Consider the following 57671-nt stretch of genomic DNA (forward strand, 5'->3'; position numbering starts at 1 on the left):
ATTTTTTTCATGAAATATGATTTATCAAAGCTTAATAAGAACTCTAAATTTACTTACTTTATTATAATTTAAAAATTTTTGTAACAAAGTTGTCACTGCTTCGTCTTGCTTATATAAAACCAAAAGAATCAATTAAAAAATGAACGCATCTTCTTTTCTGGATACTGTGATGCCTTTTAAGGACAAAATGTTCCGGTTAGCCAAAAGACTATTAGTTTCTACGGAAGAAGCGGAAGATGCTACTCAAGAGATTTTACTGAAGCTTTGGAAAAGTAATGAGAGAATAAGTTCTTATAAGAGTGTAGAAGCTTTTGCTATGACCATGACAAAAAACTATTGTTTAGACAGATTGAAATCTAAACAAGCAGGTAATTTGAAACTTGTACATAGCAATTATACAGATGAATCCGTTTCACTACAAAGAAATGTAGAAAACAAAGATAGCTTGGAATGGATGCAGCGTATTTTGAAAACTTTACCAGAACAACAGCGAATGGTTTTACAATTAAGAGATATAGAACAATATGATTTAGAAGAAATTGCAGAAATGATGGAGATGAAAAATAGCGCAGTAAGAACTTCGTTGTCAAGAGCAAGAAAAGCAGTAAGAGAAGCACTAATTAAAACACACCGTTATGGAATTCAATAACGAAAAACATATAGAAAAATTATTAGCAAAATATTTTGAAGCTACTACCACTGTAGCAGAAGAGAAGGAGTTGCAAGCGTATTTTAATGGAGATGATGTGGCGCCACATCTACAAGAGTACACTTTAATGTTCCAGTATTTTGCAGTAGCCAAAGAAGAAAGGTACACCGGCGAGGTTCCAGTAACCCGATCTACACCAAGCAATATGCTATCTTATAAAAAATGGATATCTGTCGCAGCTGTAGCCGTTCTTAGCTTTGGAATTTATTTTACTGTTAACAATCAACAAACCAATTCAGGTTCTGAAATGACAATTGCTGAACAACAAGAAGCAGAAAAAGCATATCAGCAAACCAAAGAAGCTTTTAAGTTGTTAGCCATGAACCTTGAAAAAGGTAAAGAACAAATGTCTTATTTGAAAGAATTTGAAGAAACAAAAGAAAAAGTATTTAACAAATAATTGAATTATTAAAAACATCATGAGAAAAATAGTTGCCCTTTTAGCCCTAGTATGCCTACCACTTTTAGGAACCGCTCAATCTGCATTTGACAAGTTTGAGGATATGAACGAAGTAACCTCTATAACGGTTAGTGAAAAGGCTTTTCAGCTTTTTGTGAAAATTCAAGTAGATGATCCAGAAGCAAAACAATTTATGGAAATGGTTAAAAGCCTTAGAGGTCTACGTGTTTTAACTACTGAAGATCCTAAAATTGCTGCAGACATGAAACTGACAGTAGATAAATATTTGAAGACAGAAAAGTTAGAAGAATTAATGCGTGTAAAAGATAAAGATGCAAACATCAATTTCTATATTCGTGAAGGAAAAGATTCAGATCACGTAAAAGAGCTTTTAATGTATATTGATGGCTTAGGAAACTTTAATGACGGAGAAGGATTTAAAGGTAGAAAAGTGGAAAGCGTATTGCTAACTTTGGTAGGAGATATAGATCTTAATATGATTAGTGAATTGACTAGTCAAATGAATTTACCTTCTGAATTAAATAATGCTCAGAAAAACAAATAGCATTCACCATAACAGTAGTTGCCCACTTCCTTAGTGGGCAATTACTTCTCTTAACCAATTTATATTTGCGAAATGATAACCTTTGTAAAGTATACCGTAAAACTGATTTTTATTATTGTGATGCTTTTGTTTACCATAAGTTGCTCTGTGAAAGGTGGTGACTTGCAAGAGTATATTGTTGAAAAATCACAAGATCCTGAGTTTATTACTTTTGATGTACCAACTTCTATATTTGATGTATCACAAACAGAACTTACAGCAGAGGAAAAGGAGATTTACAATTCAATCAAGAAGGTGAATGTTTTAATGTTGCAACAAGAGAATAGTCAAAAATTTAAAATTGAAGCTACAAGAGTAAGTACCATTTTAAAGTCGGATGATTTCGAGAAGTTGATTTCATTAAATGACAAAAGTTTCAAAGGACAACTTTACTATATAGGAGATGATGAGAATGTAGATGAAGTAATTATATATGGAAAAAGTCCAGACAAAGGTTTTGCTATCATCAGGATTTTAGGAGATGAAATGAAGCTAGAGAATATTGGGAAGCTCATGAATATTCTTCAAAAGTCTAATATTGATGAAGGAGCATTAGGAACATTAACCGATTTCTTTGAAAAATAAAAGAATAAAATAAAAAAGCGAATCAATTTTTGATTCGCTTTTTTATTTTAGTATGATTTGTATTCTTAAATTTATCCTACTGAAGAATAAATTTCTTTGTCACATTCCCCATGGAAGTTTCTAGTAGAATAAAATAAACGCCTGTGTTTAGATTACCAAGTTCAATAAAGTCAGTTTGAATTCCTGAAAACTTCATCAGTTTTTTCCCTTCTAGAGAAAATATAACAGCGTTGTTAATAGAAATATCAGCAGGATTTTGAAAATAGATTTTATGATCTTTTATAGGATTGGGATAAATAGCCAACTGTTGTAATTCAATATTTATTGTGTTCATAGCATCTAGCGTATGAGAACCTAAGAAACATGTATTTTGCTCATAGCTTGTCCATTCACTTATAGTATAAACCGTGTTAGGACTTGAAATATCTGAATTTCTTACCAAAGTAAGGTTTTCAGCAAAATCACTTCCATCTCCCAATGTTCCAATAATATCTATGAGAACATCATTTTTAAATAAACCAATGGCATCGTTACCGTTAAATCCTGTTATTGATCCGTTAGTATCATCAACTGCATCTGTACAGCCAGAAATTCCAGAATTGGCTACTACAAAAACATTTCCGTTGGTTATACTTGTGTTATCTGGAAAACTATAGGTGTAATTCCAAGAACTATTTCCGTTACTACTTAGCTTTAAGGTATAAATAGATAAATCTACATTTGTGCCAGTAAAATTCGCAATTTCCAAGGCTTTATTAGTGCCACTTCCTTCTATATATTCTGAAATAAATAAATCAGAACTTCCAGAACCTCCAGAGTTTTCAGGAGTTATAATGCATGCTTCATTACTTTCGCCCGACTCGTTACCAGCTTCATCTTTTGCAGTAATTGTAAAACAATATTGAGTTTCTGCTGCTAGTGAGGCGGTAGTAAAAGTGATTTCTGAAGTGGTAGCATAATAAACATCATCCATGTAAATATCATAAGATGTAACTCCGGTATCGTCTGTAGAAGCATCCCAACTTAATTGAATTTGAAACGCAGCTCCGTTTGCTGCTGTTAAATTAGTTGGAGTAGTAGGAGCTTCGGTATCGGCATTTACACTTCCCCAAATTTGAGTTATATATTCCGGATGATCTATATATGGATTTCGATTTCCTTGAAAATCATAGGCTTCATCGTTTCTATCTATTTCCTTTTGAGAAACAGGATCCGCAGCATTCCATTCAAGTAACATATTTAAAAACCAATCTTCGTATACTTGATCAGATGTTCCGTTGAGAATAATATCACTTTGAGTAGTATTGGTTTCCCAACTTGCAATATCATTTTCATAGCGAGTTGCCATATAAAAATATACTCTGGCAATATCTCCTTTGAATTCGTCTATTGGTTCAAAAACGATACCAGTGTAAGCTCCGGTAAAACTATAGGTATTGTTACCTCTTTTAGATCCGTTTAAAGATGTCCAGTTGGCAGATGTTACTTCACCAAAAGGATAATTTCCCCGTTGTCCATTGACTTTTCCATCTGTTGGATAAATATGATGAATGTCTGTGTACATTGGGTAGGCATCATCAAAATAGCTTTTTGGAAATAAATGTTCTCTGTTGTAACAGTCTCCTTCACTACTATAATTTCCACATTGATTGGTCCCGGTAGCAAAATTATAGGGGTCAACGCCGTCTGGATCTTCAGAGTAAATATCTAGAATTGTATTGTCATCTTCGTAATACGTGTCAATATCCGAAGCGTAGTAGGCATTCCAAAGATCTCCGTATGTTTGAGCAGTGTGTCCTTCTGTAATAATGGTGCTTAATTCTGTTTTTAGTGCATAACCAGTAAGTCCTTCCGCGGTGTCATAATAATCTGCGGGAGCTTGACTAAAAAGAATTGTCGAAAAAAGAAGTAGTATTAATGATAATTTTTTCTGCATGATGCAATTGTAGGTTTCCTGATTATTTTTTTTCTAATAAAGCCATATAAAATCCGTCAAATCCAGATTGATGTGATAATACCTTTTCATCCTTTACCAATGAAAAGTCTTTACCGCTTTCAGAAGTTAAGAATTTAGCAACTTGCTCTTGGTTTTCCGAAGGAAGAATAGAGCAGGTAGCGTAAACCATTTTACCTCCAGATTTTACCATTTTGGAATAATCTTGAAGTATCTGTTGTTGAGTCTCTTTAATGTTGCTCAAGAATTCTGGTTGTAATTTCCATTTAGCATCAGGATTTCTTCTTAAAACTCCCAATCCGCTACAAGGCGCATCAATTAAAACCCTGTCTAGAGAATTATATAATTTTTTAATTACTTTATTGTTTTCTATCCAGCGTGTTTCAATATTGTGAGCACCATTTCTTTTGGCTCTTCTCTTTAGTTCTTTCAATTTATTTTCATAAATATCCATTGCTATTATTTGGCCTTTATTTTCCATAATGGAAGCCAAATGAAGCGTTTTACCGCCGGCACCAGCACAAGTATCAGCAATGCGCATACCTGGTGCAGCATCAAGAAATTTAGCTACTTTTTGAGACGATGCATCCTGCACTTCAAATAAACCATCTTTAAAAGCTTGATTTGTGAAAACGTTGCTGCGTTCTTTTAACAAAAGAGCATCTGGATATTCTTTTAAAAAAGAAGTTTCTATTTCATCTTCAGCCAATTTTTTTTGAAGATCTCTTTTGTTTGTTTTTAAAGTATTGGTACGTAAAATTACACTAGCTTGTTGGTTTAAAGCATGAAGTTCTTTGGACCAAAGGTCGTTTCCTAATTCTTCTGTACCCAATTCATCTAACCAATCAGGAATGGATTCTTTGTATTTTCTAATTCTTGATAGTTCATCAAATCTACCTTTAATACGTCTGGTAGGAGTGCCATCAAAATATTTCCAATCGGGTAATTTGATTCCTTTGAGAGTTGCCCAAACAGCAAATATTCTCCAAATATTATCTCTATCAAAAGGTTCTTTTACTTCTGCAATTTCAGCATATAATCTTTTCCAACGTACAATTTCATAGGTAGTTTCTGCTATAAAAGCTCGGTCTCTTGCTCCCCAGCGTTTATCTCTTTTCAATAGTTTTTCTACTACCTTATCGGCATAAGCTCCTTCATTGAAAATCATCATTAAACCATCAATGACTGCAAATACTAAATTTCTGTGTAATCTCATGAATGCAAAATAAATATTTGGCAAAGGTAGTGTTTCTGAGATATAATAAAGAAAACTTAAAATTTGTTTTTTAGTGTGATATCTATTTCAAAATTGTAATTTTAAATCATTCTATACAGATATGAAAATCCTCCTTATATGAACAAGATTGGCTTATTAATTTTGACAATAATTTTAGTTTCTTGTAATGAAAAAAAGATAGCTACACATAATTTTTCTAGAGTTGTAGTTACTCCTGTTTATTCAGATACCTGTAATATTAGAGCTTTGGAAGTAATGAATAATGGTACTGTGGCTTTTGCCGGAAAAGATGGCTTTTTTGGTAGTTATGATCCCGAGAAAAATGTGGTGAGAAGTAACATCAAAAAGTACGATAGCATTTATCCAGAGTTTAGAGCTGCGGCACATACAAGTGAAGATTTTTTCATGTTGAGCGTAGGTAATCCTGCATTACTATATAAAACGGCGGGACAAGGAGAAATGAAACCGGTGTATACAGAGCATCACGAAAAAGTATTTTATGATGCAATGAAGTTTTGGAATGATAAAGAAGGAATTGCTGTAGGAGATGCAACTGATGATTGTGCTAGCATGATCATCACTAGAGATGGTGGAAAAACCTGGAGCAAAGTAGCATGTGAAAAGTTACCAAAAATAAAGGATGGCGAAGCGTTTTTTGCAGCCAGCAATACCAATATAGCTATGGTAGGTAACAAAACCTGGATTGCAAGTGGTGGTAGCCGTAGTGCAATTTTGTACTCTGACGATAAAGGCGAATCTTGGAAGTTATATGAAACACCTTTTGTAAGTGGATCTAATTCAGAAGGAATATTTTCTATAGATTTCTACGATAGTTTAAATGGGTTTGCCGTTGGCGGAAACTATACCAATCCCGATGAAGACACAAATAACAAGGCTATTACAAATGATGGTGGGAAAACATGGAAAATAGTAGCAAATGACAAAGGAGTAGGGTATAAAAGTTGTGTTCAATATGTACCCAATGGGAATGCTAATGAAATTGTAGCCATCGGTAAAAATGGAATTGTGTATACACAAAATGCTGGGAATTCTTGGAAAAAGTTATCTGATGAAGGCTTTTATACGTTTCGGTTTATTAATGATAGCACAGCTATAGCTGCAGGTAAAAATAGTATTGCAAGGCTTGAGTTTAAATCATAAAAAAATGCGAAGTTCAAAACTTCGCATTTTTTATTACACTGAAAATTCTAACTTGTCATTAAAATATAAGCTACGTGTATGGGGAAAATTAATGTCCTTTTTTATCTCTTAATTTTTGTAAAAGTTGTCTACCAAAGTCGTCTTCTATTTTCTTTAAAAGAATAATTTTTTTTGCGGATAATACTTTCATCAAATCAATATTCATCTGTTTGTGTTCATTGATTAAATCTTCCTCCAGTTGAATGTATTCATTTAGCAATTTTTTAGCATCCGCTTCAGAAATATTGGCAATATCATCTTCTTTTAGTTGATGTTTTATACGTCTCATTTCCACATGGCGTAATTCGTTTATCTTGTCATCATGCTTGTTATAAATTGGCCAAAATTTTTCAGCTTCTTTTGGTGTAAGGTCCAAATGCTCGGTGATATAAGCAATTTTCAAAGATTTGATCTTTTGTTTCCAATCCTCGTTTTGTGCATTGACAGCAAAGATGGAAAACAAAAAGAATATGATAAGAGCTTTTATTTTCATGAGTTTTAATTAAGGTTCTTCTTGTGTTATGTCATAGGTTACTAAATAATCAATGATTGCATCATCATCTAAAGATGTTGTCATTGATATATCTGATATTTCATCACTAAACAATTCTCCAATGTCATAAGAACTGAGTGATAAATAACCGTCGTCTATATAATTTTCTACGTCGGTAGAGGAGAGGTTGTTTAATTCATCCTCCGCAGTAGTAGGTTTTATGTTTATGATACTTAATGAAATAATAAGTGCAGCGGCAATACCTCCCAAAATGTATTTTACGGTTTTTAGCGACTTTACTTTTTGACCTTGATGCTTTTCAGATTGAATTTTTGTTAATATACGATCTTCTAAAGTTTCAAAATAATTATGAGGCACTTCAAAACCGCTAGTATCGGGTAAATGGAAATCAGACTTTTCAGAAACGGTGTTAAATAGGTTATCCTCAAACTTTCCAAAATAGTCTTCAGGAAGTTTAAAACCGTCTTTTTTGTTATGTAAAAAATCTTTTTTCATGATAATTCTTTGACTTTTGAAAAAGTAAAAGGTTTAATTCTCAGTTAAATAATCTTCTAATTTTTTTACGGCATGATGATAAGAAGCTTTGAGAGCACCAACCGAAGTGTCCAAAATTTGCGACATATCTTCGTATTTCATTTCTTCAAAATACTTCATATTAAAAACCAATCGTTGTTTCTCTGGCAATTTGGAAATAGCTTTTTGTAATTTGAGCTGAATTTCTTCACCTTCAAAATATACATCTGCTTCTAAATTTTTAATCAAATTATCTTGTAATTCCTCGTTGCTGATACCAGACTTTCGTGCTTTTTGATTTAAAAATGTAAGCGCTTCATTGGTAGCTATTCTATACATCCATGAATACAATGCACTATCTCCTTTAAAGGTATGAATGTTTCTAAAAATCTTAATAAATGTATTTTGAAGTACATCATCTGCATCGTCATGATCTAAAACTATTCTACGAACATGCCAGTACAAACGTTCCTTGTATTGAGATACAAGTTGTTTAAAAGCTTGTTCTTGCGTTTCTTTCTTCTGAAGGGCTTGTATGAATAGTTCTTCTTGTACCAACTATTAAATTTTACTCAAATATATAGACATTTAATTTTGATGAAGGTTTAATCAAGGATAAAAAAAAGCTAAAACGATATTAAAAGTGCGTTTCATCGAAAAAAAGTGCTTTTCATGGATTTTTTTAAAAATACTCTATTATATTTGTCTCAGAAGATGTCCCAAATCTTATCGCTATTAATTTTATATAAAAGAGCGCTGAACTAATTAATTAGACAGCGCTCTTTGTTTTTGTTTGATGTAGTTGATTGATTATTCAAAAGACTGCATAGCAACTAATCTTTTGTAATGCCCATCGTTTTCTAATAACTCTTTGTGGGTTCCTTGCTCAATAATTTGACCTTTTTGCATAACTACAATTAAGTCCGCGTTTTGAATGGTAGACAATCTGTGTGCAATAACAATAGAAGTACGGTTTTGCATCATTTTTTCTAAGGCATCTTGTACCAAACGTTCGCTTTCGGTGTCTAAGGCCGAAGTGGCTTCATCCAAAATCATAATTGGCGGATTTTTAAGTACTGCTCGGGCAATAGACAAACGTTGTTGTTGTCCGCCACTTAAATTGCTTCCACCATCACCAATATTAAAATCAAAACCTCCTTTTTCAATAATAAAATCGTATGCATTGGCAATTTTGGTTGCCGCAATCATTTCCTCTTCTGTAGCGTCTGGTTTACCAATTCTTAAATTATTGGCAACGGTATCGTTAAACAATATAGAATCTTGAGAAACCATTCCCATCAAGTTACGAAGGTCGAACAATGGCATTTGTTTGATGTCGATTCCGTCAATTGTGATGTTTCCTTGGTTAACATCGTAAAAACGTGTTACCAAATTGGCAATGGTACTTTTACCACTACCAGATTGCCCAACAAGTGCAACGGTTTTTCCTTTAGGAATGTCTAAAGAGAAATCCTTCAATACATAATGCTCGTCATATTTAAATGAAATATTATTGATGGTAATATGTTGATCAAATGCTTTTTTAGGAGTTGGGTTTGTAGCATCTTTTAACGTATTTTCAGTTTCTAAAAACTCTAAAATACGTTGAGCAGCTCCGTCTCCTCTTTTTAAAGAGTAGCTTGCTTTAGAGATTGCTTTTGCTGGAGTAAGAATATTATAAGCCAGTAAAATATAGCCCAAGAAAAACGCAGGATCCATGGAATTATCTATAAAAACCAAATAACCTCCATAAAGCAATAAAATTCCTATGGTAACAATACCCAGTAATTCACTTAGAGGAGATGCAATATTCTGACGGTTTAAAACCTTATTAGAATATTGTGTATAGCGTTCGGTAGAATCTTCAAATTTATTTTTAAAAATACCTTCAGCATTGAAAGCTTTGATAATACGTAAACCGCTCATGGTTTCTTCTAAAACAGACAAGAAAACACCTTGTTCTTTTTGTACTTGTAAAGAGCCTTTTTTCAAAGATTTTCCAACAATAGAGATTAAATAACCTGAAATTGGAAGAAATAGAAATACAAAAATGGTAAGTTTTACACTAAAAGCAATCATCAATCCTAATGAAAAAATGATGTTTAGCGGTTCTCTTACAATCATTTCTAAAATAGAAAGCACCGAATTACGTACTTCCTGAACATCGCTAGTAACTCTTGCGATAGTGTCTCCTTTTGTTTTTTCTGAATAAAATGAAAGCGGAAATTTAATCAGCTTTTCATACATCGCATTTCTAATATCTTGAAGTATTCCGTTTCTTAAAAACGTAATGAAATACATAGCAAGATAATTGGTTAAGTTCTTTAAAAGGAACAAAACAATAATGAAAGACACTGCAATCATCAATACTTTGAAATTACCGTATTTGGCTATATAATCGGCAACATAGTAATTCAGAGAGTTTTCTAGATAATCTTTGATTTCCAAAATTCCTTCAAATTTTGGTTTTGGAATAGCAACAGTAACTTCTTCTTTTGCTTTAAAGATAACCTTTAAAACAGGAATAAGCGCTACAAAGGAGAGTGTCCCAAATAGCGCATATAGTATGTTAAAAAATATGTTTAAGTAAGCGTATTTCTTATAAGGTTTCGCAAAGCGAAGGATCTTTTTAAAATATGGATTCATTAACTTAATTTCAGTTCTTGTATTATCGCATCGATACGATCTTCCAACACTTTGTCGGTTTCGCTAAATGCTTCCTTACTTTCTAAAGTAGTATTTACACTAAAATAGAATTTAATTTTTGGTTCGGTACCACTTGGGCGGGCAGCAATTTTACTTCCGTCTTCAGTATAATAAATCAATACGTTTGATTTTGGAATACTGATTTCTTCTGTAGCTCCGGTTTCAGGATTGGTTGCCATAGACGTTTTATAGTCTTCTATTTTAATAACTTTTGAACCATTGATAGTGGTAAACGGATTTTCTCTTAGATCAATCATCATTTGGTTGATTTCTTGCATACCACTAATTCCTTTTTTCACTAAAGAAATCAATCTTTCTTTATAGAAACCAAATTCAACATAAGTAGCAATAAGATCTTTATAGAAAGAGCTGCCGTTTGCTTTTGCATTAGCTGCAATTTGACAAGCCAAAAGGGTAGAAGTAACAGCATCTTTATCACGCACAAAATCGCCTACCATATATCCAAAACTTTCTTCTCCACCGCCCACAAATGTTTGTTCTGGGAAGTCTTTGATCATTTTAGCAATCCATTTAAAACCAGTTAAACCAAGTTTACATTCTACATCATAAGCTTCACCAAGCTTAGACATCATTGGTGTAGAAACAATGGTAGAAGCAATAAATTCATCTCCTTTAAATCCTTTTTCTTTCCAACGATCCAATAAGAATTTGGTCATCATAATCATGGTTTGGTTACCATTCAATAACTTCATGTTACCATCATTATCACGAACGGCAATTCCTAATCGGTCACTATCAGGATCTGTACCTACTACCATATCAGCACCAATTTCATCAGCTTTTGCTAAAGCCATTGTTAATGCTTCCGGCTCCTCTGGATTTGGAGATTTTACCGTAGGGAAATCACCATTTGGTTCAGCTTGTTCTTCTACAATAGTTACGTGGAACCCAGCTTTTTCTAAAACTCCCGGAAGTGTAGTGATAGAAGTTCCGTGTAAAGAAGTGAACACAATTTTAAAATCGTCTTTTCCTTTTACATCAAAACTTCCGTTTTCGATAGATGCATTGATGAAAGCTTCATCTACATCTTTATCAATATATTCAATAAGAGATTCGTTACTTTCAAAATTGATATCTGAAAATTGAAGGGAATCAATCTCTTTAATCAATTCTCCATCTTGTGGTGGAACTAACTGTCCGCCATCTGTCCAATATACTTTATAACCATTATATTCTGGCGGATTGTGAGAAGCGGTTAACACAATACCTGCATGACATTCTAAATGTCTTACCGAGAATGAAAGTTCTGGAGTAGTTCTTAAATCTGAAAATAAGAAAACTTTAATACCGTTAGCAGCAAAAACATCGGCAACAACTTTGGCTAAACTTTTTGAATTATGACGACAGTCAAAAGCAATAACCACTTTTAAATCTTCACCAGGATATACTTGTTTAAGATAGTTGCTTAAACCTTGTGTATTTTTACCTAGTGTATACTTGTTAATACGGTTGGTACCAACTCCCATTACGCCACGCATACCACCTGTTCCAAACTCAAGATTTTTAAAGAAGCTTTCATTAAGCTCTTCCTTGTTGTTTTCCATCATGTCTTTGATGGTGTTCTGAGTGTCTGTATCAAAGGTAGGGGTTAACCATTGTTGAGCTGTTTCCAGACTTTTCTCATAAGATGTTTCCATAGTAATTTTTTGTTTTTTAATTCAGATTAATACTGTTTTGGCTAGCGTGTTTAGGGAGGTTGAGTTTATGTGCTATTTTGTAATTTGTATGTTCTTGTCTACTTCTTAAAATCATTTCGGCAATAAAACCTGCTAAAAAAAATTGTGTTCCCATGATCATGGTTGCCAACGCTATGTAAAATTGCGGACGTTCTGTAATGAGTCTTCCCGTAGGATTGATAAATAATTTATCGGCTCCTAGATAGACTGAAAAACAAAATCCAATGATAAACATGAGAGTTCCCATAGCTCCAAAAAGGTGCATTGGTCTTTTTCCAAATTTAGAAATAAACCAAATGGTAAGCAAGTCTAAGAACCCATGAATAAAGCGTTCGATACCAAATTTAGTTTTTCCGTATTTTCTAGCTTGATGTTTTACCACTTTCTCAGCAATCTTGGTAAAACCTGCATTTTTGGCAAGTACTGGGATGTATCGATGCATCTCACCGCTTACGTCTATGTTTTTAATAACAGCGTTTCGGTATGCTTTGAGTCCACAATTAAAATCATGCAGTTTTAAACCAGATGTTTTTCTAGCGGCCCAATTGAATAATTTAGAAGGAGTATTTTTCCAAACTACAGAATCATACCTAACCTTTTTCCAACCGGAAATAAGATCATATTTCTCGTTTTGAATAAGATTGAAAAGTTCTGGTATTTCATCTGGATTGTCTTGTAAATCGGCATCCATAGTAATTACAACATCTCCTTGAGCTTCTATAAAGCCGGCATTAAGTGCTTGAGATTTGCCATAATTTTTTTGAAATTTAATACCTTTTACATTAGAATTTATGGTGCTTAATTGTAAAATGGTTTCCCAAGAATCATCGGTGCTGCCATCATCTATAAATATAAGCTCGTATGTAAAACGATTGGATTGCATCACAGATACAATCCAATCATGTAATTCTTTTAAAGATTCCGCTTCGTTGAGTAGTGGTATTACTACCGATATATTCATATACTTCAATAATCAGAAGTCAAAAATAGCAAATTAGAACGAGTCCTCCGTTTTTTTCATAATTAATCCTGAAATCAAAGAAATTATAAACCCTAAGAAAAGACTTGATAAAATTCCCATAGCTGCTGTTATAATAGGAGAAGAGAAATTTTCTTGCATCGATGCTATCTGGTCAAGTTGTTGTTGTGTAACCTCAGGATTCTGTTCTATAATTTGATGTCTGGAGTTTTCTAAAACTTTAGCCATAAACTCTGGGTCTATATAATTAAAGAATACGAATTGGTACAGAGCTCCCAAAATACCAGCAATTAAAGATATTCCTATACCAATTTTTAAAGCTTGGCTCAAGGATAAATAGGTATTCTCTTTCTTAAAGGTGCTCATACCTAAAACAATAAAAGCGATCATTACTAAAAAGCCTACAACTCCTGATACCCAATTATAAGTATACACTAATCCGGTTACATACATGATTACGGCAATTGCAATAGTAATAAGCCCTAAAAGCACTCCGTTGGATAAAATAATTTTCTTAGAGTCTACAGTTTGTCCCATTTTTTCGGAAAGTTAATTTGTTAATACAAAAGAATAAGTGCAAAACTACCGTAAAATGTTACATCTTTGCAGGGATAAAAATAAAGTTTTACAAAAAACTAAATTTTATGTTGTGTATTAATTTATAATCCTTACATTTGCACCTCAAAATTTGGTAAAGAATAAAATCAGGCATAAGCGATGAAAAAAGGTATACATCCAGAAAATTATAGATTAGTGGCATTTAAAGACATGTCTAACGAGGACGTTTTTATCACTAAGTCTACTGTTGAAACGAAAGAAACTATTGAAGTTGACGGTGTTGAGTATCCAGTATTCAAAATGGAAATTTCCAGAACATCGCACCCTTTCTATACAGGGAAATCGAAACTTATCGATACTGCTGGTAGAATTGATAAATTCAAAAACAAATACGCTAAATTCAAAAAATAATCTAGCGTTTATCTTATACAGAAAGCCTTGTCAATTACGACAAGGCTTTTTTGTTTTATATACTATTTTACTTCCCTGCAATTTCTAAAATTGTATCTTTAACCTTGTCAAACATAACAGTAATGAACTACATACTTTTTGATGGTCCCGCGCGTGGTGCGCTGTTACCATTTACCTTTACAAGACCTGTGGCAGATATTCGTATTGGTATTTTAACCATTCGTGAAAAATGGGAAAAGCATTTAGGATACACAACTACTACGGTAACAGAGGAATATCTTTCAGATAAATATCCAATGGTAGAAATGGAAGAAAACGTTTTTATCAACGCTTCTTTTTTGCCAACTGTAGACTTGGTAGAGATTGTAAAATCTCTAGAAACAAATCAAGCTATTTTTTATGATGATGATGTGATTGCCTTTTTTGCAACGGATGGTCAAGAGGATGTAGATTTTGATACATACGAAGCTATTGAATTTGAATCAGAAGTACTTAGAGTAGAGCATCTTTGGGATATTTATTCTAAAAATGGAGCTGCTTTGGAAGCTGATTTTGAACTGTTGACAGAAGGAAGAAAAAGTTTGCCAATTCCTGTAAGTAATAATGTAATTGCTCCTGAAAATATTTTTCTGGAAGAAGGAGCACGTTTAGAGTTTTGTACATTGAATGCTACAAACGGACCAATATACATAGGTAAAAATGCCGAAATTATGGAGGGAAGTATCATTCGTGGCGGTTTTGCTTTGTGTGAAGACAGTATTGTAAAAATGGGTGCCAAAATTTATGGTCCAACAACGGTAGGGCCAAATAGTAAAATTGGAGGAGAAGTGAATAACTCTGTGATTTTTGGTAACTCTAACAAAGGTCATGATGGATTTCTAGGAAATTCTGTTTTGGGTGAATGGTGTAATTTAGGTGCCGATACCAATAATTCCAATTTGAAAAATAACTACGACGAGGTTCGTTTATGGAGTTATGAAACAGAAAGTTTTCAAAAAACGGGTAAGCAGTTTTGTGGTTTAATGATGGGAGATCACAGTAAAAGTGGTATCAATACTATGTTTAATACTGGAACAGTGGTGGGCGTAAGTGCTAATGTTTTTGGAGATGGTTTTCCACGAAATTTTATTCCAAGTTTTTCTTGGGGAGGAGCACATGGTTACACTATTTATAGGCTGGATAAAGTGTACGAAACGGCAAATCGAGTGATGGAAAGACGAGGTATGGAACTTTCTGTAGAGGATAAAGATATTCTACAACACGTTTTTGATCTTACATATTCGAATAACAAATAAGACATCCTGCGTCAAAATAAAATAGAAAATATATAGTGATTGCAAGAATCACCAAAGTAATAATTCCAAAAGCTATCAGTTGTTTTTTTCTGGTAGCTTTTTGTTTTTCCTGAAAAGCCAAACTAAATTTTTCCAGCTCTTCTTTGCTGATATTTTTTGAATTTACTTTGGAACCATACGTGCTTCCTGTCAGTTTTTGGTAGCGGTCTAATTGACTAGATCGTTCTCTTTTATTATTTTTTAAAGAGCTATTTGCTGCTGCGGCACTTCCTCCAAAACTCATGTTACTGCTTTTTTACTCTTTTTAAAGTTAATAAATTAATACCATTTCCCCCAAGACCAGAAATGTTTTTCTGAACAAAACGAGTACTTTGATCGTAATATAAAGGTACAATTGGCGCTTTCGAAGTTACCAAACTGTCCATTTTTATATACAATTCGATTCTGTCTTTGGTATTGGTAGTTTTTATAGATTCTTCATACCACTTATCGAAAAGTTTACTTTTAAAATGTGTGTAATTAGGGCCGTTGGGTGCAAAGTTTTTGCTGTAAAATAAGGAAAGGTAATTTTCCGCATCTGGGTAATCGGCAATCCAACTTGCTCTAAAAATAGGTAGTTTTCCGGAGGATTTACTTTGGCGTAATGCCGAGGCAGTAAGAATATCTACATGCGTAATGATGCCTATTTTTTGTAATTCACGCTGAATGTATTCGCAAATATCCACGTAATTGGCATCTGTAGCAATTGTAATTTCTGGTTGTTGAATTCCGGTTTCCGTTTTGAAAGCTTTGATGAGTTTTTTTGCTTTTTCAGGTTGATAAGAATAGCCTTCTAAATTTGAAAATCCGGGCAATCCTTTTGGGATTACGCCATTTACAGCAGGTGTGCCGATATTGTTGCGCAAATAAGTGATCATCTTTTCACGATCAAAACCATAGTTAATGGCTTTTCGTAAGTTTTCAGATTGATTTTCAGGAAGCTTATTTTCTAAAAATATCCCTAAATATTCCGTATTCAAATAAGGCGCCGTGATCATGTTGATTTGATCTTCATATGCTGGCTGTAATTTTCCTGAAGTAGTCAATAATTCATCTTTATAAGAAGCATCCAACGCATTTAAAAAATCGATATTTCCTTGCGCAAATTGCAAAAATTCACTTTGCTTATCAGGTAAAAAAGTAATGGCAATACTCTCTAGATAGGGGAGTTGTACGCCGTTTGTATCTTTTTCAAAATAGTTTTGATTTTTTCGAAGAACCAATTTTACATTTTCTTCCCATCTTTTAAAATGAAAAGGGCCAGTTCCTACGGGATGCGATCTAAATTCATTTCCATAAAACTCAACAGCTTCTTTGGGAACTACTGAACAATATTTGGTAGTTAGCAATCCTAAAAAAGCAGGAAAAGGCTGTTTCAAATTGATTTCAAAAACAGAATCATTTTTAGCTGAAAAATCAGCTACGTAATTCATTACCCAACGCCCGGGAGAAGCCACTTTTTCATCGAGTAAGCGGTTAAAACTGTATTCAAAATCGGTCGCAGTCACTTTTCTGCTGCTGTCAGTAGTTTGGAAACTTTGGTCTTTATGAAACCAAACGTCGTCTCTTAAAGTGAAAGTATAGGTAAGCGCATCATCAGAAATGGTCCAACTTTTGGCAATATCTGGTTGAATGTTTAAAGAATCATCCAATTGTACTAATCCGTTAAACAGCTGATTTACCGCCCAAATATTCGCTTGTATTCTAGCAAAAGCCGGATCTAACGACGAAATATTGCTATGCTCATTATACCGAAACACATCTTTTTCTGAAAATTTTGATGTTGATTGCGAACAAGAGAAAATAATAACTGTTTGAAGAAGTAAAACGCTAACTTTTAATAATTTAAATAGCTTGTGTTTCGTTATGGTCATACAAGAATTTGTTGGTATATTTGCACCCTTATTTTTGTTATCACTAATTTTGTAGCCAAGATAAGGAAACCCGTGGGATTTGCGTTAGGGATTGAGGCATTTGTTGAAGCTCTTTTGGAAGGATTACATTACAAAAAGCGACTGCCGAAAGCCCGACGGATTTTCCGTAACGCCCAAATAATGAAGATGGACACACAAAAGAAAGTAGCGTTTTATACCTTAGGTTGTAAGCTGAATTTTTCGGAGACTTCTACCATTGCCCGTGATTTTCAGCAAGGAGGTTTTGAAAAAGTTGAGTTTGAAGATGTAGCAGATATTTATGTGATTAATACTTGTTCTGTGACTGAAAATGCAGATAAGCAGTTTAAACAGGTGGTAAAACGCGCATTGAAAAAGAATGAAAACGCTTTTGTGGCGGCAGTGGGTTGCTATGCGCAGTTGAAACCGGAAGAATTGGCTGCGGTTGATGGAGTAGATCTGGTGTTGGGTGCTACTGAAAAATTTAAGATTACCGATTATATCAATGACCTTTCTAAAAATGATTTTGGAGAAGTATACAGTTGCGAAATTCAAGAAGCCGATTTTTATGTAGGAAGTTATTCTATTGGCGACAGAACGCGTGCGTTTCTAAAGGTTCAAGATGGTTGCGATTATAAATGTACCTATTGTACTATTCCGTTAGCACGTGGAATTTCTCGTAGTGATACCATGGAAAATGTGTTGAAAAACGCAGCTGAAATTTCAGCAAAAGGGATTCGTGAAATTGTATTGACCGGCGTAAATATCGGAGATTACGGTAAAGGAGAATTCGGAAATAAAAAACACGAACATACCTTTTTAGATTTGGTAACCGAATTGGATAAAGTTGAAGGTATAGAACGTTTGCGTATTTCTTCTATTGAACCGAATCTATTGAAAAATGAAACCATTGATTTGGTGTCACAATCCAGAGCTTTTGTACCGCATTTTCATATTCCACTTCAAAGTGGAAGCAATGATATTCTAAAGAAAATGAAACGTCGTTACATGCGAGAGTTGTATGTAGATCGAGTTACAAAAGTGCGTGAAGTAATGCCACATGCGTGTATTGGTGTTGACGTAATTGTTGGTTTTCCAGGAGAAACGGATGAACACTTCTTAGAAACCTATAACTTTTTAAATGAGTTAGAGATTTCATACTTGCACGTATTCACATATTCTGAAAGAGATAATACCGAAGCTGCAGAAATGGACGGTGTAGTACCTAAAAAAGTAAGAGCAAAACGCAGTAAAATGTTACGTGGTTTATCGGCTAAGAAAAGACGTGCTTTTTATGAAAGCCAAATAGGAACTACCAGAACTGTTTTGTTTGAAGGTGAAAACAAAGAAGGCTATATTCACGGATTTACAGAGAATTATGTAAAAGTAAAAGCGCCGTGGAATCCGGAATTGGTAAATACCTTGCATACGGTGAAATTAACCAATATAGATGATGACGGAATGGTGCGTTTTGAGTTTATGAATGATACGGCTATTTCGGCTTAAATTTTAGTCATATTTATGTATATTGGTGTTTTACTTACTATAAAACACCAACTATACGTATGAAGTTTTTTGCTATTATTTCTGTTCTATTTTTTTCTTTATCACTATCTGCTCAAGTTCAAACGGGTAAAGCTTCTTTTTATGGTGATAAATTTGAAGGAAAATTAACTGCCAGCGGAGAAAAATACAAACATTCAAAGGCAACAGCAGCTCACAGGGCACTACCTTTTGGAACCAAACTAAAAGTTACAAATTTAGCAAATAATAAATCGGCAGTTGTAGAAGTCAATGATCGTGGACCTTTTTCGGCAGGAAGAATTATTGATGTTTCTAAATCGGTGGCAGAGAAGTTAGATTTTGTAAATGCTGGTGTGGCTGATGTGATTATTGAGGTGATAGATGATAGTGAAATTGTAGCAGAAACCAATGTAGTCGTATTAGATGAAATTTCGGGAGAAACAGCTCAGAAGGTTGTAGAAGAGCCAGTTCAGGAGCAATTGGAGTCAAATTCTATCGTGGAAACGGAATTTTATGAGCTATCAATTAGCAGGGTTTCTCCTAATTGGATTGGAGTTCAAATAGGTAGTTTTCAGGAAATGGCAAATTTGATTCGTTTGGCCGATAATTTAAAAGTTAACTATCAAAAGGAAATCACTGTGCAGGTAAAAACAGTTGCTGGTGTAAAAGTTTATTCATTGATTCTAGGGAAATTCACTAACCGAAAAAAAGCAGAAAACTTTCGTGATCATGTTCAGAAAAAATATCCAGATTCCTTTATTATAGATATGACTGCCGAGTAGTTATAGACTGTATAAATTGGACTGAAAAACAAAATTTATCAGTTCACCTACGGTACTCATGTTTAGTTTTTTCTTAATATTTTTCTTATGTTTTTCTACTGTTAATGGAGAAATATGGTAAATAGAGCCAATCTCCTTACTTGTTTTGCCTGTAGAAAGTGAAATGAGAATTTCTTTTTCTCGCCTTGTTAGGGTTTCTAATTGATTTTTTGATATGGTTGGATTTGATACTGATTTGTTCTTGTTAAAGTTTAAAATGGCAAGATCTATAGTGAGTAACAATTGTTTTTCATCAAATGGTTTTAGTAAATAAGCAAAGGGAATTGTTTCTTTAGCTCTTTCTAAAAATTGATTGTCATTATAGGCCGTTAAGAAAACTACAGGTACAAATTTTAGGTTAAACAATTGATGAATTAATTCTATTCCATCAATTTCATCATTTAAATTAATATCACTTATAATACAGTCAAAATCCTCTTCGTCAAAAAGGCGAATAGCTTTTACAACGTTATTGGCAATAGTAACATCATAGTCGCTGGCTTTTAAAACTTGTTTAATATCCTTGGCTATGATAAACTCATCTTCAATGATTAAAACTCTTTTAATGGTATCCATACAGTGTATTTAGTTCCCCCGGTGGATTCTATGGTATAAGTAGCTCCTAGTTGCTCAATCATTTCTTCGATTAAGTTTAAACCTAACGATTCTGTAGAAGTTTTACTTGGGTCAAATCCTTTTCCGTTATCGGAAATTACTAGTTTTAGTTTGGTTTCTTCTTGTTTAGTTTCAATTATCAATGTATTGTCAGCATGTTGTTTGTCAAATGCATGCTTGTGTACATTTGTAATCATTTCATTTAATAACAATCCTAAAAGTGTAGGGTTTGATTTGGAATGGGAGGGTATTCTATGGGTTTTAAAGATAACATTAAATTTCAAATCATCATCATTTCCAAGTGCTTTTACTATTTTTTTGCAAGAGTCTTCGATGAATTGCGAAATATTTATGAGATCTTCTTTCTTATTATTCAAGTATTCCTGAATATTTGCAATGGTGTTAATTCTGTTTTTAGCAATTTTTAGAATCTCTTTAGACCTTTCATCTTGGACAGATTTGGTTTGAATATTTAAAAAACTGGTGATCAATTGAAAATTGTTATTAACGCGGTGTTTTAATTCTTTCAGTAAAAAATCTACATGTTTTTTTTCTTGCTCCAGTAATTCGTTGTTTTGTTTTAAGTCATAGGTGCGTTGTATCACCAAATCTTCCAATTTAGCATTCGTTTTTTTGAGGCTATTTGTTTTTAGTTTGAACCCAATAGTCGCAAGTGTTATAATACCAAAAAGTAAAACAAATTTAAACCAAGTAGTTTTGTACCATGGTGGTGTGATTATAAATACTTTTTGATCTTGTAGTTTGCTCCAGTTGCCGAGATCATCTGTGGCTCTTAATTTAAAAGTGTAGATTCCTGGTTCTAAATTGGTATATGTGGTAGCTCTTTCTTTTGTTTCTTGTCTCCAACTTTTATCAAAACCACTTAACTTGAATTGATATAAACTTTTTTCAGGATTTAAGTAATTTAATGCTGCATAATTTATAGTAAGTACATTTTCGCTTGCATTGAAATGTAGTGTGTCTTTAAACATTTCATTACGTTGAATAGGCTTGTTGAAAAGCTCTATGCTTTCTATATACACACATGGAGGTTTTTGATTGGTAATTGGTTTTTCGGGGTCAATAATATTGTAGCCTGCAACGCCACCAAAATAAAAATTTCCATCTTCATCTTGATAAGCAGCTTTACCGTTAAACTCATTATTCTGAAGGCCATCTCTTTCTGTGAAGTTTGTAAAGGCTTCTTTTTCAGGATTAAAAACTGATATTCCATAATTGGTGCTAACCCAAATTTTATCGTTTTTATCAATTAATAATCCGTAGATAAAATCATTTGGGAGTCCTTTTTGTTGGTAATAGGAAGTTGTTTGGTGATTTTCATAAATTTTGGTGATTCCGGTACTGGTTCCCACCCAAATGTTATGTTTACTGTCTTCATTTATAGCAAATATTCGGTTTGATGCTAGTGGAGAATCAGTTTCGTTGTTAATAAAATGAATGATGTTATTGTTGGGCGAAATTTTATATAAACCTTCGTCGCAACCAATCCACAAATTCTGTTTGCTATCTATAAATGAAATTCTAGCTCTGTTGATTTGTTTGTTTTGAATTGTAACAGGACTAAAAGTTTCTTTTTCAATGTCAAATTCATTAATGCCACCGGTCCAGGTGCAAACCCATAATTTATTGTTTGGTCTCGTAATGATTTCTATAACCTGATTGTCACTTAAGCCGTTGTTTACGGTGAAACTTTTAAAAGAATCGTTTGTTTCGTTGTATTTCAAAAGACCACAATCAAAACCGCCAGCCCATAAAGTTCCATCTTTGGTAATATTTAAATCATACATTAAAATTTGATTCCCTTCTTTATATAATCGGTACGCTTCCTGTTTTGGATTGTATTTGATGAGGCCAATTCCAGACGCAATCCAAATGTTTTTCTTGCTATCTTTTATGAATCCAAAAGAGTTTATCTTTTTTATTTCTGGATAATTTGGAAGTCTAATTTTTTGTGTAGTGAATTTTTGTTGATGAATATTGAAATGCAACAATCCGTTTCCGGCTGTTCCAAACCAGTAATTCCCATTGTCATCCTTTAAGATTTTTGCTATTTCTACATTTTTATAAATGTCATTGTCATAATCCTTTAAAATGATTTTTCGGAGTTCTTTGAGTTCATTATTAAAAGTATACAATCCATTTGTGGTGGCTAATAAAATTGTATGATCATCAAACTGTAATAAATCGTTGATTTCAAGATGATTTATAACTTCTTGCGTAAATGTTTGGGCTGTTTTATCGTAAGAGTATAATCCTTTATCTGTGGCAAGGTAATATTGGTTATTCCATTTTAGAAAGCCATTGATAGATGTGTCTTTTAGGTTGTTTTGTACCGCTGTAATACGATTATGATTTAAATCTAGTTTTTGAATTCCCGTTTCTTTTGTGCCTAAATAAAAAATGCTATCACTGTATTGGTAAAAACATGTAATAAAGTTTTCTCTAGATTCTTTTGGGAGTTTTACGAGCTCGTGCGTATTGTTCTTTTTATTATATAAAATGCAGTGATTTCTAAGGGAGAATAATAAAGTGTGTTGGTTTAATTGAAATGTTTTGTAACCAATTGATAAATCAGATTCATCAAATTTTTGATAAGCGAAAAACGAATTATTTTGAATAGAGTATCCAATGATACCTTTAGTATTTGTAGCTATCCAAAGCGTGTCGTTTATATGTAAAAGGTCTCTTATGTGGTCATCGGGTATAGAAGTGGTATCTCTGGGATTGTGGATAAAAGAATGGAAGTTATACCCATTAAATTTATGTAAACCATCTTCAGTTCCCGCCCATAGAAATCCTTCACTATCCACTACCAACGATTCTGGGTTTAGTTGTAACAACCCCTGTTTTTGACCATAACGATTTACAAGAAGTGAATCTTTTGGAAAAGCGATGGTGTTTTGCGAATAGCAAATACTAGCAAATAGTAACAGATATAGATAGGCAACTATTCTGTTCATTGATTTTGGTTTTTTTCGGTTGGATTTAATTGGTGACCGAAATATAGGGATATTTCAAAATGTTAAAAAAAAATAACACTTAAAAATCGATTTAACACCATATTTTAAGGTAAGATGCTATCTAAGAATAACTTCCTTGATTACTTCTTTTCCTAATTGTTCATTTAGCATCGTGATTATTTTCTGTTTACCATAGCTTAATTCTTCTCTAAGTACCGAAGAAGTTAAAGAGACAAAAAGTGTAGTATTTCGTAATTGCACGTCTGATGTATAATTAGCAACACCATTTCCCATAAGTTGCATCCAGGCATCGCGAACATCTATTTTGTCCATGCCTTTTTCAAGCTTATTTTCTTTGATAAAATCTTTCAAAGCATCGCTTAGTGAAATATGATCATTTTTTCGTGCCATTACTCAACAGTTATAGGTTCGTAGCGTTTGTAGAAAAAGGTAGTCTCGGTATTGGAATTCTTAGTGGAAAAATGATTTTCGTCAACGGAAAGTAATGTTTCATTCCACTCACTTTGATCATTCTTATAGTGAATATAATAAGCGTCGTTTTCCTTTACAATTTCAATTTTTTCAGCATCACCACTAGTCAAATAATCCGATCCTATAACGGGTTTTACTTTTCTACGCGTACCGCTAAGATTTTCATCAAGTTCTATGTGGTCTATAGTTGTATTTACTTTGTAAACTTTTGTCATACCATCTTTGCCCTCAGCTTTTTCAATTTCCCAATATCCATTTAGATTTGTTAAAACATCTTTCGGAATTGATTTTTCGCAGCTAAAAGCGGAAAAAATAAGCACCAAAATGCAAGTGGTTTTCAAAAGTTTCATTGTAATTTATTTGGTGGCAAATGTACAATTACAGATTGAAAATCTTGTAGGTTTGGTTGGTCTTTTTCACAACATCTTCTGTTCTCTGTGAATGCGTATCACTTATGAAAATTTGTCCAAAAGTATCTTCATTAACTAGTTGAACTATGTGCGTAACTCTGTTTTCATCAAGCTTGTCAAAAATATCATCTAATAGTAAAATAGGCTTCACTTGTGATTGGTTTTTTATAAAATCAAATTGAGCTAATTTTAAAGCTATTAAAAACGTTTTTTGCTGGCCTTGACTACCAAATTTTTTAATGGAATGATCATCAATTTCAAAGCTGAGATCGTCTTTATGGATACCAACAGATGTATATTGCAATGCTCTATCTTTACTTAGATTATCAGTAAAAAGATCTTTTAATGCGGTGGTGTTTAGTTGACTTTCGTAGACTAAATTTATATTTTCTTGATTGCCGGAAATGGTATAGTAACGCTCCTTAAAAATAGGAATAAACTCTTCTAGAAAAGCAATTCTTTTACTGTGTATAAAGGATCCCATTTCAGAAAGTTGGTCGTTATAAACTTCAAGTGTTTTGGAATCAAACGTACTGTTTAGAGCAAAGTATTTTAGCAAAGCATTTCGCTGTTGTAAAACCTTATTATAATTTATGAGTTGCTGTAAGTAGGTTTTATTGGATTGAGATATGACGTTGTCTATAAATTTACGTCTGGTCTCACTTCCTTCTGTAATTAAATCTCTATCCGCTGGAGAAATAATCACTAAAGGAATCAGTCCAACATGATCCGAAAGTTTCTCGTAGACTTTACCATTTCTCTTAATTGTTTTTTTCTGACCCTTTTTCAAGCTACACAAAATGCGTTCTTCGGTATTGTTTTTTGAAAAAGTTCCGTCTACCACAAAAAAATCTTCCCCATGTTTTATATTTTGACTTGCAATAGGGTTAAAGTAGCTTTTTCCAAATGCTAAATAGTAAACACTATCCAATACTGTAGTTTTTCCTACACCATTATTACCAGTAAAACAATTAATTTTTGCATCTAGCTGAAAATCTTTCGATGCAATATTCTTGTAATTAATAAGAGAAAGCTTGTTTAAAATCATAAAAAACCAAAGCAGATAAGTGGTTGACTTCTTTTACAAAACAAAGATAAAATATTGAAAAATATCAATAAAAACCGCTTTTATATTTTAATAAAAATTATATTTTTGCGCCACTAATACAAACTAGGCTATGGCAACATACAATAAAAGAGGATACAAATCTAAAGCAAAAAAAGAAAAAGAAGTTATAGAAGAGCCGGAAGTACAATCTGAAGAAATGGATAGTACAACCGCAGAGTTGTTTAATTCTTTAGATGAAGGTGCTTCAAAAACAGAAGAGTGGGTAGAGAATAACAAAAACACTGTTCTTGGTGTAATTGGAGTAATCGTAGTTGCTGCAATTGGATTTTTTGTGTACACAAAATTCATAGGAACTCCTAAAGAAGAAAAGGCTTCTAACGATATGTTCTTTGCTCAAGAGTATTTTAATGAGGCAATGAATGGAGCAGAAGCAAAAGATTCTCTTTTAGACCTTTCTCTTAAAGGAGGAAACGGTACTTATGGTTTTCTTGATATTATAGAAGAATACAACGGTACTAAAGCTGCAAACTTGGCAACTTACAGTGCTGGTATGGCTTATTTAGAGTTGAAAAACTACGATAAGGCTATAGAATATTTAGATAATTTTAATGCAGATGATGAGATGTTAGCTCCTTTGGCTAAAGGAAATATCGGAGATGCATTTTCACAATTAGGTCAGTATGACGATGCAATGTCTTATTATGATAAAGCAATTGCTTTAAAAGATAACGACTTTACAACACCACTTTATTTATTCAAAGCAGGTATGTTGGCAAAAGAGCAAAAGGATTATGACAAAGCATTGAAATACTTCAACAGAATTAAAGAAGAATATCCTGAATCACAACAGGCAAAAACAATAGATGCTTATATAGCACTTGTAGAAAACATTAAATAATGGCTACAGAAAATAAGAATTTATCAGCGTATGATAAAGCGACAATCCCAAATGCGAATGACTTTCGGTTTGGGATTGTTGTTTCAGAATGGAATGAGAACATCACAGAAGGTTTGTTTGCTGGCGCAAAAGAAGCTTTACTAGATTGTGGTGCATTAGAGAGAAACATTATTCGTTGGAACGTTCCTGGAAGTTTTGAACTAACCTACGGAGCAAAACGAATGATAGAAACAAAAGAAGTAGATTGCGTTATCGCTATTGGTAGTGTGATCAAAGGAGAAACCATGCATTTTGATTTTGTGTGTCAAGGTGTCACACAAGGAATAAAAGATCTAAATGTAAAATACGATACTCCTGTTATCTTTTGTGTACTTACAGATGATACCATGCAACAATCCATTGATAGAAGTGGTGGTAAGCATGGAAATAAAGGTACTGAAGCAGCAATTGCAGCTATAAAAATGATACAACTACGCAATCTATAATTGTATAGTTATTTTTCAGTTTGTTGAATACTGATTGATTTTTTCTTAAGAATCAATCAGTATTTTTTTTGAACTGATTTTAGCAATTTGTCAATTTTAGGTTTCGGCATTCTTTTTGTTAACATTTTTTAGCACCGAAACTTGAAGCGTGCTGGGTATTTTAATTAATTTTGAATGAAGAGGATAAAAGTATGAGACTTCCAACATTATTTAAGCAGCAGAAAAGCAAAACGTATAACTACAAACCTCGTTATTACAACGAGCGTAAAGAACGTATAGATGCAATGAAACGTAAGTATGAAACCGTTTCAGATACAGAATACAAACCAACGCGTAGAGCTTCTTTTAGAGATGATTGGAAAACAGAGCGCAAGGCAATGAGTGAGAGCAATACACGGCTTCGATTAATAGTAATCTTGGCATTCCTAATCATGTTCACATTTGTAGCATTGCGTTTTATAAATTTTGATAAATTACTTTAATGGCAGATATCATCCAGTTATTACCGGATCATGTTGCAAACCAAATTGCTGCAGGAGAAGTGGTTCAAAGACCAGCTTCTGTAGTGAAAGAATTATTAGAAAATGCGATTGATGCCGGAGCAACCGAGATAAAATTAATTGTAAAAGACGCAGGAAAAACCCTTATTCAAGTTGTAGATAACGGGAAGGGAATGAGCGATACCGATGCTCGCTTGTGTTTTGAGCGTCATGCTACCTCAAAGATAAAAACTGCAGAAGATTTATTTTTACTTCATACCAAAGGCTTTCGTGGAGAAGCGCTAGCTTCTATTGCTGCAATTGCACATGTTGAGTTGAACACCAGGCAAGCTAGTGATGAAGTTGGTACACAAATAAAAATAGAGGGGAGTAAAGTAGTTGCTCAAGAAGTGGTGGTAACTCCCGAAGGAACCTCGCTTTTAGTTAAAAATCTATTTTTTAATATTCCTGCACGTAGAAACTTTTTAAAGTCAGATGCTGTAGAACTTCGTCATGTAATTGATGAATTTCAACGTGTGGCTTTGGCTCACCCAACTATAGGTTTTGACTTTTATCATAATGGTGGCGAGTTGTTTCGCCTGCCAAGTTCCAATAACAGACAACGTATTGTACATGTTTTTGGAGGCAAGACCAATGAAAAGTTGGTTCCTGTTGAAGAGCCTACAGAAGTGGTTAAAATAGCTGGTTTTGTTGGAAAGCCGGAATTTGCTAAGAAAAGTAGAGGCGAGCAGTTTTTCTTTGTAAATGATCGTTTTATCAAAAGTCCGTATTTGCACCATGCAATCATGTCGGCCTACGAAGGTCTCTTGAAAGACGGTACACAACCAAGTTATTACTTGTTTTTAGATGTAGACCCGGCTACGATTGATATCAATATTCATCCAACAAAAACGGAAATTAAGTTTGATGACGAACATACTTTGTATGCCATTTTGAGATCTGCTGTAAAACATAGTTTAGGACAATTTAATGTTGCGCCAATTTTGGATTTTGATTCAGATCCAAACTTACATACACCATACGATTACAAAGACAAAAAGTTAGATATGCCGGGCATAGAAGTGGACGCCGGTTTTAATCCTTTTAAAGAAGAAAAATCGAGTTCTTCTCAAGTACGAGTGAAGAGTAACAATTTTGGGAGTGGTAATAATTCTTTCCGAAGAAATACTTCAGCTTCTTGGGAAAGTCTTTATGTGGGATTAAAAGATGACGATACTTTTGAATCTAAAGCAAATCATAGTGAACCGGATTCTTTTGCTTCTATTCAATTTGAGTCGGAAGAAGTTACTGGTAAATTATTTGAGGATGATGCCGTAGAAAGACCTGCCGCAGCCACTTATCAGTTACAAAAAAAGTATTTGGTAACTACTATCAAATCAGGAATGGTGATTATAGATCAGTCCAGAGCACATCAAAGAGTTTTATACGAGAAATTCTTGAAAGATATCACCATTAACGAAGGTGTGAGTCAACAATTGATATTTCCGCTGGAACTGCATTTTTCAGTAACTGAAATTGCATTAATTCAAACTTTAAAAGAACGCTTGGAAGGTACCGGGTTTGCTTTTGAAAGTATTGAAGGCGATAAAGTAACTATCACAGGAATTCCGTTGAATGTTACGGAGAGTGAAGTGTCTATTATTCTAGAACAATTGGTGTCCGATTTTGGTGAAGATATTCCTGATAGTGGATTTACTCAAACCGATATGTTGGCAAAAACACTCTGTAAAACCTTGGCGGTTAGAAGCGGAGAGTCATTAACAGTTGCAGAACAAGAAGCCTTGGTGAACAATCTTTTTGCATGTACAGAATCTGCGGTTTCTCCGTTCAATAGACCAACATTCATTACCATGACGGTAGAAGATATAGATAAAAAATTTATGTAAATTAAGAATACATGATGCGATTAACAGAAACGGTTAAACATTTATTAATCATAAATATACTTTTCTTCATTGTGACTATGATGAACCAATCTTTTATGTATGATTGGTTTGCTTTGTGGTTTCCGAAGAACCCAAATTTTCAATTTTGGCAGATAATTACACATATGTTTATGCATGGTGGCAAAAAGCATATTTTCTTTAATATGTTTTCATTGATCATTTTTGGGCCCATTTTGGAACAATATCTAGGAAGAAATAAATTTCTCTTATTATACTTTGCATCCGGATTGGGAGCCGTAGCATTACAAATATTGTTTACTTACTATCAATACAATTCAGCATTTGAGGGTTTATTAAATGCAGGAGTAAGCCAAAGCGAGATTAACGTCTTTCTTAGTGATTTGGTTTCAAAAGGTAGGGCAGATGTGCCATATGAAAATCTTTACAGTCTATTTGATAGCTTACATGATTCATATTTCGCTACAATGGTAGGAGCTTCTGGTTGTCTTTTTGGAATCACTGCTGCATTTGTGGTTGTTTATCCCAATATGCCTTTGTATATCATGTTTATCCCAATTCCTATCAAAGCTAAATATTTAATAGGTGGTTATTTTGCAATTACCTTGTACTCAGCTATTACAGGAAGTTCTCTGGCAGGTCCTGAAAATACAGCATTTTGGGCTCACATTGGTGGTGCGGTAATTGGATTCATTACGATGTGGTATTGGAAAAAAAATGAGTTTAACCATAATAGGTGGAATTGATATGAATACAAATTGGAGTTATCAATATAAAATGTTGGCACCCCATGTTAAAATGATTGTCATTAATGTGGCCATCTTTTTACTATTCTCACTGGTATTTGGGTTGTTTCAAATACCTCAAGCATATATTTTAGATTGGTTTGGAATGCCAGATTCTTTAAATGGTTTTTTAACAAGACCGTGGACTATAATTACGTATGCTTTTTTTCATGGTGGTTTTCGTCATATTTTATTCAATATGATTACGTTATATTTCTCAGGGAATATTTTTATGAATTTGTTCAGCGGAAAAAGATTCTATACAGTTTATCTCTTAGGAGCCATAGCTGGAGGCGTACTTTACTTTTTATCCTATAATATTTTCCCGGCTTTTACCAATTCAATCATTCCGCAATATCTTATAGGAGCTTCTGCGGCGGTAATGGCTATTTTAATATTTGTGTGTGCTTATATTCCAAATCAAGAAGTTCGTGTGTTTATGTTTAATGTAAAACTCTGGCACGTGGGAATATTTTTTGTTTTAATGGATTTATTACAGATATCAGAAAGTAATCCTGGAGGTCATATTGCGCATTTAGGTGGTGCATTGTTAGGTTTTGTGTATGCGCGTCAGTTAGGGCAAGGAAATGATATTGGAGCATGGTTTAGTAGCTTAATGGATGGTATTGCCAATTTGTTTTCCGGAAAGAAATCTGAAAAAACAAAGTTTAAAAAAGTATATCGTAACAAAAAATCAACAGATAGTAGTGCAAAAGTGTTTAATAACGATAAAAACATACATCAGAAGAAAATTGATGCTATCTTAGATAAAATAAGCAAAAGCGGTTATGAAAGTTTGAGCAAAGACGAAAAAGACTATTTGTTCAAGGCCGGAAAAAATTAATATCAATAGTTCACTTTGAAAAAACTCTCCCTCTTTGATAAGTTTATTTTTGTAATAAATAGTCTTGTTGCTACTGCAACTTTATTGGCTTTTATATTGCCATTTTTACCACCAAGATATTTTCCTTTAATTTCTTTACTAAGTTTGGGATTACCACCTTTGATTATAGTTAATTTTGTTTTCGTGGTGTATTGGCTGGTTCGTTTCAAGAAGCAATTTTTACTATCGGTAATAATTTTAATTTTAGGATTTAACCATGTAAGATCGTTAATAGAATTTGGTCATGAACAACTACCAAAGCGTTCAAATGATTTTTCTATAATGACATGGAATGTGAGAATGTTGAATCAATTGGATTGGACAAATCAAACTGATATTCCCCAGAAAATACAGCAATTGGTGGCAAAGGAAAATCCAGATATAATGATGTTTCAGGAGTTCTGGAAAGAAGATTTCAAACTTTTTGAAAAAATGTATCCGTATTATTATGTGAAGTGTAAGAATATAGATGGCCAAATGGGGCAGGTCATTCTATCTCGCTATGAAATACTAAGTCAGGGAATTTTTAATTTTGATTCAGGAAATGACATTTTATATGCAGATTTAGATATTCATGGAGAAAAGGTACGAGTGTATAATTTTCATTTACAGTCGCTAGGTATCAACTCCACTGTGGAAGGACAAAGTGTTAAACAGATAGATAAGAAATGGGTAGCCAAAAGTATGTCCAAAAATTTTACACTACAACAATCTCAAATCGAAGAATTCATAAGCAATGTAAAAGAATATGGCGGTCGATTTGTAATCTGTGGGGATTTTAATAATACTGCTTTTTCCTATATATATAGAAGATTGAAAACTGAATTTGACCTTAAAGATAGTTTTGAAGAAAGAGGTAGTGGTTTTGGAAGGTCCTACGATTTTAAATACTTTCCAATGCGTATAGATTTTGTTTTTGGGGATAAAGAATTTGAAGTGCGTTCACACGAAAATTTTTCAGAATACTATTCAGATCATTTTCCTGTGAAAGTTGTCTTTGGAATGCATGATCCTGAAAATGATTAATTGCTAGGCATCATCAAGCAATCACATACATCTGCAATAATATGTATGATAAGGGCTAAACCAAAAATTCTTGTTTTTGAAAATAACAACAGCAGTATATACAACGCTATGGCTACGTAAGAATGTAATGGGTGAAAACCAATACTACATCTGTTTGGATCAAAAATAGGATTTGCAAAAAGGTGATCAATATCAATAAGAATTCCAGCAAGTAGAATAAATATTGATATTTGAAACGTTTTTCGATAGAAGATAAATGCAACCACAAACGGAATCAAAAAATGGATTCCATAGTGAACAAATATTCTTAGCATACTGTATTTACAGATGTATTTTTAGAAATTGATCTTCCAAATAAGTCAATGAATTAGGTCCTTCATTGAATAAAAGATCCAAAATACTTAAGTTATTTAAGAAGCCTTCTTTGCTGTCAAAAACTTGTGTATAGGTATCAAAAGAAGGTGTGTTTATCTTTTTTGCATTTACAAGTTTTCGAAAATCTGTTAAGTCATCATTATCAGTAATTTCAGTAGCATAGGAATTTGTAAAACTATAATCAGTTTCCAGTTGTAAACAATCCGAAATAGTTTCAAAAGTTGAAATGTTGAAATCTAATAGATATTCCTGTTTCTTTTCAAATAATGGTGCTATTTCGTCTTCGTAGAACTCAAAGAAAGGAGAAGTTCTGTATGCGGTTTGCAAACTTTTCCAGTGCTGTTTTTGCCACGGAAAATCATTTTCTACTTTTACATCCTTGTATAGTTGTCTACCATCTTTTCCCGTATGTTTTATGGGAATGCTAAGCATCTGCTTTCCGTTTGCTCCATAAACGTACATGCGGTTTCTGTACGTTTGCTTTTGGAAATTATCAAACTTTTCAAAAACAATGGCATCACTCTTAACTATTACCGAAAATTGCGCAATAGAAGGAAAATAGGTTGGGTGTAGAAGCGATTTCATTTTCAGTAATTAAGCTTTTTCTTTTTATTCTTTTTTCTGAAGAAATCGAAAACAAAATAACCAACTAATAGTATTACAAAATACATAAAGTAAGATGTTGGTTTGCTATTACCGCCACCATCTACGGTAGTGAAAATACGATCCCATCTTGGTTTTTTGGCAAAGCTATCCCAGCTAAACCAAACGAATACGGGTTTTCCTAAAACGTGGTCAAATGGAACATATCCCCAAAATCTACTATCTTCTGAATTATGACGGTTGTCACCCATCATCCAATAATAGTCTTGACCAAATGTATAGGAGTTTGTAGGTTTACCATCTACAAGAATTTGACTTCCTTTTACTTGTAGATCATGACCTTCATAGTCTGAAATAATGCGTTCATATAATGGAAGGTTTTCTAGTGATAGTTCCACTTTTTCTCCTTTTTCAGGAATTGAAATAGGTCCAAAATTATCACGATTCCATTTCATATTAGACGAATGAGGAAATACAGAAGGATCTGCAATACCTTTTGGTATAATCATCTTTACAATACTGTCGATGGCAGAATTTTTTTGTAATTCACTGACCATTTCGTCTGTTAGTGAAGCAAATTGGTATTGAAAACTTCCGTCAGCCAATTTTCTAGAACCTCCAAAACCATTGGTGACACCAAAACGGCTATACATGATTTCTGGACTAAGGTTGTAACGGGTATAAACGCTGTAGGAATACTGTGGTTTTGCTCTTTCTCCAAGTTTGGTTCTTTCTCCATTGATATAGATAAAACCATCTTTTATTTCTAATTCATCGCCTGGAATACCCACGCATCTCTTCACATAATTAGATTTTTTATCAAGAGGTTTATCGACATGAATATTACTGCGGTCTCCAAAGTAACGTACGGTGTCAACAGGCCAGTTGAAAACCACAATTTCATTACGTTCTATTTTCTGTAAACCTGGTAATCTGAAATATGGATATTGCGGCTCTTTTAAATATGATTTAACTCCTACTACAGGGATGGTATCGTGTACCATAGGAGCAGCTACAGCAGTCATAGGTAATCTAGCTCCGTAATGAAATTTACTCACAAAAAGGAAGTCACCAACAAGTAATGTTTTCTCTAACGATGGCGTTGGAATTACAAATGGCTGCATGATGTACGTATGCACGAAGGTTGCTGCAATGACTGCAAAGATGATGGAATTAGCCCATTCACCTGCAACAGTTCTTGGTTTTAAACTTCTATCTTCAATATATGTTACATCTAGACCATAGTTCACATAGAATATGTAAAAACCTAAGGTAAACAGTACAAGAAATGTGTCGGCTGTAGTATTTCGTCCAAAACTGCGAATAGTTTCTACCCAAATCACCGGAATCATAATCACATTTATCACCGGAATAAATAATAGAAGCACCCACCACCATGGTCTATTGATGATTTTCATTAAAATGACCGCGTTGTATACAGGAACGGCCGCTTCCCATGATTTTCTTCCTGCTTTAACGTAAAGTTTCCAAGTTGCTAAAAAATGTACTACTTGCACAAGCAAGAAAAATACAAACCATTGATATAGTGTCATTGTACTGTTTTATGTTTATCTAAAAGTATTTGATTGAAGGATAGTGTTACAGGATTAACCTATATTTAACACATCTTTCATGGTATAAATTCCTGTTTTTCCAACAAGCCATTCTGCTGCAATTACAGCTCCAAGGCCAAAACCTTGTCTGGAATGTGCTTCGTGAGTAATGGTAATAGAATCAATTTCTGAATTGTAAAATATAGAATGCGTTCCGGGAACATCAGGGATTCTTTTGGCTGTTATTTCAATATCTTCTGATGTAGGATGCTCTAAAGTCCAATTATTTTTACTATCATAATTGTTAATGATTCCTTCTGCTAAACTAATTGCGGTTCCACTGGGAGCATCTAGTTTTTGAGTATGGTGAATTTCTTCCATAGAAACATTATATTCCTTCAAACCATTCATTAGTTTCGCTAAATGATCATTTAATTCAAAAAATATATTCACGCCAACGCTAAAATTAGAACCATATATAAATGCTCCGTTTTTTTCTTTGCATAGCGAAACTACTTTTGAGTAATCTTCTAGCCAACCTGTGGTACCGCTAACCACGGGAACTCCGTTATTTATACAATTTGTGATATTGTTGAAAGCAGTGGTAGGAATGCTAAAGTCTATAGCAATATCTGCTGTTGTAATATCATATTCTTTAGTGTTACGGTCTGCTTTTATCACAATTTCATGGCCTCTTTCGGTAGCAATTTTTTCAATTGCTTTTCCCATTCTACCGTAACCCAATAAAGCTATTTTCATTACAATCGAATATTTAATGTTAACCCTATATCGGGAGTACTTCTAAAGTTATTCTGTTCAATATAAGGGTTCAAAGATAAGTCTTTATTAATATTAAACTGCTTTAAATGCGCATCAACATTGGCATCGATGATATTTAAAGCGTATATACCTATAAATATAAGTAGTGATAAATCTCTATCACTTTGATAACTATTTTGAATATCTTCTAATCTATCTGTGGTAATATCTGGATTTCCAGGATCTATACCACTTCCGTTGAGATCATAATAATCATCGTCCATATGTCCGCTAAGTCTGCGTTTGTAAGCGTCTCTAAATTTATGATACTGCTTATTATTCCAAAGATAAGCATAACCAGCAACTCCCATTCCTCCATAAACTATAGGGATTTTCCAATAACTATGGTTGTATGCTTGTCCCAGACCGGGTAAAATTGCAGAGTAAAAAGAGGCTTTTGAAGGTGCTAAAGGTTCAAATGGTCTTTTACTTTGAATTATGGTGTCTATAGATTTTACTGCTGCGGTATCTGCCGGAGTTTTATCTTTATCCTGTGCAAAACCACTAAAAGTCAGTAAAATAAAAAATATACATGCGAAATGTTTACTTATCACCAGAAATTAATTTTTGAATACGTTTAAAATCTTCTTCGGAATGAAAAGGTATAATGAGTTTCCCTTTTCCATTCTTACCTACTTTAACGTCAACTTTGGTAGAAAAGTACTCGTTGAACTTTGGAAGCCCTTTTTCTACAAATTCTGGAGAAGCGCTTGTAGTAGGTTTAGTTGGTGATTTTGGATCTATAGTTTTATCTAACTGATAATTTTTTACGAGTGTTTCGGTAGCTCTTACACTTAGAGAATCAGTAATTATTTTTTCGTAAATAGCAATTTGATCTTTTTTATCTTCAACATTGATGAGCGCTCTACCATGTCCCATGCTTACAAATCCATCTCTCATTCCTGTTTGAATAATGGGATCTAATTTTAATAAACGAAGGTAATTGGTAATTGTAGAACGTTTTTTACCAACACGGTCACTCAGTTGTTCTTGAGTAAGATTTATTTCATCTATAAGACGTTGATAAGAAAGTGCAATTTCTATAGGGTCAAGGTCATGGCGTTGGATGTTTTCAACCAATGCCATTGCCAAAGATTCCTGATCATTTGCAATACGAATATACGCAGGAACGGTTGTAAGACCGGCCATTTTGGAAGCTCGTAAACGGCGCTCTCCTGAAATTAACTGATATTTATTGAAGTCAAGTTTACGAACGGTTATCGGCTGAATAACACCTAACTCCTGAATAGAAACAGAAAGTTCTTGTAAGGTTTCTTCATTAAAATTGGTTCGCGGTTGAAAAGGGTTTATCTCAATTGCCTCAATTTCTAACTCTATGATGTTTCCTAAAACTTTATCTGCATTTTTGTCTTCAACAGATTTAATATCGTTTTCAGGATCTTTTAATAGAGCCGAAAGTCCTCTCCCTAAAGCTTGTTTCTTTACTGCTTTTGCCATCTAAATTATACCTTTTCTTTATTCTTCTTTATCAACTCATGTGCCAAGTTCAAGTAGTTGGTAGCTCCTTTACTAGTGGCATCATAATTTATAATGGTTTCTCCAAAACTTGGAGCTTCACTCAAACGTACATTTCTTTGAATAATGGTTTCAAAAACCATATCACTAAAGTGTTTTTGAACTTCTTCAACAACTTGGTTAGATAGTCGTAAACGGGCATCATACATGGTAAGTAATAAGCCTTCGATATCTAAATTTGGATTATGAATTTTTTGAACACTTTTGATTGTGTTCAATAACTTTCCTAAACCTTCTAAGGCAAAATACTCACATTGGATAGGAATAATTACCGAGTTTGCTGCCGTTAATGCATTCAATGTTAAAAGCCCAAGAGAAGGAGCACAATCTATAAGAATATAATCGTAATCATCTTTAATGCTGTCAAGACTTTGTTGAAGCATGTATTCTCTTTTGTCCTTATCAACCAACTCAATTTCAATAGCAACCAAGTCAATATGTGCCGGAATCAAATCTAAATTAGGTGAATCACTCTTCAGCACTAATTCTTTTGCATTCATAGTGTGTTCAAGCAATTGGTAAGTTCCGTATTCAATGGTTTCCACGTCAAATCCAAGACCAGAAGTGGCATTGGCCTGAGGATCAGCATCGATCAATAAAACTTTTTTCTCAAGTACACCTAAGGAAGCGGCAAGGTTTACAGAAGTTGTGGTTTTGCCTACTCCACCTTTTTGATTTGCAATAGCAATAATTTTACCCATTGGTTGTTGATGGTTTTAGAGTGGTAAAAATACAATTATTTGTGGGTTAAAAAAACGAAAATTATTAACACAAAAACTGCATTTTGTTTAGCTAATTCTAAGTAAATAGATTAGCTCTTATTTTTTTTAGATTTGATCATTGCTTCCAAAGTATCCCACATTTCTTCGGGAATAGCTTCTAGTAAGTTGAACTGCCCAGCACCCTTTAGCCATTCTCCACCGTCAATGGTAATAACTTCTCCATTGATATATGCTGAAAAGTCTGAAATTAAATATGCTGCTAAATTTGCTAGTTCTTGATGATCGCCAACACGCTTTAATGGAACTTTTTTGGCGAGATCAAATTTTTCTTTCAAATCTCCGGGTAATAACCTATCCCAGGCACCTTTGGTAGGAAATGGTCCTGGTGCAATAGCGTTGGATCTAATTCCGTATTTAGCCCATTCAACAGCCAAACTTCTTGTCATGGCCAATACTCCTGCTTTTGCAGTAGCGCTGGGAACCACATAGGCAGAACCTGTCCAAGCGTAGGTGGTTACAATATTTAAAATAGTTTTATTGGTTTCTTTTGTATCTATCCAATGTTTACCAAAGGCAAGCGTACAATTTTTTGATCCTTTTAATACAATATCAATAATGGTGTCAAATGCATTGGCAGAAAGTCTTTCCGTAGGAGAGATAAAATTTCCAGCAGCGTTATTGACTAAAATATCTACAGAACCGAATGTACTAATAGTTGCTTGTAGCATTTTTTCAACTTCCTCATAATTGCGAACATCACATGCTACTGCCTTGCATTTTTCAGTTAGATGACTGGGGAATTGAGCGATGGTAGTTTCCAATTTTTCCAAATTTCTTGAAGTAATGACAACGTTTGCGCCTAATTCTAAAAAGTAGGTAGTCATAGATTTTCCCAAACCGCTTCCGCCACCGGTAACTACAACTGTTTTGCCCGTCAATGTATCTTGTGGTAGCATTTTAGTATTGAAATTCATAATGATAATTTTTCAACAAGATAAAAAAAAACCTTTGACAATAGCCAAAGGTTTTCATGTAGAAAAAATCCTTTTTCTAACTATGGATAGTTTCATATTCCTCTAGAATATTTTTAATTTCACACGAGTATTTTTCCAATTTCTGATGTTGCTTGTCTAAAAGTTCTCTAGTATCTCTATCAATGTCAGTATCTTGAGTTAACTTTTTATAGGCCTTTAAAAGTGCATCTTCACAACTTATACAAATATCGTGGGAAGAGTCAATATTTTGATACTTAAAGTCGTCTTTCAAAGCCAACCATTTTTCAAATATGGAACCGGGGTTGTAATCTTTTAAAGCTCCGCCGTAAATAATTACAGTATTTTCCAGCTCTGTTTTGAACTGTAAACTTTGTTCTATCATTTTACTATAGGCAATAGAAAGTTCTTTTCTTTCACCTTTCAAGCAATCAATAGCATCTTGATAATCTTTTATTCTTTCAGAATTTATTTTAATTAAATCCTTAAGTTGATGGATGGTTTTTGCATGATGTTTCATAACAACTTGTTTCTGTTTGTTTTAGCTAAAGTATTCAATCTTCGTTTTGAATTTCAAAAAATCAAATTAAGGGTTTGTTAATGTTTGATTAAATGAAGTAAGAGAGAATAGAGGAGTTTCAAAATAAACGATGTAAAAACTTGTTAAATAGCTTTTTATGTATTGAAAGGATAATCTTTTAAACTGGTAGAGTGTATTTTAAAAACTGGTAGGTACTGTTCTTTTTTATTAAAAAAAAATTATATGTTTGGTAACGAATTAATAATAAAACAGTTTCTTAAAAAGTGATTCATTGATTTATTGAGCTAAATTTTAAATAATTAGTAGCTGTTTCTTATTTAAAGTTGATAATGTTTCATTTGAATTTCTGAATTTTTTTTAAAATATAATCGAAAACGATTTCGTTTTGTTTGTGAATCTTAGTAATTTCTAAGTTATTGATAATATAGGATGAATAATTAAGAATATATAAGTAGAAAAATAGACAAAACATTTATAAGTTGGATTAGCTTAATACTAGATGTATACTAGAACCTGATGACGGAATTTTTTGTATTTCGTATCAGGTTTTGGGGTTTTTGTACATTCTGTTTTAATAAGTATAATTTTTACACTTATAAATTTGATTGAAAAAAGACTAACCAATGCATAGAAATTTGACCAAATTTGTACTTTCTCTAGAACATTTAGTCCTAAAATCTACTCTGTTAGATCTTTTTCTTTGGAACAGATATAATCAAAATAAGCTAGCTTTCACCTCAGATCTTTCTAAGAAATTATACAATACAAAACATAAACTTCACGATTTTGCTCAAAGTATAATTCAAGGTGATAAAGACAGTTTAAAAAGCATTCATCTAGTACTATAGAAATTAACGATATTAAATAAAACAATAAAGTAAAAGCACCGAATAACTAACAAGCTCATGAATAGAAAAACCATATTTTTACCATTACTATGTCTCCTTGCAGGAGCATTAAATGCACAACAAGCTAAAAACGAATGGGAGAACCCAACCGTTTTAGATAGGAATAAAGAAGAAGGCCATGCCCAATTTGTTGTGTATAATTCCGAAAAAGCAGCTCAGTCAGGTGAGCACAGTAGTTCTGAGTTCTACAAAAGTCTTAACGGCACTTGGAAGTTTTCTGTAGTGAAAACTCCTAAAGAAAGACCAACAGATTTTTTTAAAACAAATTTAGACGATAGTAGTTGGGATGATATTAAAGTTCCATCCAATTGGGAATTGGAAGGATTTGATACACCAATTTATACAAATGTAAAGTATCCTTTTCCTAAAAATCCACCGTTCATAGATGAATCATACAATCCTGTAGGAAGTTATAGAACTACGTTTACAGTTCCTGCTGACTGGGATGAAAAAGAGGTGATTTTACACTTCGGATCAATTTCTGGTTATGCAAAAATTTATGTGAACGGAGAAGAAGTGGGCATGACAAAAGCTTCTAAAACACCAGCCGAATTTGATGTTACTGAATTCTTGAAGGAAGGCGAAAATTTGTTAGCGGTTCAAGTTTTTCGTTGGCATGATGGAAGCTATTTAGAAGATCAAGATTTTTGGCGTTTAAGTGGAATTGAACGGGATGTGTATTTACAAGCACTTCCTAAATTAACCGTTTGGGATTATTTTGTAAAAGCTGGTTTAGATGATTCCTACACTGATGGAAATTTAGATGCAACAGTAGATTTACGAAAGTTTGAAGGAAACAAAAACCGTAAAGCAGAGGTTACATTCACATTAGTAGATGCAGCTGGGAAAAAAGTTTATACCGAAACTAAAGAAGTAGGTAAAAAAGACGAAATCGTAAATTTCAATACAACAATTAAAGAGGTTCATAAATGGTCAGACGAAACACCATATTTATACTCTTACACAATTAGTTGGAAAGGTAACAAATCAGATTTAGCTGTTATTGCCGGAAAAACTGGTTTCCGTCGTGTTGAGCTGAAGAATGCACAACTTTTAGTAAACGGAAATGCTGTTCAGGTACACGGCGTTAATTTGCATGAACACCATGGTACAAAAGGTCACGTACCGGATGAAGCTATGATGCGAAAAGATATGGAGTTGATGAAGCAATTCAATATCAATTCGATACGTATGAGTCATTATCCACATGGATCGGAATTATATGATTTAGCGGACGAATACGGATTTTTTATTGTTGATGAAGCCAATATAGAAACGCATGCTATGGGAGCCGAGTGGCAAGGTGGTTTTGATAAGTCGAAACACCCTGCGTATTTGCCAGAATGGGCACCTGCTCATTTAGATCGTATCAAGCGTATGGCAGAAAGAGATAAAAATCACCCTTCCGTTATCCTTTGGTCTATGGGTAACGAGTGTGGAAACGGGCCTGTTTTCTACGATGCATATAAATGGTTGAAAAAATATGATGACACCAGATTAGTTCAGTTTGAACAAGCTGGAGAAAATGAAGACACCGATGTAGTTTGCCCAATGTATCCAGGGATCGATTACATGACGAAATATGCAAATGCTACGGATAAAACACGTCCGTTCATCATGTGTGAATACAGTCATGCAATGGGAAATTCCAACGGAAATTTTCAGGAGTATTTTTATATTATAGACAATTCGCCGCACATGCAAGGCGGATTTATCTGGGATTGGGTAGATCAAGGTTTGTTGGCAGAAGAAAATGGCCAAGAATTTTGGGCGTATGGTGGAGATCTTGGCGGAGAAGATCTTCAAAACGATGAAAACTTCTGTGCTAACGGATTGGTTTCTGCAGACAGAACGGTGCATCCTGCGATTTATGAAGTGAAAAAAGTATATCAACCAATTAAGTTTAATTTTGATAACGGAAAGCTTTCAATTAAAAATGGATATTTCTATACCAATTTAAATGCATTTTCTTTTGGTTGGGAATTACTTAAAAATGGTGAAATAGCAGATCAAGGAACGTTTACAATAAATGGTGAACCACAAAGTACAGTTTCAAAATCTATTGATGTTTCAGTTGATGCTACTGCAGAATATTTCTTAAATGTATATGCTTATACTACGGAAGGAACTGACCTAGTTCCTGCACAACATGAACAAGCAAGAGCGCAATTTAGTTTAGGAGAAAAGAACTTTTTCGATTTTGTTTCAACAATAAATTCAGATAAAAAAGCTTTAAAAATTAGTAAAAGCAAAGAAGTTTTAGCTTTTGAAGCAAATGGAGTAGAAGGTACTTTTGATTTGGTAAATGGAGTAATATCATCTTATCATTTCAAAGGAGAAAACGAAATGATCACAGCTTATCCAACACCTTATTTTTGGAGAGCTCCAACAGATAATGACTTTGGAAACGGAATGCCTTCTAAGCTTGAAATTTGGAAAAACGCTCACAAAAATCCAACTGTTACTTCGGTAGAAGTCGGTAAACAAACTGAGACAGGGTTGCCTGTAAAAGTAAGTTTTGAGCTTTCAGAAGCTAAAGTTCCTTATACTGTAGAATATCTTATCCAAAATGATGGAACTATAAAAGTTACTGCAGCAATAGATATGGAAGGTAAAGATCTTCCTGAAATTCCTCGTTTTGGAATGCGCATGCAGTTACCGGGAGCTTATAACGATTTAGAATTTTATGGCCGTGGTCCATGGGAAAACTATTCAGACAGAAAGGATGCCGCATTTATTGGAACTTACCAAAGCACAGTGGAAGATCAATTTGTTTGGGAATACATTCGCCCACAAGAAAATGCATTTAAAACAGACGTTCGTTGGGTGAGTTTTACAAAAAATGATGGTACTGGTATTCAAATTACAGGAACGCAACCGATAGGTTTCAGTGCATTAAATGTTTCTACAGAATCTTTAGATCCGGGGAAAACTAAAGATCAACGTCACACTACAGATGTACATCCAGAAGATAAGGTGTACATTCATTTAGACTATAAACAACGTGGGTTAGGTGGTGATGATAGCTGGGGAAGATATCCGCATAAACCATATCTTTTATTAGATGATAGTTATAGCTATAGCTACACAATTCAGTTATTAAAATAGATCATGAACAAAATAAAACTCACTTTATTAATATTGGTTTTGGGCTTTACATATGGTAAGGCCCAAGATCAACTTATTGTTAACACGCAGGGAAGAAAAACAGTTTCATTAAATGGTACGTGGAATTATATTATAGATCCCTATGAAACTGGATTTTTCGATTATCGTTTTAAAGAACGAAAAGAAAATGATCCTGGTGCTTTCTGGAATAAACCAGTGATTACCAAAAAAACAGATTGGACCGAACATGATTACAAAGAGCCGTATACTATAGAAGTTCCAGGTGATTGGAATTCTCAAGATCCTATATTTAAATATTATGAAGGAACGGTTTGGTATCAACGTACTTTTGATAAGCCTGAAGTGGAGACAAATGAAAGTGTGTTTTTATATTTTGGAGCAGTAAACTACGAAGCGCATGTATATCTAAATGGTAAAAAGTTAGGAATGCACAAAGGAGGTTTCACGCCATTCAATTTTAAAATTCCTGCTGAATTACTGAAAGACACTGGTAATTATTTAGTTGTTCATGTAAATAACAAAAGATATGCAGATGAAGTACCAACTTTAAATACAGATTGGTGGAATTATGGTGGAATTACTAGAGATGTAAAACTTGTTATCACGCCGAAGGAATTTATTCAGCAATATCATATTCAGCTAAATCAATCTCAAGATATAGCAAAAGCTAAAAAGAAAAAGAAATTTCAAATTAGTGGCTGGGTAAAACTTAATGCTTCAACTTCTGAAGAAATTGTATCTGTTAGTATTCCTGAATTAAAAATTCAACAGGACTTTACAGTTACAGGTGATTCAGTGAAAATTGATTTTGAAGTGAAAAAACTAAAACTTTGGTCTACTGAAAATCCAAAATTATACGATGTAGAAATAAGCTTCAAAGAGCATTCAATTTCAGATAAAATAGGATTTAGAAAGGTTGAAGTAGCAGGAACTAAAATTCTCCTGAATGGCAAACAGATTTTCCTAAGAGGTATTTGCACACACGAAGAAATATCTTCCGACCAGCGCCGTGCAACAAGCAAGGAAGATGCACGTAAATTGTTTGCAAGCGTTAAAGATTTGCATGCAAACATGGTTCGTTTGGCGCATTACCCACACAATGAATATATGACCAGAATGGCCGATTCTTTGGGGATTTTACTTTGGACCGAAATTCCGGTTTATTGGACTATCGATTTTAAAAATCCAGCGGTATTGGCAAAGGCCGAAAATCAATTACAAGAAATGATTACGCGCGATAGAAATAGAGCTTCCATCATTATATGGTCTGTTGGTAACGAAACTCCGGTAAGCGATGCTCGAACCAAATTCATGAGTACGTTGGTTAAAGATGCTAAAAAATTAGATAACACCAGATTAATAGCAGCAGCTTTAGAGGTCGGTTACAATAAAAATGTAAATTTTGTAGATGATCCTCTTGGTGAATACACAGATATAATTGCTTTAAACGAATACTTAGGTTGGTACGGAGCAACACCAGATGCGTGCGAAACAGCTGAGTGGGAGATAAAATACAACAAACCATTTTTTATTAGTGAAACCGGGGCTGGTGCCAAAGGAGGTTTTCATGACGATAAAGAAATGCGTTTTAGTGAAGAATATCAGCAATGGTATTACGAAGAGCAAATTAAAATGTTTAAAAAACAATTTCCAGAAAGTTTCAGTGGGGTAGCACCGTGGGTTTTATATGATTTTAGATCACCAAAACGAAACAATCCAACATATCAGGAAGGATATAATCGTAAAGGGTTAATTGATGATAAAGACCACAAAAAGCTAGCCTTCTATACTTTAATGGAATATTATAAAGAACTAGAAAATGAAGAATAACAAACTTCATGTTTTCCTTTTGTTCCTATTGATTTTAGCCAATGCTACTGCGCAAGAGGTTACATCAATAAAAATAAACACTTCTGAAAAATACCAAACCATCGATAATTTTGGTGCTGCCGGATGTTGGTACAGCGAAGGAATTGGAAAATACTGGCCTCAGGAAAAAAGAGAACGCATTGCCGAATTGTTGTTTAGCAAAGCTTTTGACGTTTCCGGAAATCCGGTAGGAATTGGACTTTCTGCATGGCGCTTTAACATTGGAGCCGGAACTTTTGAACAAGGGGATGCCAGTGGTATTTGGGATGTGAATAGAAGAGTAGAATCTTTTTTAGCTCCTGACGGAAGTTATGATTGGACAAAACAAGAAGGGTATCAATGGTTTTTGAAACAAGCAAATTCCTACGGAGTAGAGCGTTTGATTGCTTTTTCTAATTCGGCACCGGTGCAATTCAACAAAAATGGTTACGGTTTTAAAACTGAAAAAGACTATGTAGCCAATTTGAAAGATGAACATTATGAGGATTTTGCTGAATTTTTAGCTACAGTTGTAGCGCATTTTAATGGAGAAGGAATTCATTTTGATTACATAAGTCCAATTAACGAACCACAGTGGGATTGGTTTGGAGAACCGGGACATGCAAAACAGGAAGGTTCTCCTTGGTCTAATGAAAATATTTCCAAAGTTGCACATTTATTAGATGCAAAACTTACCGAAAGAAAACAAGATACCAAGATTATGCTAAGCGAAGCTGCTCAACTCGATTTTCTATATTCAGGAAATAGAGATAGCCGCCAGCAGATTCAAGATTTGTATAGCAAAGAAAGTGCTATCAACGTATTAAATCTCGCGCATGTGCCAGACTTGGTCGTGGGGCACAGTTATTTTACAGAGTCTTCAGACGAGCAATTGATTGAAGTAAGACAAGCGGTTAAAAAAGCAGGGGAAGCACATGATATTACTTTTTGGCAATCGGAATATTCTATGTTGGGCGATGGTTATAAAGATGGAAAAAAAGGCCGAATTTCCGCAATAGATTGCGCCTTGTTTTTAGCCAAGGTGATTCATTTTGATTTAACCGAGGCCAATGCAGGAGCTTGGCAATTTTGGAATGCTTTAGAACCTGGAAATCCAGATTTTGATACGCGTTATTATTTGATTGCGCTACAACCCAATGAAACACATACAAATGGCGACTTTTCTGTAACCAAAAATTTGTGGGCCATGGGGCATTTCAGCAGGTTTATTCGTCCGGGAATGCAACGTATTGCTTTAGAAACCGGTTTAGACGCCAATGCTTCAGCGCAAGAGTTGATGGCTTCTGCCTATCTAAATCCAGAAACGAATGAAATGGTGGTGGTAGCAATTAATTATAGCGAAACAGCTCAAACCTTAAAATTAGATTTTCAAGCTGAAAAATACCATTTGTATGATGCATACCGTACTTCAGCCGAAGAAAATATGAATCTTTCCAAAATCAAAAATAATGAGAAAATACGCAAAAAAGTGACGCTTCCTAAAAGGTCGATCACCACATTTGTGTTCAAAAAATAAAATCAATTCTGTATGAAAAATTCACTCCAACTAAGTTTTCTGCTGTTTCTTGTGTTACACGTTGCTGTGGCACAACAAACGAGTTTTACACCCGGGGCAATTTGGAAAGACACCGATGGTAATCATATCAATGCGCATGGTGGTGGTATGTTGTTTCAAAATGGGGTGTATTATTGGTACGGAGAGCACAAAGGAACGTCGAGTAAAGCCAACGTTGGCGTAAATGTTTACAGTTCTACAGATATATACAATTGGAAAAAAGAAGGAGTAGCACTTTCGGTTTCAAAAAAGAAATCTTCCGAAATTACCAAAGGCTGTGTTATTGAACGTCCGAAAGTAATTTACAATCAAAAAACGAAAACTTATGTAATGTGGTTTCATTTGGAGTTGAAAGATCAAGGTTATAGCGCTGCCAGAACAGGTTTGGCTATCAGCAAAACGCCAACGGGACCTTTCAAATTCATAAAATCCTTCAGACCGAATGCTGGGAAATGGCCTATCAATTTTAAAGAAGAATGGAAGCAAGAACAACCTAATGAAAAGAATTTAGAGTGGTGGACACCCGAATGGTACAAAGCAGTCAAACAAGGTTTGTTTGTGCGTCGTGATTTTGAAAAAGGGCAAATGTCTAGAGATATGACCTTGTTCGTAGATGATGATGGCAAAGCGTACCACATTCATTCTTCCGAAGATAATTTGACCTTACATATTTCGGAATTGTCAGATGATTACAGAAGTTTTACGGGGAAATACATAACTGTAGCTCCAGCCGGACATAACGAAGCGCCGACAATTTTTAAACAAAACGGAACGTATTATATGATCACTTCTGGTTGTACCGGTTGGGATCCGAATGCGGCACGTTCTTTTAGTGCAACCTCTATTTGGGGACCTTGGAAACAACTGAAGAATCCAGCGATAGGGAAAGATGCAAACATTACGTTCGATTCGCAAAGTACGTATGTTTTTCCGGTGGAAGGGAAAAAAGATGCCTTCATTTTTATGGCAGATCAATGGCGACCTCAGAATCATATCGACGGCAGGTATCTTTGGTTACCTGTGAAAGTAGTCAACGGGCAACCAGTTTTACAGTTTTATAGAAATTGGAATCTCAACGTTTTTGAGCATCAGGAGCAACCAAAAAAGAACCAGAAATTGAGTGATATTCGTTTGAGTGATCCCGCAATTGTAGCTGATCCTAAAACGAATATGTATTACATGACAGGAACTGGCGGAAAGCTTTGGCAAAGTAAAAACCTAAAAGAATGGGAAGGTCCTTTTGAGGTAGCCATGACAGATCCAACTTCGTGGATGGGAGATAACCCTATGATTTGGGCAGCAGAACTGCATCAGTATAAAGATAAATACTACTATTTCGCTACGTTTACCAATAGAGATGTGAAGATTGATACGGTAAAAGGCAATGTCATAGAGCGCAGAGCAAGTCATGTATTGGTGAGCGATGCTGCGGCCGGACCCTATATTCCTATGAAAGATGACACGTATTTGCCTGCTAGCAAACCTACTTTAGACGGAACTTTTTGGGTTGAAAACGATACGCCTTATATGATTTATTGTTATGAATGGCTTCAAAATTGGGATGGAACAATTGAGAAAATTCAATTAAAACCAGATTTGTCAGGAAGCGTAGGAGAAGGCGAGTTGTTGTTCAAAGCAAGTGCTTCGCCTTGGAGTAAGGAAAAAGATGCTACCGGAAACATAAAACCCAATAAAGTAACTGATGGTCCGTATTTGTTTAGAACCGGCACCGGACGTTTAGGAATGATTTGGACCAGTTGGATTTTCAATGATTATGTGCAAGGTGTTGCCTATTCCAAAAGTGGAACTTTAGACGGACCTTGGATTCAGGATGAAAGTCCTATTACACCTCCAAATTTCGGACACGGAATGTTATTCACCACGTTTGAAGGAAAAACCTTGATGTCTGTGCATAGTCATAAAGAAGTTAGCGGACAATATGTTCGAATTCCGCATTTGTTTGAAGTAGATCTTTCAGGAGATAAGTTAATTGTTGGTAAACCTTACCAACCGTAAAATATAAATTATGGATCAGTTGCAACAGTTCAAAAACCAATTGATAATCGTTTTAAAAATGACACTATTGGCATTGTTATTTGCCATACCTGTGAAAACTTTAGCAAACCCGGGGAAAGCCTATTTGTTTGCATATACTAAAAATGAAAATCGAAGCAGAAATGGTTTGCATTTTGCCTGGAGTACTGATAAGGTAAATTGGCATAAAATTGGTCCAGAACATGGATTTTTATTTTCAGATTATGGAAGATGGGGTTCTCAAAAACGTTTGGTGCAGCCTTTTTTGTTTCAAGATACAAACGGACTTTGGCATGCCATCTGGAGTGTAAACGAATCTGATACTGCTTTTGCACATGCGGCTTCGGAAGATTTGGTACATTGGAAACGTCAATCATATCCTATGCCATCCAATGGTTCTAATGTGTTAGAGCCGGTTGTTTTTATGAAAGATGATCAATATGTGATTCAGTACAAAAGTGATAACAACGGGAGCACTGAATATTTTCAAATCACTACTTCCGATTTTAAAAGCTATTCAAAACCACAAAAAATTGATAAGATTCAAACTTTAAAAACCGAAGTTGTCATTGGGAATGAAACCCTTACGGGAACTTTGCATCAAGTGGATTGGAAGGTGATTCAAGGTTTAATAGACGCCAAAGATTTAAGCAAATACAAACAAAGTTTACACGCCGAAACTACAGCCGAAGATGCTACAAGATTTGACGGTTTGGAATCAGTTTCTGTTGCTGTAAAAGTGCAACCAGAACAAAAAAAGCAAATTTCTGATAAGTTGATGGGGATCTTTTTTGAAGATATCAATTACGCTGCCGATGGCGGTTTGTATGCTGAATTGATTCAGAACCGTGATTTTGAATACCATCCGTCAGATAAGCAATACAGAGACAAAAACTGGAATCACTTTTTTGCTTGGACTTCTAAAAATATCGAAAGCAAGTTAGACAGTGTAAACCCTATTCACGAAAACAATAAGTATTATTTGATACTCAACAATGGTGAGTCGTTAACTAACGAAGGTTTTGATGCCATTCCGTTAAAAGCAGACGAAAAATACAATTTCTCCATTTCTGCAAAAACCTATGGAAACAGTAACAAATTATTAGTACAATTGGTAGATGATGCCGGTAAAGTGTATGATGAGGTAAACATTAAAGTAAATGCTTCTTCATGGAAAAAGTATCAGAAATCCTTCAAAATTAAAGAAACTGTAGCCGATGCGAAATTGGTGATTACACCACAAAATTCGTCTAAAGTGGCGGTAGATATGGTTTCGCTATTTCCAGAAAATACATTTCACAATCACAAAAATGGATTGCGTAAAGATTTAGCACAGGTGATTGCTGATCTGCATCCGCAGTTTGTTCGTTTTCCGGGTGGTTGTGTAGCGCACGGAGATGGGGTTGATAATATTTACGATTGGAAAAGTACGATTGGTCCGTTAGAAACTAGAAAACCTAACCGAAATTTATGGAATTACCATCAAACGGTTGGACTAGGGTATTACGAGTATTTTCAGTTTTGTGAAGATATCAACGCAGCTCCGGTTCCGGTCATTGCTGCCGGAGTTCCTTGTCAGAATTCAGGAACGGGTGGCGCTGGTCAGCAATGCGGAATTCCAATGGAAGAAATGGATGCCTATATTCAGGATATTTTAGATTTGATTGAATGGGCAAACGGTGATGCCGCTACCGAATGGGGTAAAAAGAGAGCAGCGGCAGGACATCCAAAACCTTTCAATTTAAAATATATAGGTATAGGAAACGAAGATTTAATTACCGATGTTTTTGAAGAACGCTTTACCATGATCTTCAATGCAATTCAGGAAAAACATCCGGAAATTACCGTAATTGGTACTGTTGGACCATTTTATGAAGGAACCGATTATGACGAAGGTTGGGAAATAGCCAATCGTTTGGCTGTGCCAATGGTAGATGAACATTATTATGTGCCGCCGGGTTGGTTTATTTACAATCAGGATTATTATGATGCGTACGACAGAAACAACGCCAAAGTATATTTGGGAGAGTATGCATCGCATTTGCCGGGAAGACCTAGCAATATAGAAACTGCACTTTCGGAAGCTTTGTATTTGGCAGCGGTAGAAAGAAATGGAGATATAGTAGAAATGACATCGTATGCACCTTTGTTAGCCAAAGAACACCACACCCAATGGACGCCCGATTTAATCTATTTTAATAACACTGAAGTAAAACCAACTACGGATTATTACGTTCAGCAATTGTACGGACAAAATGCGGGTACCATTTATTATAACAGTAAAGTGTTGGTGGATACTGATGATGATAAAGTTCAAAAACGAATTGGAGTTTCGGTAGTAGAAGATGAAAAAGATGACGCTATTATTGTGAAATATATTAATATGTTACCAGTTTCGGTAAACGTAACAACCAATCTTGGTACATTAATCACTTCGGAAACAACAGCAGAAAAAACGGTGTTTTCTGGGAAACCAGATGCCAAAGAAGCAAGCCTTCAAACTGAAAAGATAAAAACTACAGCAAACCAGAATATGGAATTGGCCCCATATTCATTTACAGTAATCAGAATTAATAAAACTAACAAGTAATGAAAAGAACCATCACAGCATTATGTTGTTTCCTAAGTGTTTTAGGAATACAAGCACAGACGAGAGAAGAAATGCCCGAAAAAGATTTCACGGCATATTTGTTTACCTATTTCACTGGAAATTCAGTAGAAGATGAGCAAATTCGCTTTGCGGTAAGTCCAGATGGCTACCAATACATGGCACTGAATAACAATAAACCAGTAATAGCATCCAAAGAAATTAGTGAAACTGGCGGCGTTCGCGATCCGCATATTTTACGTGGCGAAGATAAGCACACCTATTATATGGTGGTGACTGATATGACATCAAACAAAGGTTGGGATTCTAACCGTGGAATGGTGTTGTTAAAATCAACCGATTTGGTGAATTGGACGTCGAGTAAAATCAATATTCAAAAAAAATACAAAGGACAAGAAGAGCTGAAACGTGTTTGGGCTCCGCAAACTATTTACGATGCAAAAGCAGGAAAGTATATGATCTATTTTTCTATGCAGTATACGGGTAGTCCAGATATTATTTATTATGTCTACGCCAATGAAGATTTTACCGATTTTGAAGGCGAGCCTAAGCAATTGTTTTTTCCTGAAAATGGAAAAAGTTGTATTGATGGCGATATTGTAATGAAAGACGGATTGTACCATTTATTCTATAAAACGGAAGGTCACGGAAACGGAATTAAACACGCTACAACTACCGATTTAACTTCCGGTAAATGGAAAGAAGATGCAGACTACAAGCAACAAACCAAAGATGCAGTGGAAGGTTCAGGTGTTTTCAAACTGAATAATTCAGACGAATATATTTTGATGTATGATGTGTACGGAAGAGGAAAATATCAGTTTACTAAAAGTAAAGATTTAGAGAATTTTGAAGTGGTAGACGATCAAATTTCAATGGATTTTCATCCACGTCACGGAACCGTATTGCCAATCACCAGAAGTGAGTTGAAAGCGCTTTTTGCAAAGTGGGGAAAACCAGCGGCATATCCTGTGGTTAACAGCAATCCTGTTTTAGAAGGCTATTATGCCGATCCTGAAATTATGTATTCAACGAAAACCAAGAAGTTTTATTTATACCCAACTACAGACGGATTTGATGGTTGGGGAGGTTATTATTTCAAAACGTTTTCTTCTGATAATTTAATTGATTGGAAAGACGAAGGAACGATTTTAGATTTGAAAAAAGACGTTTCCTGGGCAGATAGAAATGCATGGGCACCAACGGCTATAGAGAAAAAAGTAAAAGGGAAAATTAAATATTTCTATTATTTCACAGCTGCTCAAAAAGTTGGTGTGGCGGTTTCAGATACTCCGGAAGGTCCTTTTACAGATTCAGGAAAAGCCTTGATCAATTTTAAACCAGAAGGCATCAACAGAGGTCAAGAAATAGATCCAGATGTATTTACAGATCCTAAAACTGGAAAATCATATTTGTATTGGGGTAATGGTTATATGGCTGTTGTAGAGCTTAAAAAAGATATGGTTTCTTTCAAAAAGAAGAGTTTAAAAGTTATAAAGACAGATGGAACTTTTAGAGAAGGAACCGAAGTTTTTTACAGAAAAGGGAAATATTACTTTTTATGGAGCGAAGACGATACCCGTAGTCCAAACTACAGAGTACGTTATGCAACCAGTGATAGTCCGGTTGGACCACTAAACATTCCTGAAAACAATTTGGTAATCAAAAAATTGCCTTCGAAAGGAATTTACGGTACCGGACATAACTCGGTCATCAACATTCCAGGAACCGATAAATGGTACATTGTATATCACAGGTTTTCTATTCCAAACGGAATTACTATGGGCGATGCTGCCGGTTTCCACAGAGAAGTTTGTATTGATGAGTTAAAATTTGACGAAGACGGAAATATTTTAGAAACTATTCCTACCTTAGACGGAATTCAAAAATAATCCACATGTTTTTTAAAAATTGTATTAGGTTGTTTTCATGTGTATGCTTAATTAATGTAATCGGTTGCACTGAATCTGAAAAGAAATCAGGGAGTTTAGAACTCACTATAGAAAATCAATTAAGTTTTGATAGAGAGGAAGTCGTTTCAATTCCGATAGAAGATTTAGATGGTATTTTAAAAAACACCTCACCGGATAATTTACGAATTAAACATGCAGATTCAACATCATATTTACCAACGCAATGGGTAGATATAGATTTGGATGGAAGTCCTGATGAATTTTTATTTATGGCTAAAATAGCAGCCAAAAACGTAAATACGTACATTTTAGTTGCAGACAGCACCATTGCAAAGCCGGAAAGTAAGCTTACTACATATTCAAGGTTTGTTCCAGAACGAACAGACGATTATACTTGGGAAAATGATAAGATTGCTTTTAGAACGTATGGACCAACCGGACAAAAAGAAGCGTTGGCTGGCGTTCCCGGAAGTACACTTTCCAGTGGAATAGATTTGTGGTTAAAAAGAACGAGTAGATCTGTTATTAATGATTGGTACAAAGGCTACCAAACAGATCCTATGTACTATCATCGAGACAAAGGCGAAGGTTACGATCCGTATCATGTTGGTGGAAGTCGAGGTGTTGGTGGAATTGGTATTTATGAAAACGATTCGCTTATCGTTTCGCAAAATTTTATGCATTATAAAACCATAGCCGAAGGACCATTACGTACAGTTTTTGAATTGTCTTACGATCCTTGGAGTCCGTATGAAGTACAAGAAACCAAACGAATTTCTTTAGATTTAGGAGCAAACTTTTCAAAATTTGAAATCAGTTTAAAAGCTGCTAAAGAAGTACCAAATTATACTGTAGGCTTAACCATGCACAAAAATGAAGGTCAATCAAAAATAGACGTAGAAGATGGTTGGGTTCGTTATTGGGAAAAAATTGATGATGCCTATGTAGGAGAAGGTATTGTAATGCCAACTAAAGAAATCGATTCTGCTTTCACCATAGTTTCAGAGGTTCCTGATGCTAGTCAAATCTACATTAAAGCGAAACCTACCGAAAAATTAGTATACTATGCAGGATTTGCATGGCAAAAAAGTGGTCAAGTAAAAACTGTGGAAGATTGGGAGTTGATACTTGATCAAAAAGCAAAATCTATTGCTTCTCCATTAGAAGTTACGTTTAAATAATATTCATATAAAAGAAGAATAATGTTACTAAAAAATAAGGTTGCGGTAATTACTGGTGGTACCGGAGTTTTGGGTGGTGCTCTTACGAGAGCTTTAGCTAAAGAAGGGGCCAAAGTTGCCATTTTAGGTAGAAGTTTAGAAAAAGCTGAGAAACTAGCCGAAGAAATTATTGCCAACGGTGGTGTAGCTCTTGGCGTGAGTGCCGATGTTGTAAACAAAGAAAGCTTGTTAGCGGCTCATCAACTTATAAACGATAAGCTAGGATCTGTAGATATCTTATTAAATGGTGCAGGAGGAAATCATCCTTCTGGTGTAACGCACGATGAAGTTTTTAATGCTGATGAAGATGGAATTCAAAATTTCTTTGGATTAAGTTTAGATGGAATGGATCATGTTTTCCGTTTAAACTACATGGGGACTTTTTTACCTACTCAAATTTTTGCAAAAGATATGATTGGCAAAAAAGACTGCAATATTATAAATATTTCTTCTGTGAGCGCGCCTTTGCCTTTAACCAAAGTTCCTGCTTATAGTGGAGCCAAAGCCGCCATAAGTAACTTTACGCATTGGTTAGCCGTATATTTTGCCAAAGAAGGTATTCGTGTCAATGCCATTATTCCTGGCTTTTTTCTTACGGAACAAAATCGAACTTTATTAACCAATGAAGACGGAAGTTTAACTTCTCGTGGTAATAAAATTTTGAATAATACACCCATGCAACGCTTTGGAGATCCGGAAGATCTGGTAAGTACTTTATTATATTTGTGTAATCCGGCTTCTCGTTTTGTAACGGGAATCACGGTGCCGGTTGATGGTGGATTTTTAGCTTTTAATGGAGTTTAGTTATGGGATTAGAACAAACTTGGCGTTGGTACGGACCAAAGGATTCAGTTTCGCTAGAACATATAAAAATGACAGGTGCAACAGGTATTGTTACTGCATTGCACCATATTCCTAATGGTGAAATCTGGACAGTTGAAGAAATTCAAAAAAGGAAACAAATTATAGAAAAGGCTGGTTTATCGTGGTCTGTGGTAGAAAGTATTCCTGTTCATGAAGATATTAAAAGAAGAACTGGAGATTTTCAGCACTATATAGAGAATTACAAAAAAAGTATTCAGAATTTGGCATTATGCGGAATTGATACGGTTTGTTACAATTTCATGCCGGTGTTAGACTGGACAAGAACCAATCTATCTTACAAAGTTGCAGATGGTTCAAAAGCCTTGCGTTTCGATTTAATTGAATTTGCGGTTTTTGAAATGTTTTTATTGAAAAGGCCAAATGCTGAGGTAGCTTATTCAGAAGCGCAGCAAAATCAGGCTAGAGAAAGATTTCTTACCATGTCGCAAGATGAAAAAGACTTGCTGGTAAACAATATTATAGCAGGACTTCCAGGAGCTGAAGAAGGCTATTCTTTAGAGCAATTTCAAGAAATTTTATCTTCTTATGATACAATTGATGATAGCATTTTAAGAAATAACTTATATGATTTTCTAAAAGAAATTATTCCGGTTGCGGAAGAGAACAATGTACTCATGGCCATTCATCCAGATGATCCTCCTTTTCCAATTTTAGGACTACCAAGAATTGTGAGTACCGAAGCTGATGCACAACAATTATTGAATGCTGTGGATAGCAAGTATAATGGATTGTGCTTTTGTACAGGTTCTTATGGAGTAAAAGCAGAAAATGATTTGGAAGGAATGGTGAAGCGACTAGGACATAGAATTAATTTTGTTCATTTAAGAGCCACTAAAAGAGACGAAGCAGGAAATTTCTATGAAGCAGATCATTTAGATGGAGATGTAGATATGTATACTGTTTTGAAAGCTTTATTGTTAGAACAAAAAGAGCGAAAGGAACAGGGGAGAGTAGATGTGCGTTTACCCATGCGTCCAGATCACGGTCACCAAATGCTTGATGATTTAAATAAGCAAACCAATCCTGGCTACTCGGCTATCGGAAGATTACGAGGTCTGGCTGAATTACGTGGGTTGCAATTAGGAATTGAAAAAAGTTTAGGATTATAAAGAACCTCTTAGAATCAACCTGCTTTTGTTGGCTATTTGTTCTTTTCGTTGTCCAAGAACCATTTCTGCTAGTATAGTGCCCATGGCGGTAAAATCGGTAGAAATGGTTGTAATTCCATTAGCAACAACCTTTTTTAGGTGTGTATCATTGTAACTAATAATTCCTATATCGGTACCTATTACTAAGTTTTTTGAGTTGGCTTCTTCAATAACGTTGACCAAATGGCGATCATCAGGAATGATAAATACTTGTCCTTTTTCCAAAGTGTAATCTTTTATATCAGGTATAATTTCGTGTTGTAATTGGTAATCATTGCAAAACTTGTTAAAACCAATACGCATTCCTGGAGGCTGTTTAAAATCTGGAAAGATCATTACCAACTTTTCGTATTTATCTAACGCTTCTTTTCCTGTGAGTAAAGCACTGTAAATATCACTTACAAAATTTTGATGGATTGAAGGGTATTCTTTCAATTCATCATTTGTTTGGTCTAAAATGTATACATCGTTTTTGGGAAGTTTTTTAATGTATTTAGGTGCATCTTTCAAAATAGTAGGCATAATTACATATTTTGAGTAATCACCATTATTTTCATTGATCAATTTTTTGAAAACATCTATACTGAAATAATGAAAGAAAATATCTATTCTGGCAAAAGTACCCATGGTTTCTTTGAACGAGTGGTATAGATCTTCTTTAAAGGAGTTGAGCTCATCAAATAAGAGAAAAATTCGCTGCTCAGTAGTAAATTCTTCGCTTTTTATGTAATAGCCTTTCCCTGGCATGGCAATAATAATTCCACGTTTTTTAAGATCGTCATAAGCTTGTAAAACAGTATCTCTACTTAAAGAGAATTCTAAAGCTACTTTATTGATAGAAGGTAGTTTATCTCGTTTTTTTAAACGTTTTTCAGCAATTGCTGTTTCCACGGAAAATATAATTTGCTTGTATTTAGGAACACTACTATTTTCTTCAATATTTATAAGCTTCATGACTTTCTCATTTTTAACTCAGAAAAATAACTGGTAGCTAAGATACTAAAACTGGTTGGTACTGGTATGTAATTTATTGATTTTTTTTCTACTTTTGGTAACGAATTATGAATTAATCTACTTTTTTAAGTGTATTTAATGATGAATAGTAGTTTAAATTGATGATTTATGAAATTGATAACTGACTTTTCAGAAATAATTCAATTTTGTCAAGATCTTTAGAAAACATAAAATGTAGTAGCATTAGCTACTTTTAAAAGATATGAAGAACGAACTAATCACTTCGGTAAAAGCAACTTTTACTGAAACTTTTAAAAATCAACCAGCACATATTTTTATGTCACCGGGACGTATCAATATTATTGGTGAACACGTAGATTATAATGATGGTTATGTATTGCCGGCAGCGATAGACAAGTATGTTTGTTTTGCGATGACAACACATGAGTCAGACGAATGTACTATTGTAGCTAAAGATTTGAATGATAGCATAACCTTCTCTATTAATGATGAGGTAAAACCACATGAAAAAATGTGGGTAAACTTCTTTTTTGGAGTTTTACATCAAATCAAAGAAAAGACTCCATTGTCTGGTTTCCATATCGTTTTTAGTAGCGATGT

The 57671-nt window shown here is 34.3% G+C and carries 54 protein-coding genes (2 of these 54 cut by a window edge); 26 read left to right on the forward strand and 28 right to left on the reverse strand.

Translation table 11 applies throughout. The annotated features are described in order from the left end of the window. Positions 1–11 carry the 5' end (the start) of a S41 family peptidase gene (locus BM383_RS10685; RefSeq protein ID WP_093025129.1) on the reverse strand. Its footprint begins 1525 nt before the window's first position, so 11 of the gene's 1536 nt are visible here — the first part of the coding sequence; it begins with the start codon at positions 9–11; the stop codon falls past the left edge of the window. 128 nt (positions 12–139) lie between these two features. Here BM383_RS10685 and BM383_RS10690 point away from each other — a divergent pair, with 128 nt between their 5' ends. The 4 genes from BM383_RS10690 (at position 140) to BM383_RS10705 (ending at position 2298) form a co-directional block, all read left to right on the forward strand. After that, a complete protein-coding gene (locus BM383_RS10690; protein WP_093025130.1) occupies positions 140–649 on the forward strand; it encodes an RNA polymerase sigma factor in 510 nt (169 codons plus the stop codon). Beyond that, a complete protein-coding gene (locus tag BM383_RS10695) occupies positions 636–1109 on the forward strand; it encodes a hypothetical protein (protein WP_093025131.1) in 474 nt (157 codons plus the stop codon). Before BM383_RS10690 ends, BM383_RS10695 begins: the two co-directional genes overlap by 14 nt. A gap of 19 nt (positions 1110–1128) precedes the next feature. Further along, positions 1129–1674 (forward strand): DUF4252 domain-containing protein, encoded by a 546-nt coding sequence (locus BM383_RS10700; protein ID WP_093025132.1) that lies wholly within the window; start codon positions 1129–1131, stop codon positions 1672–1674. Positions 1675–1746: 72 nt separating this feature from the next. Continuing rightward, positions 1747–2298 carry a DUF4252 domain-containing protein gene (locus BM383_RS10705; protein WP_093025133.1) on the forward strand — a complete coding sequence of 184 codons (552 nt, stop codon included), beginning with the start codon at positions 1747–1749 and terminating at the stop codon, positions 2296–2298. A gap of 76 nt (positions 2299–2374) precedes the next feature. Here the strand turns inward: BM383_RS10705 and BM383_RS10710 are convergent, their stop codons facing one another. Both BM383_RS10710 and BM383_RS10715 read right to left on the reverse strand, forming a co-directional pair. Beyond that, positions 2375–4234: an endonuclease gene (locus BM383_RS10710; RefSeq protein ID WP_093025134.1), complete on the reverse strand. Its 1860-nt coding sequence runs from the start codon at positions 4232–4234 to the stop codon at positions 2375–2377. Between the two features lie 22 nt (positions 4235–4256). Further along, positions 4257–5468 (reverse strand): RsmB/NOP family class I SAM-dependent RNA methyltransferase, encoded by a 1212-nt coding sequence (locus BM383_RS10715; protein WP_093025135.1) that lies wholly within the window; start codon positions 5466–5468, stop codon positions 4257–4259. A 138-nt stretch (positions 5469–5606) separates the two neighbouring features. Between BM383_RS10715 and BM383_RS10720 the strand changes: the two genes are divergently transcribed. Next, positions 5607–6650, forward strand: coding sequence for a WD40/YVTN/BNR-like repeat-containing protein (locus BM383_RS10720; protein ID WP_093025136.1), 1044 nt, complete (start codon positions 5607–5609; stop codon positions 6648–6650). An 88-nt stretch (positions 6651–6738) separates the two neighbouring features. Here BM383_RS10720 and BM383_RS10725 read toward each other — a convergent pair whose 3' ends face one another. The 7 genes from BM383_RS10725 to BM383_RS10755 all read right to left on the reverse strand — a co-directional run bounded on the left by BM383_RS10725 (position 6739) and on the right by BM383_RS10755 (position 13635). Then, entirely contained in the window at positions 6739–7182 is a 444-nt protein-coding gene (locus tag BM383_RS10725; protein WP_093025137.1) for a hypothetical protein, read from the reverse strand. 9 nt (positions 7183–7191) lie between these two features. Further along, positions 7192–7698 (reverse strand): hypothetical protein, encoded by a 507-nt coding sequence (locus BM383_RS10730; RefSeq protein WP_093025138.1) that lies wholly within the window; start codon positions 7696–7698, stop codon positions 7192–7194. Positions 7699–7731: 33 nt separating this feature from the next. Beyond that, complete coding sequence (locus BM383_RS10735; RefSeq protein WP_093025139.1) at positions 7732–8274, reverse strand: RNA polymerase sigma factor; 543 nt, start codon at positions 8272–8274, stop codon at positions 7732–7734. 252 nt (positions 8275–8526) lie between these two features. Beyond that, positions 8527–10362 (reverse strand): ABC transporter ATP-binding protein, encoded by a 1836-nt coding sequence (locus BM383_RS10740; RefSeq protein ID WP_093025140.1) that lies wholly within the window; start codon positions 10360–10362, stop codon positions 8527–8529. Beyond that, positions 10362–12080, reverse strand: coding sequence for a phospho-sugar mutase (locus BM383_RS10745; protein ID WP_093025141.1), 1719 nt, complete (start codon positions 12078–12080; stop codon positions 10362–10364). Before BM383_RS10745 ends, BM383_RS10740 begins: the two co-directional genes overlap by 1 nt. Before the next feature lie 16 nt (positions 12081–12096). After that, a complete protein-coding gene (locus BM383_RS10750; protein WP_093025142.1) occupies positions 12097–13080 on the reverse strand; it encodes a glycosyltransferase family 2 protein in 984 nt (327 codons plus the stop codon). Positions 13081–13113: 33 nt separating this feature from the next. Further along, on the reverse strand, positions 13114–13635 hold the full coding sequence (locus BM383_RS10755; RefSeq protein WP_093025143.1) for a DUF4199 domain-containing protein: 522 nt from the start codon (positions 13633–13635) through the stop codon (positions 13114–13116). A gap of 180 nt (positions 13636–13815) precedes the next feature. Here BM383_RS10755 and BM383_RS10760 point away from each other — a divergent pair, with 180 nt between their 5' ends. Further along, positions 13816–14067, forward strand: coding sequence for a type B 50S ribosomal protein L31 (locus BM383_RS10760; protein WP_093025144.1), 252 nt, complete (start codon positions 13816–13818; stop codon positions 14065–14067). A gap of 122 nt (positions 14068–14189) precedes the next feature. After that, positions 14190–15362, forward strand: a complete 1173-nt coding sequence (locus tag BM383_RS10765; protein WP_093025145.1) for a GlmU family protein — start codon at positions 14190–14192, stop codon at positions 15360–15362. Here BM383_RS10765 and BM383_RS10770 read toward each other — a convergent pair. Both BM383_RS10770 and BM383_RS10775 read right to left on the reverse strand, forming a co-directional pair. Further along, entirely contained in the window at positions 15340–15645 is a 306-nt protein-coding gene (locus BM383_RS10770; protein WP_093025146.1) for a hypothetical protein, read from the reverse strand. The two genes, BM383_RS10765 and BM383_RS10770, sit on opposite strands and share 23 nt — an antisense overlap. A gap of 1 nt (position 15646) precedes the next feature. After that, positions 15647–17275, reverse strand: a complete 1629-nt coding sequence (locus BM383_RS10775) for an ABC transporter substrate-binding protein (RefSeq protein ID WP_093025147.1) — start codon at positions 17273–17275, stop codon at positions 15647–15649. A gap of 186 nt (positions 17276–17461) precedes the next feature. Between BM383_RS10775 and mtaB the strand changes: the two genes are divergently transcribed. Next, the gene (gene mtaB, locus BM383_RS10780; protein WP_093025148.1) at positions 17462–18799 is read left to right on the forward strand and encodes a tRNA (N(6)-L-threonylcarbamoyladenosine(37)-C(2))-methylthiotransferase MtaB; all 1338 of its coding nucleotides are present in this window, start codon (positions 17462–17464) and stop codon (positions 18797–18799) included. Between the two features lie 59 nt (positions 18800–18858). Further along, on the forward strand, positions 18859–19599 hold the full coding sequence (locus tag BM383_RS10785; RefSeq protein ID WP_093025149.1) for a septal ring lytic transglycosylase RlpA family protein: 741 nt from the start codon (positions 18859–18861) through the stop codon (positions 19597–19599). Here BM383_RS10785 and BM383_RS10790 read toward each other — a convergent pair whose 3' ends face one another. The 5 genes from BM383_RS10790 to recF all read right to left on the reverse strand — a co-directional run bounded on the left by BM383_RS10790 (position 19600) and on the right by recF (position 25184). Further along, positions 19600–20214 carry a response regulator gene (locus tag BM383_RS10790; protein WP_093025150.1) on the reverse strand — a complete coding sequence of 205 codons (615 nt, stop codon included), beginning with the start codon at positions 20212–20214 and terminating at the stop codon, positions 19600–19602. It lies immediately after the preceding gene. Beyond that, positions 20190–23234 (reverse strand): ligand-binding sensor domain-containing protein, encoded by a 3045-nt coding sequence (locus tag BM383_RS10795; RefSeq protein ID WP_093025151.1) that lies wholly within the window; start codon positions 23232–23234, stop codon positions 20190–20192. Before BM383_RS10795 ends, BM383_RS10790 begins: the two co-directional genes overlap by 25 nt. 117 nt (positions 23235–23351) lie before the next feature. After that, positions 23352–23645: a DciA family protein gene (locus BM383_RS10800; RefSeq protein WP_093025152.1), complete on the reverse strand. Its 294-nt coding sequence runs from the start codon at positions 23643–23645 to the stop codon at positions 23352–23354. Further along, a complete protein-coding gene (locus BM383_RS10805) occupies positions 23645–24076 on the reverse strand; it encodes a hypothetical protein (RefSeq protein WP_093025153.1) in 432 nt (143 codons plus the stop codon). Before BM383_RS10805 ends, BM383_RS10800 begins: the two co-directional genes overlap by 1 nt. Positions 24077–24104: 28 nt before the next feature. Continuing rightward, complete coding sequence (recF, locus tag BM383_RS10810; RefSeq protein WP_093025154.1) at positions 24105–25184, reverse strand: DNA replication/repair protein RecF; 1080 nt, start codon at positions 25182–25184, stop codon at positions 24105–24107. A gap of 130 nt (positions 25185–25314) precedes the next feature. On the opposite strand from recF, the gene BM383_RS10815 reads away from it, so the two are divergent. From BM383_RS10815 to BM383_RS10840, 6 genes are all read left to right on the forward strand, one after another. Then, a complete protein-coding gene (locus BM383_RS10815; protein ID WP_093025155.1) occupies positions 25315–26103 on the forward strand; it encodes a tetratricopeptide repeat protein in 789 nt (262 codons plus the stop codon). After that, positions 26103–26588, forward strand: coding sequence for a 6,7-dimethyl-8-ribityllumazine synthase (gene ribH, locus BM383_RS10820; protein ID WP_093025156.1), 486 nt, complete (start codon positions 26103–26105; stop codon positions 26586–26588). The genes BM383_RS10815 and ribH overlap by 1 nt, the downstream gene beginning before the upstream one ends. A gap of 191 nt (positions 26589–26779) precedes the next feature. Continuing rightward, entirely contained in the window at positions 26780–27070 is a 291-nt protein-coding gene (locus tag BM383_RS10825) for a hypothetical protein (RefSeq protein WP_093025157.1), read from the forward strand. Then, on the forward strand, positions 27070–28974 hold the full coding sequence (mutL, locus tag BM383_RS10830; protein ID WP_093025158.1) for a DNA mismatch repair endonuclease MutL: 1905 nt from the start codon (positions 27070–27072) through the stop codon (positions 28972–28974). The genes BM383_RS10825 and mutL overlap by 1 nt, the downstream gene beginning before the upstream one ends. A gap of 11 nt (positions 28975–28985) precedes the next feature. Further along, positions 28986–29738, forward strand: a complete 753-nt coding sequence (locus BM383_RS10835; protein WP_093025159.1) for a rhomboid family intramembrane serine protease — start codon at positions 28986–28988, stop codon at positions 29736–29738. Next, on the forward strand, positions 29710–30621 hold the full coding sequence (locus tag BM383_RS10840) for a rhomboid family protein (protein ID WP_245766572.1): 912 nt from the start codon (positions 29710–29712) through the stop codon (positions 30619–30621). Before BM383_RS10835 ends, BM383_RS10840 begins: the two co-directional genes overlap by 29 nt. Before the next feature lie 2 nt (positions 30622–30623). Here the strand turns inward: BM383_RS10840 and BM383_RS10845 are convergent, their stop codons facing one another. Further along, positions 30624–30830, reverse strand: a complete 207-nt coding sequence (locus BM383_RS10845; RefSeq protein ID WP_093025160.1) for a hypothetical protein — start codon at positions 30828–30830, stop codon at positions 30624–30626. A 112-nt stretch (positions 30831–30942) separates the two neighbouring features. Here BM383_RS10845 and BM383_RS10850 point away from each other — a divergent pair, with 112 nt between their 5' ends. Then, on the forward strand, positions 30943–31686 hold the full coding sequence (locus BM383_RS10850) for an endonuclease/exonuclease/phosphatase family protein (protein ID WP_093025161.1): 744 nt from the start codon (positions 30943–30945) through the stop codon (positions 31684–31686). Here the strand turns inward: BM383_RS10850 and BM383_RS10855 are convergent. From BM383_RS10855 to BM383_RS10895, 9 genes are all read right to left on the reverse strand, one after another. Further along, positions 31683–32000: a DUF6122 family protein gene (locus BM383_RS10855; protein ID WP_093025162.1), complete on the reverse strand. Its 318-nt coding sequence runs from the start codon at positions 31998–32000 to the stop codon at positions 31683–31685. The two genes, BM383_RS10850 and BM383_RS10855, sit on opposite strands and share 4 nt — an antisense overlap. A gap of 7 nt (positions 32001–32007) precedes the next feature. Beyond that, positions 32008–32646 carry a WbqC family protein gene (locus tag BM383_RS10860; RefSeq protein ID WP_093025163.1) on the reverse strand — a complete coding sequence of 213 codons (639 nt, stop codon included), beginning with the start codon at positions 32644–32646 and terminating at the stop codon, positions 32008–32010. 2 nt (positions 32647–32648) lie between these two features. Further along, positions 32649–34217 (reverse strand): signal peptidase I, encoded by a 1569-nt coding sequence (lepB, locus tag BM383_RS10865; protein ID WP_093025164.1) that lies wholly within the window; start codon positions 34215–34217, stop codon positions 32649–32651. Between the two features lie 54 nt (positions 34218–34271). Continuing rightward, the gene (gene dapB / locus BM383_RS10870; RefSeq protein ID WP_093025165.1) at positions 34272–34976 is read right to left on the reverse strand and encodes a 4-hydroxy-tetrahydrodipicolinate reductase; all 705 of its coding nucleotides are present in this window, start codon (positions 34974–34976) and stop codon (positions 34272–34274) included. Next, positions 34976–35590, reverse strand: coding sequence for a DUF5683 domain-containing protein (locus BM383_RS10875; RefSeq protein WP_245766573.1), 615 nt, complete (start codon positions 35588–35590; stop codon positions 34976–34978). The genes dapB and BM383_RS10875 overlap by 1 nt, the downstream gene beginning before the upstream one ends. Next, positions 35580–36494 carry a ParB/RepB/Spo0J family partition protein gene (locus BM383_RS10880; protein ID WP_093025166.1) on the reverse strand — a complete coding sequence of 305 codons (915 nt, stop codon included), beginning with the start codon at positions 36492–36494 and terminating at the stop codon, positions 35580–35582. Before BM383_RS10880 ends, BM383_RS10875 begins: the two co-directional genes overlap by 11 nt. Before the next feature lie 5 nt (positions 36495–36499). Further along, positions 36500–37273, reverse strand: a complete 774-nt coding sequence (locus BM383_RS10885) for a ParA family protein (protein WP_093025167.1) — start codon at positions 37271–37273, stop codon at positions 36500–36502. Between the two features lie 110 nt (positions 37274–37383). Then, on the reverse strand, positions 37384–38268 hold the full coding sequence (locus BM383_RS10890) for an SDR family oxidoreductase (RefSeq protein WP_093025168.1): 885 nt from the start codon (positions 38266–38268) through the stop codon (positions 37384–37386). A 76-nt stretch (positions 38269–38344) separates the two neighbouring features. After that, positions 38345–38806, reverse strand: a complete 462-nt coding sequence (locus BM383_RS10895) for a ferritin family protein (protein ID WP_093025169.1) — start codon at positions 38804–38806, stop codon at positions 38345–38347. Positions 38807–39732: 926 nt separating this feature from the next. On the opposite strand from BM383_RS10895, the gene BM383_RS10905 reads away from it, so the two are divergent. Genes BM383_RS10905 through uxuA form a run of 9 tightly spaced genes read left to right on the forward strand, consistent with a single transcriptional unit; the run spans position 39733 to position 56057 of the window. After that, positions 39733–42843: a beta-galactosidase, LacZ type gene (locus BM383_RS10905; RefSeq protein WP_093025171.1), complete on the forward strand. Its 3111-nt coding sequence runs from the start codon at positions 39733–39735 to the stop codon at positions 42841–42843. 3 nt (positions 42844–42846) lie between these two features. Beyond that, positions 42847–44694, forward strand: coding sequence for a glycoside hydrolase family 2 protein (locus tag BM383_RS10910; RefSeq protein ID WP_093025172.1), 1848 nt, complete (start codon positions 42847–42849; stop codon positions 44692–44694). Beyond that, positions 44684–46249, forward strand: coding sequence for a glycoside hydrolase (locus BM383_RS10915; RefSeq protein ID WP_093025173.1), 1566 nt, complete (start codon positions 44684–44686; stop codon positions 46247–46249). Before BM383_RS10910 ends, BM383_RS10915 begins: the two co-directional genes overlap by 11 nt. A 12-nt stretch (positions 46250–46261) precedes the next feature. Then, a complete protein-coding gene (locus BM383_RS19010) occupies positions 46262–48304 on the forward strand; it encodes a family 43 glycosylhydrolase (protein WP_093025174.1) in 2043 nt (680 codons plus the stop codon). Positions 48305–48314: 10 nt separating this feature from the next. Further along, positions 48315–50912, forward strand: coding sequence for an alpha-L-arabinofuranosidase C-terminal domain-containing protein (locus BM383_RS10925; protein ID WP_218157929.1), 2598 nt, complete (start codon positions 48315–48317; stop codon positions 50910–50912). Then, positions 50912–52822 carry a glycoside hydrolase family 43 protein gene (locus BM383_RS10930; protein WP_093025175.1) on the forward strand — a complete coding sequence of 637 codons (1911 nt, stop codon included), beginning with the start codon at positions 50912–50914 and terminating at the stop codon, positions 52820–52822. The genes BM383_RS10925 and BM383_RS10930 overlap by 1 nt, the downstream gene beginning before the upstream one ends. Positions 52823–52827: 5 nt before the next feature. Continuing rightward, entirely contained in the window at positions 52828–54024 is a 1197-nt protein-coding gene (locus tag BM383_RS10935) for a DUF4861 family protein (protein WP_093025176.1), read from the forward strand. A 21-nt stretch (positions 54025–54045) separates the two neighbouring features. Beyond that, positions 54046–54867 (forward strand): SDR family oxidoreductase, encoded by an 822-nt coding sequence (locus tag BM383_RS10940; protein WP_093025177.1) that lies wholly within the window; start codon positions 54046–54048, stop codon positions 54865–54867. Positions 54868–54869: 2 nt separating this feature from the next. Beyond that, entirely contained in the window at positions 54870–56057 is a 1188-nt protein-coding gene (uxuA, locus tag BM383_RS10945) for a mannonate dehydratase (RefSeq protein WP_093025178.1), read from the forward strand. Here uxuA and BM383_RS10950 read toward each other — a convergent pair. After that, entirely contained in the window at positions 56052–57050 is a 999-nt protein-coding gene (locus tag BM383_RS10950; RefSeq protein WP_093025179.1) for a GntR family transcriptional regulator, read from the reverse strand. The genes uxuA and BM383_RS10950 overlap by 6 nt on opposite strands. A 262-nt stretch (positions 57051–57312) precedes the next feature. On the opposite strand from BM383_RS10950, the gene galK reads away from it, so the two are divergent. Next, a protein-coding gene (gene galK, locus BM383_RS10955) for a galactokinase (protein ID WP_093025180.1) crosses the window boundary here: on the forward strand, positions 57313–57671 show its beginning. 823 nt of this gene lie beyond the right edge of the window; only the first 359 of its 1182 coding nucleotides appear in the window; the start codon lies at positions 57313–57315; the stop codon falls past the right edge of the window.

The organism is Pustulibacterium marinum (assembly GCF_900116665.1).
In the GTDB taxonomy this organism is placed as follows: domain Bacteria; phylum Bacteroidota; class Bacteroidia; order Flavobacteriales; family Flavobacteriaceae; genus Pustulibacterium; species Pustulibacterium marinum.

Coding starts and splice junctions, on each gene's coding strand:
- BM383_RS10690 (WP_093025130.1), top strand. CDS start 140: ATGAACGCATCTTCTTTTCTGGATACTGTGATGCCTTTTAAGGACAAA.
- BM383_RS10695 (WP_093025131.1), top strand. CDS start 636: ATGGAATTCAATAACGAAAAACATATAGAAAAATTATTAGCAAAATAT.
- BM383_RS10700 (WP_093025132.1), top strand. CDS start 1,129: ATGAGAAAAATAGTTGCCCTTTTAGCCCTAGTATGCCTACCACTTTTA.
- BM383_RS10705 (WP_093025133.1), top strand. CDS start 1,747: ATGATAACCTTTGTAAAGTATACCGTAAAACTGATTTTTATTATTGTG.
- BM383_RS10710 (WP_093025134.1), bottom strand. CDS start 4,234: ATGCAGAAAAAATTATCATTAATACTACTTCTTTTTTCGACAATTCTT.
- BM383_RS10715 (WP_093025135.1), bottom strand. CDS start 5,468: ATGAGATTACACAGAAATTTAGTATTTGCAGTCATTGATGGTTTAATG.
- BM383_RS10720 (WP_093025136.1), top strand. CDS start 5,607: ATGAACAAGATTGGCTTATTAATTTTGACAATAATTTTAGTTTCTTGT.
- BM383_RS10725 (WP_093025137.1), bottom strand. CDS start 7,182: ATGAAAATAAAAGCTCTTATCATATTCTTTTTGTTTTCCATCTTTGCT.
- BM383_RS10730 (WP_093025138.1), bottom strand. CDS start 7,698: ATGAAAAAAGATTTTTTACATAACAAAAAAGACGGTTTTAAACTTCCT.
- BM383_RS10740 (WP_093025140.1), bottom strand. CDS start 10,362: ATGAATCCATATTTTAAAAAGATCCTTCGCTTTGCGAAACCTTATAAG.
- BM383_RS10745 (WP_093025141.1), bottom strand. CDS start 12,080: ATGGAAACATCTTATGAGAAAAGTCTGGAAACAGCTCAACAATGGTTA.
- BM383_RS10750 (WP_093025142.1), bottom strand. CDS start 13,080: ATGAATATATCGGTAGTAATACCACTACTCAACGAAGCGGAATCTTTA.
- BM383_RS10755 (WP_093025143.1), bottom strand. CDS start 13,635: ATGGGACAAACTGTAGACTCTAAGAAAATTATTTTATCCAACGGAGTG.
- BM383_RS10760 (WP_093025144.1), top strand. CDS start 13,816: ATGAAAAAAGGTATACATCCAGAAAATTATAGATTAGTGGCATTTAAA.
- BM383_RS10765 (WP_093025145.1), top strand. CDS start 14,190: ATGAACTACATACTTTTTGATGGTCCCGCGCGTGGTGCGCTGTTACCA.
- BM383_RS10770 (WP_093025146.1), bottom strand. CDS start 15,645: ATGAGTTTTGGAGGAAGTGCCGCAGCAGCAAATAGCTCTTTAAAAAAT.
- BM383_RS10775 (WP_093025147.1), bottom strand. CDS start 17,275: ATGACCATAACGAAACACAAGCTATTTAAATTATTAAAAGTTAGCGTT.
- mtaB (WP_093025148.1), top strand. CDS start 17,462: ATGGACACACAAAAGAAAGTAGCGTTTTATACCTTAGGTTGTAAGCTG.
- BM383_RS10785 (WP_093025149.1), top strand. CDS start 18,859: ATGAAGTTTTTTGCTATTATTTCTGTTCTATTTTTTTCTTTATCACTA.
- BM383_RS10790 (WP_093025150.1), bottom strand. CDS start 20,214: ATGGATACCATTAAAAGAGTTTTAATCATTGAAGATGAGTTTATCATA.
- BM383_RS10795 (WP_093025151.1), bottom strand. CDS start 23,234: ATGAACAGAATAGTTGCCTATCTATATCTGTTACTATTTGCTAGTATT.
- BM383_RS10800 (WP_093025152.1), bottom strand. CDS start 23,645: ATGGCACGAAAAAATGATCATATTTCACTAAGCGATGCTTTGAAAGAT.
- BM383_RS10805 (WP_093025153.1), bottom strand. CDS start 24,076: ATGAAACTTTTGAAAACCACTTGCATTTTGGTGCTTATTTTTTCCGCT.
- recF (WP_093025154.1), bottom strand. CDS start 25,184: ATGATTTTAAACAAGCTTTCTCTTATTAATTACAAGAATATTGCATCG.
- BM383_RS10815 (WP_093025155.1), top strand. CDS start 25,315: ATGGCAACATACAATAAAAGAGGATACAAATCTAAAGCAAAAAAAGAA.
- ribH (WP_093025156.1), top strand. CDS start 26,103: ATGGCTACAGAAAATAAGAATTTATCAGCGTATGATAAAGCGACAATC.
- BM383_RS10825 (WP_093025157.1), top strand. CDS start 26,780: ATGAGACTTCCAACATTATTTAAGCAGCAGAAAAGCAAAACGTATAAC.
- mutL (WP_093025158.1), top strand. CDS start 27,070: ATGGCAGATATCATCCAGTTATTACCGGATCATGTTGCAAACCAAATT.
- BM383_RS10835 (WP_093025159.1), top strand. CDS start 28,986: ATGATGCGATTAACAGAAACGGTTAAACATTTATTAATCATAAATATA.
- BM383_RS10840 (WP_245766572.1), top strand. CDS start 29,710: ATGAGTTTAACCATAATAGGTGGAATTGATATGAATACAAATTGGAGT.
- BM383_RS10850 (WP_093025161.1), top strand. CDS start 30,943: ATGACATGGAATGTGAGAATGTTGAATCAATTGGATTGGACAAATCAA.
- BM383_RS10855 (WP_093025162.1), bottom strand. CDS start 32,000: ATGCTAAGAATATTTGTTCACTATGGAATCCATTTTTTGATTCCGTTT.
- BM383_RS10860 (WP_093025163.1), bottom strand. CDS start 32,646: ATGAAATCGCTTCTACACCCAACCTATTTTCCTTCTATTGCGCAATTT.
- lepB (WP_093025164.1), bottom strand. CDS start 34,217: ATGACACTATATCAATGGTTTGTATTTTTCTTGCTTGTGCAAGTAGTA.
- dapB (WP_093025165.1), bottom strand. CDS start 34,976: ATGAAAATAGCTTTATTGGGTTACGGTAGAATGGGAAAAGCAATTGAA.
- BM383_RS10880 (WP_093025166.1), bottom strand. CDS start 36,494: ATGGCAAAAGCAGTAAAGAAACAAGCTTTAGGGAGAGGACTTTCGGCT.
- BM383_RS10885 (WP_093025167.1), bottom strand. CDS start 37,273: ATGGGTAAAATTATTGCTATTGCAAATCAAAAAGGTGGAGTAGGCAAA.
- BM383_RS10890 (WP_093025168.1), bottom strand. CDS start 38,268: ATGAATTTCAATACTAAAATGCTACCACAAGATACATTGACGGGCAAA.
- BM383_RS10895 (WP_093025169.1), bottom strand. CDS start 38,806: ATGAAACATCATGCAAAAACCATCCATCAACTTAAGGATTTAATTAAA.
- BM383_RS10905 (WP_093025171.1), top strand. CDS start 39,733: ATGAATAGAAAAACCATATTTTTACCATTACTATGTCTCCTTGCAGGA.
- BM383_RS10910 (WP_093025172.1), top strand. CDS start 42,847: ATGAACAAAATAAAACTCACTTTATTAATATTGGTTTTGGGCTTTACA.
- BM383_RS10915 (WP_093025173.1), top strand. CDS start 44,684: ATGAAGAATAACAAACTTCATGTTTTCCTTTTGTTCCTATTGATTTTA.
- BM383_RS19010 (WP_093025174.1), top strand. CDS start 46,262: ATGAAAAATTCACTCCAACTAAGTTTTCTGCTGTTTCTTGTGTTACAC.
- BM383_RS10925 (WP_218157929.1), top strand. CDS start 48,315: ATGGATCAGTTGCAACAGTTCAAAAACCAATTGATAATCGTTTTAAAA.
- BM383_RS10930 (WP_093025175.1), top strand. CDS start 50,912: ATGAAAAGAACCATCACAGCATTATGTTGTTTCCTAAGTGTTTTAGGA.
- BM383_RS10935 (WP_093025176.1), top strand. CDS start 52,828: ATGTTTTTTAAAAATTGTATTAGGTTGTTTTCATGTGTATGCTTAATT.
- BM383_RS10940 (WP_093025177.1), top strand. CDS start 54,046: ATGTTACTAAAAAATAAGGTTGCGGTAATTACTGGTGGTACCGGAGTT.
- uxuA (WP_093025178.1), top strand. CDS start 54,870: ATGGGATTAGAACAAACTTGGCGTTGGTACGGACCAAAGGATTCAGTT.
- BM383_RS10950 (WP_093025179.1), bottom strand. CDS start 57,050: ATGAAGCTTATAAATATTGAAGAAAATAGTAGTGTTCCTAAATACAAG.